Source organism: Fibrobacter sp. UWR2 (genome assembly GCF_002210285.1).
Lineage (GTDB): Bacteria > Fibrobacterota > Fibrobacteria > Fibrobacterales > Fibrobacteraceae > Fibrobacter.
The window spans coordinates 1-57,671 of record NZ_MWQE01000011.1; the positions used below are offsets into that span (position 1 = coordinate 1).

39 protein-coding genes and 1 other RNA gene (1 of these 40 running past the window's edge) are annotated in these 57,671 nt (G+C 51.8%); 25 read left to right on the top strand and 15 right to left on the bottom strand.

The annotated features are described in order from the left end of the window. Window positions 1–219: hypothetical protein (locus B7994_RS14285; RefSeq protein WP_233143208.1), on the top strand; the 219-nt coding region annotated here is incomplete at its 5' end. Window positions 220–398: 179 nt separating this feature from the next. After that, window positions 399–578 (top strand): hypothetical protein, encoded by a 180-nt coding sequence (locus B7994_RS12395; RefSeq protein WP_144063888.1) that lies wholly within the window; start codon window positions 399–401, stop codon window positions 576–578. A 163-nt stretch (window positions 579–741) separates the two neighbouring features. Here the strand turns inward: B7994_RS12395 and B7994_RS12400 are convergent, their stop codons facing one another. Beyond that, the gene (locus tag B7994_RS12400) at window positions 742–1,614 is read right to left on the bottom strand and encodes a hypothetical protein (protein ID WP_144063889.1); all 873 of its coding nucleotides are present in this window, start codon (window positions 1,612–1,614) and stop codon (window positions 742–744) included. Window positions 1,615–1,714: 100 nt separating this feature from the next. Here B7994_RS12400 and purL point away from each other — a divergent pair, with 100 nt between their 5' ends. Together purL and B7994_RS12410 are read left to right on the top strand one after the other, a co-directional pair. Beyond that, a complete protein-coding gene (gene purL, locus B7994_RS12405; protein WP_088638787.1) occupies window positions 1,715–5,590 on the top strand; it encodes a phosphoribosylformylglycinamidine synthase in 3,876 nt (1,291 codons plus the stop codon). Between the two features lie 127 nt (window positions 5,591–5,717). Continuing rightward, window positions 5,718–6,851: a fibrobacter succinogenes major paralogous domain-containing protein gene (locus tag B7994_RS12410; RefSeq protein ID WP_158213149.1), complete on the top strand. Its 1,134-nt coding sequence runs from the start codon at window positions 5,718–5,720 to the stop codon at window positions 6,849–6,851. A gap of 119 nt (window positions 6,852–6,970) precedes the next feature. Here the strand turns inward: B7994_RS12410 and guaA are convergent, their stop codons facing one another. Beyond that, window positions 6,971–8,806: a glutamine-hydrolyzing GMP synthase gene (gene guaA, locus B7994_RS12415; RefSeq protein WP_088638789.1), complete on the bottom strand. Its 1,836-nt coding sequence runs from the start codon at window positions 8,804–8,806 to the stop codon at window positions 6,971–6,973. A 26-nt stretch (window positions 8,807–8,832) separates the two neighbouring features. Continuing rightward, window positions 8,833–9,783, bottom strand: a complete 951-nt coding sequence (murB, locus tag B7994_RS12420; RefSeq protein WP_088638790.1) for a UDP-N-acetylmuramate dehydrogenase — start codon at window positions 9,781–9,783, stop codon at window positions 8,833–8,835. A gap of 35 nt (window positions 9,784–9,818) precedes the next feature. On the opposite strand from murB, the gene B7994_RS12425 reads away from it, so the two are divergent. Together B7994_RS12425 and mtgA are read left to right on the top strand one after the other, a co-directional pair. Next, window positions 9,819–10,904 (top strand): CHC2 zinc finger domain-containing protein, encoded by a 1,086-nt coding sequence (locus B7994_RS12425; RefSeq protein WP_088638791.1) that lies wholly within the window; start codon window positions 9,819–9,821, stop codon window positions 10,902–10,904. A gap of 19 nt (window positions 10,905–10,923) precedes the next feature. Beyond that, window positions 10,924–11,655: a monofunctional biosynthetic peptidoglycan transglycosylase gene (gene mtgA, locus B7994_RS12430; RefSeq protein WP_088638792.1), complete on the top strand. Its 732-nt coding sequence runs from the start codon at window positions 10,924–10,926 to the stop codon at window positions 11,653–11,655. Window positions 11,656–11,659: 4 nt separating this feature from the next. On the opposite strand, the gene B7994_RS12435 is transcribed toward mtgA, so the two are convergent. The 6 genes from B7994_RS12435 to dnaX all read right to left on the bottom strand — a co-directional run bounded on the left by B7994_RS12435 (window position 11,660) and on the right by dnaX (window position 20,810). After that, the gene (locus B7994_RS12435) at window positions 11,660–12,892 is read right to left on the bottom strand and encodes a GspE/PulE family protein (RefSeq protein ID WP_088638793.1); all 1,233 of its coding nucleotides are present in this window, start codon (window positions 12,890–12,892) and stop codon (window positions 11,660–11,662) included. Between the two features lie 103 nt (window positions 12,893–12,995). Further along, window positions 12,996–16,166 (bottom strand): efflux RND transporter permease subunit, encoded by a 3,171-nt coding sequence (locus B7994_RS12440; RefSeq protein ID WP_088638794.1) that lies wholly within the window; start codon window positions 16,164–16,166, stop codon window positions 12,996–12,998. 14 nt (window positions 16,167–16,180) lie between these two features. Continuing rightward, window positions 16,181–17,227, bottom strand: coding sequence for an efflux RND transporter periplasmic adaptor subunit (locus B7994_RS12445; RefSeq protein WP_088638795.1), 1,047 nt, complete (start codon window positions 17,225–17,227; stop codon window positions 16,181–16,183). A 12-nt stretch (window positions 17,228–17,239) separates the two neighbouring features. Continuing rightward, complete coding sequence (locus B7994_RS12450) at window positions 17,240–18,649, bottom strand: TolC family protein (RefSeq protein ID WP_088638796.1); 1,410 nt, start codon at window positions 18,647–18,649, stop codon at window positions 17,240–17,242. A 108-nt stretch (window positions 18,650–18,757) separates the two neighbouring features. After that, window positions 18,758–19,066 carry a YbaB/EbfC family nucleoid-associated protein gene (locus B7994_RS12455; RefSeq protein WP_088638797.1) on the bottom strand — a complete coding sequence of 103 codons (309 nt, stop codon included), beginning with the start codon at window positions 19,064–19,066 and terminating at the stop codon, window positions 18,758–18,760. Between the two features lie 13 nt (window positions 19,067–19,079). Next, on the bottom strand, window positions 19,080–20,810 hold the full coding sequence (dnaX, locus tag B7994_RS12460; protein WP_088638798.1) for a DNA polymerase III subunit gamma/tau: 1,731 nt from the start codon (window positions 20,808–20,810) through the stop codon (window positions 19,080–19,082). Window positions 20,811–20,980: 170 nt separating this feature from the next. Between dnaX and B7994_RS12465 the strand changes: the two genes are divergently transcribed. Then, window positions 20,981–21,358: a hypothetical protein gene (locus B7994_RS12465; RefSeq protein WP_088638799.1), complete on the top strand. Its 378-nt coding sequence runs from the start codon at window positions 20,981–20,983 to the stop codon at window positions 21,356–21,358. A gap of 60 nt (window positions 21,359–21,418) precedes the next feature. On the opposite strand, the gene rnpB is transcribed toward B7994_RS12465, so the two are convergent. Continuing rightward, an RNA gene (gene rnpB / locus B7994_RS12470) (RNase P RNA component class A) lies at window positions 21,419–21,798 on the bottom strand. Window positions 21,799–22,107: 309 nt separating this feature from the next. Between rnpB and B7994_RS12475 the strand changes: the two genes are divergently transcribed. Beyond that, window positions 22,108–23,862 (top strand): hypothetical protein, encoded by a 1,755-nt coding sequence (locus B7994_RS12475; protein WP_233143210.1) that lies wholly within the window; start codon window positions 22,108–22,110, stop codon window positions 23,860–23,862. A gap of 24 nt (window positions 23,863–23,886) precedes the next feature. Continuing rightward, window positions 23,887–24,219, top strand: coding sequence for a hypothetical protein (locus tag B7994_RS12480; protein ID WP_088638800.1), 333 nt, complete (start codon window positions 23,887–23,889; stop codon window positions 24,217–24,219). 23 nt (window positions 24,220–24,242) lie between these two features. Here B7994_RS12480 and B7994_RS12485 read toward each other — a convergent pair whose 3' ends face one another. Together B7994_RS12485 and B7994_RS12490 are read right to left on the bottom strand one after the other, a co-directional pair. After that, entirely contained in the window at window positions 24,243–26,405 is a 2,163-nt protein-coding gene (locus B7994_RS12485) for an ATP-dependent DNA helicase RecG (RefSeq protein ID WP_088638801.1), read from the bottom strand. 33 nt (window positions 26,406–26,438) lie between these two features. Further along, on the bottom strand, window positions 26,439–27,458 hold the full coding sequence (locus B7994_RS12490; RefSeq protein WP_158213150.1) for an MlaD family protein: 1,020 nt from the start codon (window positions 27,456–27,458) through the stop codon (window positions 26,439–26,441). 166 nt (window positions 27,459–27,624) lie between these two features. Here B7994_RS12490 and rpsF point away from each other — a divergent pair, with 166 nt between their 5' ends. The 10 genes from rpsF (at window position 27,625) to B7994_RS12540 (ending at window position 45,978) form a co-directional block, all read left to right on the top strand. After that, window positions 27,625–27,996, top strand: a complete 372-nt coding sequence (gene rpsF / locus B7994_RS12495) for a 30S ribosomal protein S6 (RefSeq protein WP_088638803.1) — start codon at window positions 27,625–27,627, stop codon at window positions 27,994–27,996. Then, complete coding sequence (gene rpsR / locus B7994_RS12500) at window positions 27,996–28,247, top strand: 30S ribosomal protein S18 (protein WP_072810056.1); 252 nt, start codon at window positions 27,996–27,998, stop codon at window positions 28,245–28,247. The genes rpsF and rpsR overlap by 1 nt, the downstream gene beginning before the upstream one ends. 14 nt (window positions 28,248–28,261) lie before the next feature. Then, complete coding sequence (gene rplI, locus B7994_RS12505) at window positions 28,262–28,708, top strand: 50S ribosomal protein L9 (protein WP_088638804.1); 447 nt, start codon at window positions 28,262–28,264, stop codon at window positions 28,706–28,708. Window positions 28,709–29,094: 386 nt separating this feature from the next. Further along, complete coding sequence (locus B7994_RS12510; protein WP_088638805.1) at window positions 29,095–29,544, top strand: hypothetical protein; 450 nt, start codon at window positions 29,095–29,097, stop codon at window positions 29,542–29,544. Then, a complete protein-coding gene (locus B7994_RS12515) occupies window positions 29,544–30,083 on the top strand; it encodes an OmpH family outer membrane protein (RefSeq protein ID WP_088638806.1) in 540 nt (179 codons plus the stop codon). The genes B7994_RS12510 and B7994_RS12515 overlap by 1 nt, the downstream gene beginning before the upstream one ends. Window positions 30,084–30,108: 25 nt before the next feature. Then, a complete protein-coding gene (locus B7994_RS12520) occupies window positions 30,109–30,567 on the top strand; it encodes a hypothetical protein (protein WP_088638807.1) in 459 nt (152 codons plus the stop codon). Further along, complete coding sequence (locus tag B7994_RS12525; protein ID WP_088638808.1) at window positions 30,567–37,526, top strand: RHS repeat protein; 6,960 nt, start codon at window positions 30,567–30,569, stop codon at window positions 37,524–37,526. The genes B7994_RS12520 and B7994_RS12525 overlap by 1 nt, the downstream gene beginning before the upstream one ends. A 15-nt stretch (window positions 37,527–37,541) precedes the next feature. Next, the gene (locus tag B7994_RS12530) at window positions 37,542–44,783 is read left to right on the top strand and encodes an RHS repeat-associated core domain-containing protein (protein ID WP_088638809.1); all 7,242 of its coding nucleotides are present in this window, start codon (window positions 37,542–37,544) and stop codon (window positions 44,781–44,783) included. 44 nt (window positions 44,784–44,827) lie between these two features. Beyond that, a complete protein-coding gene (locus B7994_RS12535; RefSeq protein ID WP_088638810.1) occupies window positions 44,828–45,112 on the top strand; it encodes a hypothetical protein in 285 nt (94 codons plus the stop codon). Window positions 45,113–45,207: 95 nt separating this feature from the next. After that, window positions 45,208–45,978, top strand: coding sequence for an FISUMP domain-containing protein (locus tag B7994_RS12540; protein ID WP_088638811.1), 771 nt, complete (start codon window positions 45,208–45,210; stop codon window positions 45,976–45,978). A gap of 82 nt (window positions 45,979–46,060) precedes the next feature. Here the strand turns inward: B7994_RS12540 and B7994_RS12545 are convergent, their stop codons facing one another. Continuing rightward, the gene (locus B7994_RS12545) at window positions 46,061–47,161 is read right to left on the bottom strand and encodes a DUF2278 family protein (protein ID WP_088638812.1); all 1,101 of its coding nucleotides are present in this window, start codon (window positions 47,159–47,161) and stop codon (window positions 46,061–46,063) included. Between the two features lie 295 nt (window positions 47,162–47,456). Between B7994_RS12545 and B7994_RS12550 the strand changes: the two genes are divergently transcribed. From B7994_RS12550 to B7994_RS12570, 5 genes are all read left to right on the top strand, one after another. Continuing rightward, window positions 47,457–48,878 carry a hypothetical protein gene (locus B7994_RS12550; protein WP_088638813.1) on the top strand — a complete coding sequence of 474 codons (1,422 nt, stop codon included), beginning with the start codon at window positions 47,457–47,459 and terminating at the stop codon, window positions 48,876–48,878. After that, the gene (locus B7994_RS12555; protein WP_088638814.1) at window positions 48,878–49,600 is read left to right on the top strand and encodes a hypothetical protein; all 723 of its coding nucleotides are present in this window, start codon (window positions 48,878–48,880) and stop codon (window positions 49,598–49,600) included. The genes B7994_RS12550 and B7994_RS12555 overlap by 1 nt, the downstream gene beginning before the upstream one ends. Before the next feature lie 7 nt (window positions 49,601–49,607). Then, on the top strand, window positions 49,608–50,753 hold the full coding sequence (locus tag B7994_RS12560) for an SGNH/GDSL hydrolase family protein (protein ID WP_088638815.1): 1,146 nt from the start codon (window positions 49,608–49,610) through the stop codon (window positions 50,751–50,753). An 81-nt stretch (window positions 50,754–50,834) separates the two neighbouring features. Next, window positions 50,835–51,950, top strand: coding sequence for an efflux RND transporter periplasmic adaptor subunit (locus tag B7994_RS12565; RefSeq protein WP_233143211.1), 1,116 nt, complete (start codon window positions 50,835–50,837; stop codon window positions 51,948–51,950). Between the two features lie 6 nt (window positions 51,951–51,956). After that, complete coding sequence (locus tag B7994_RS12570; RefSeq protein ID WP_088638817.1) at window positions 51,957–55,016, top strand: efflux RND transporter permease subunit; 3,060 nt, start codon at window positions 51,957–51,959, stop codon at window positions 55,014–55,016. Window positions 55,017–55,070: 54 nt separating this feature from the next. On the opposite strand, the gene B7994_RS12575 is transcribed toward B7994_RS12570, so the two are convergent. Further along, window positions 55,071–55,601 carry an adenine phosphoribosyltransferase gene (locus B7994_RS12575; protein WP_088638818.1) on the bottom strand — a complete coding sequence of 177 codons (531 nt, stop codon included), beginning with the start codon at window positions 55,599–55,601 and terminating at the stop codon, window positions 55,071–55,073. Window positions 55,602–55,625: 24 nt separating this feature from the next. Then, window positions 55,626–56,510, bottom strand: coding sequence for a TIGR01212 family radical SAM protein (locus B7994_RS12580; protein ID WP_088638855.1), 885 nt, complete (start codon window positions 56,508–56,510; stop codon window positions 55,626–55,628). 226 nt (window positions 56,511–56,736) lie between these two features. On the opposite strand from B7994_RS12580, the gene B7994_RS12585 reads away from it, so the two are divergent. Beyond that, a protein-coding gene (locus tag B7994_RS12585) for an endo-1,4-beta-xylanase (protein WP_088638819.1) crosses the window boundary here: on the top strand, window positions 56,737–57,671 show its 5' portion. 715 nt of this gene lie beyond the right edge of the window; 935 of the gene's 1,650 nt are visible here — the first part of the coding sequence; the start codon lies at window positions 56,737–56,739; its stop codon lies off the right edge, out of view.

The following is a 57,671-nucleotide window of genomic DNA, read 5'->3' on the forward strand; positions in this document are numbered from 1 at the left end:
AATTTTTGCCAAGGAATCAAACAACGGACGATGACACAGTTTGATTTACACTACCGTTTTTTTCGGAAATTGGGGATTAAACTGCTGAAAAATAGCCTGTCCAATCCCCAGTTTGTTAGTTTGTTTGTGCGAAAAAAGTCTAATTTGGCTTTTAGTGGGGATGAAATACACAAAAAACGCCGGTTTAATCCCCAATTTTTGTGCTGTACCTGTGTTTGAACGCTAGAAATGCTTTATTTGTTGTTAGTTTGTGTGTGAAAATGGGGATTAAAGTGCCTTAAAAGCAGCTGTTTAATCCCCATTTTTTGATTTTTGCATTATTTTTAGTGAGGTATGAATATGTTTTCTAGACTCCTTCGCTTTATTTCCCTGCTTGCGGTGCTTTGCGTGAGCTGGATGTGCAGATTGAATTGACCGACAAGGACGGGACGAAGGAGATGGTTTTCGTTTATGTTACCCAGTGCCTGGGAAATCGGTTCCAGGGAATTGTGACTAACGAAATTGAGCTCCTTAAGGAATACAAGAAGGGCGATGCGGTCTCGTTCACGCCAAATCGGCGAAATACCAGAACAGCATAGACGGGATTGTATCGCAGGAAACCATTGCGGAACTAGCCAAGTAACTGAAGGCTTTATTTGAAAAGAAAAGGCGCGAAGGGCAGAAATTCGAGGAAGGGAAGCCGTTCTTCACTTACGGAATTTACGACTTCCGAACTGGTGAGATTAAACCTTGATTCTTGGCCTAGAACTCGTCTGGCTTGATGATGTAGTACGAATCCATCTTTGTCGGTAGAGGTCTGTAGGATTCGAGTTCCTTTCGTATCGCGTAGAAAAGGTTCCCCCTGAGAAGTTTGTTCAGGATCTTTTCGGAATGAACCCTTGTGAAAATCTTGAACTTTTTCATTTCATGGTTGCAGACGCTTGCCTTGAGGTCATAATCGATGTAGGAGGTGTCCTGGTTGCGAAGGTTGTTGCAACTTTTCACGAATTTCTTCAGGATATAGTCGAACTTGGCGCCGATGTAGTTGTTGTCATAGATGAAATGCGCTTCCTTGAGGGAAGGGTTGAAAAGATATGTGTCCGAGTTCCAGGTAAAGTAGTTGGAATCGATGGCGAGCTTGCGGTTGACGTAATTCTGGATGCTGGAATCCAGTTTGAGATCGATGTCTTCCCGGTCTGCGGGGAGGACCAGCCAGCACATGATGGGGAACTTTGCGGTGAGTGTTATTTTATCTGCAAAGTTGTATCTGCCGTTGCCCGAGTCCCAGAACATGACAATCTTGCTTACTGCGGACGGGTAAGCAATCCAGTTGACCGCAAAGAGGAACGTTATGAATATCAGGATAATCGCAAAGATGCGGGTGAACAAGTCCTGGAAGATCTGTCTCTTGGCGTCGGGGCCATAGCCCGTGTCAAGTATGGGATATTCGGCCTTGAGCGCCTCCATTTCCTTGAGCTTGGATTCGAACTGCTCGGCGTTCAGGGGGGAGGCCCCCGTCTCCTTGAACTGGCGGGTCGCATCCTCGAGTTCCGACTTCAGTTCATAGTAGCGCTCGAAGTCGGCCTTCGTCTTTTCCAAGTCGCCAGAGGAGTCCTGTCTATTCAGATGGAACATATTCCCCAATATAACAATTGGGCAGGTTTGGAAAGGAACGTGGATGGCTAATATTGAATTTTTCTAAATTTACCGCGTAAAAATCAAACCGAGGTTAATAATGCTTATTCTTCGTGGTACGCCGGCTCTGTCGGATTTCCGTCTCCAGAAACTTTCTTCCGATTTCAAGGCTGCGGGGCTCTCTGTCGCTTCCGTCTATGCTGAATTCCTGCACGTGGTGGATCTGTCCGCCGAACTTTCCGATGCGGAAACTGAAACCCTGAAGAAGGTGCTGCACTACGGTCCGGCCCGCGAACCCAAGGCTCTCGAAGGCGAACTCTTTGTGGTGTGCCCGCGTCCGGGTACCATCAGCCCGTGGAGTTCCAAGGCGACCGATATCGCTCACATCTGCGGCCTTCCGGCTATCAAGCGCATCGAACGCGCTATCGCTTACTACGTGAAGTTTGAAGGTGCCGTGCCTGCCGGTGCCCGCGAAAAAATCTCGGCCAAGATTCACGACCGCATGACCCAGGCCGTTTTCGCCGACACCGCCTCCTTGGAAGTCCTCTTCAGCAAGGAAGATCCGCGTCCGCTGAACGTGATTCCGGTGCTCGACCAGGGCCGCGACGCCCTCGTGAAGGCCGACAAGGAAATGGGCCTCGCGCTTTCTTCCGACGAAATCGACTACCTCGTGAAGAACTTCACCGAGCTCAAGCGCAACCCGACCGACGTGGAACTCTACATGTTCGCACAGGCCAACTCGGAACATTGCCGCCACAAGGTGTTCGGTGCCGAATGGACGATTGACGGTGTCAAGCAGGACAAGTCCCTGTTCCAGATGATCAAGAACACCTACCAGCTCCACAACTCCAACATCTTTAGCGCCTACAAGGACAACGCTGCCGTGATGAAGGGCGCTGTCGCTGGCCGCTACTACGCTGACCCGCGCAACAACAAGTACGACTTCCACAACGAAGAAGTCGACATCCTCATGAAGGTCGAGACCCACAACCACCCGACGGCCATTTCTCCGTTCCCGGGTGCCGCTACCGGTAGTGGTGGCGAAATCCGTGACGAAGGTGCTACGGGTAAGGGGTCCAAGCCGAAGGCCGGCCTCACGGGCTTCAGCGTCTCGAACCTCAAGCTTCCGGGTGCAGTCCAGCCGTGGGAAAAGGACTTTGGTAGCCCGTCCCGCATTGCTTCTGCTCTCGACATTATGATTGAAGGCCCGCTCGGTGGCGCTGCATTCAACAACGAATACGGTCGTCCGAACATCCTCGGTTACTTCCGCACTTTCGAACAGGAAGTCGATGCCCAGAACGGCAAGGAAGTCCGCGGTTACCATAAGCCGATTATGCTTGCTGGCGGTCTTGGCAACATCAAGCACCAGCACATCGAGAAGGGCCACATCGACCCGGGTGACCACCTGATTGTGCTCGGCGGTCCGGCGATGCTCATCGGTCTCGGTGGTGGTGCTGCCAGCTCCGTGCAGAACGGTGCCGGTAATGAATCTCTCGACTTTGCCTCCGTGCAGCGCGAAAACCCCGAAATGGAACGCCGTTGCCAGGAAGTCATCGACCGCTGCTGGGCGATGGACGAAGAAAACCCGATTACCTTTATTCACGACGTGGGTGCAGGTGGACTTTCGAACGCCTTCCCGGAACTCGTGAACGATGGCGGTCTCGGCGGTAAATTTGAACTCCGCAACGTTCCCAACGACGAACCGGGCATGAGCCCGTTCGAAATCTGGAGTAACGAATCCCAGGAACGTTACGTTATCGCTATTGCGGGCGATAAGTTGGATGTGTTCGACGCGATTTGTAAGCGTGAACGCTGCCCGTACGCCGTGGTGGGCGAGGCCATCCCTGAAAAGCACCTCACTCTTACCGACAAGCACTTCGGCACGACTCCGATTGACATGCCGCTCGGCGTGCTCCTCGGCAAGCCGCCCCGCATGATTCGTAACGAAAAGAGCCAGAAGCGCCCGCTCAATTCCACGGTGGTTCCGGCTGACGCCTCCATCAAGGATGTGGCGCACCGCGTGCTTGCAAACCCGACCGTCGCCGACAAGACGTTCCTCATTTCTATCGGTGACCGTTCCGTGACGGGTATGATTTGCCGTGACCAGATGGTTGGCCCGTGGCAGGTTCCTGTCGCCGACTGCGCCGTGACTAGCGCAACGCTTGATACTTACGAAGGTGAAGTCATGAGTATGGGCGAACGCGCTCCAATCGCCTTGATTTCTCCGGCTGCTGCCGCCCGTATGACGGTAGCTGAATCCCTCACCAACATGGCTGCCGCTTGCGTGCCTGATATGGGCCGCGTGAACTTGTCCGCAAACTGGATGGCAACGCCGAACTACGAAGGCGATGGCGCCGACCTTTACGAAGCCGTGAAGTCTATCGGTATGGAACTCTGCCCGGATCTCGGCATCACGATTCCGGTGGGGAAGGACTCCATGAGCATGAGCACCGTGTGGCAGGACGACAAGGGTAGCCACCGCGTGACGGCTCCGATTTCGCTCGTGATTAGTGCCTTTGCTCCGTGTGCCGATGTGCGCAAGACGCTTACCCCGCAGCTGTTGCAGAATAAGGATTCGACGCTCGTGCTCGTTGATTTGGCCCGCGGTCAGAACCGCATGGGCGCCTCCATTGCTGCTCAGGTTTACAACAACCTCGGTGACAAGGCTCCGGATGTCGATTCTGCTCAGGAACTCCGCGCCTTCTTCGAAACCATTCAGAAGCTCAATGCCGCTGGCAAGATTATGGCCTACCACGACAAGAGCGATGGCGGCCTCTACACGACGGTTGCCGAAATGGCTTTCGCCGGCCACGTGGGCGTGACGCTCAATGCAGCAGCCCTCAAGGGCAACCTCATCGACGCTCTCTTCAACGAAGAACTTGGTGCCGTGCTCCAGGTGAAGAATGCTGACCTCGCGGCTGTTCGCGACGCATTTGCCGCCGCTGGTCTCGGCAATACCGTTTCTGAAATCGGTACGCTCAATGATTCTTACAACCTGGTCATCGGCGACTACGCCGAAGGCCTCTCGGATCTCCGCGCCATCTGGAGCGACACGACCCGCCGCATCGCGGCCCTCCGCGATAACCCGGATTGTGCCGAAAGTGAATACACGCTCAAGCTGGAACAGGACAATCCGGGTATTACGCCGAAGGTCACCTTCGATCTCGCTGCTAGCGCTAAGGTCATCAAGGACTACGCAAGCCGCCCGAAGATGGCAATTCTGCGTGAACAGGGCGTCAACGGCGAACTCGAAATGGCTGCCGCCTTCCAGAAGGCCGGCTTCGAATCCATCGACGTTCACATGACCGACATTCTCGAAGGCCGCGTAAGCCTCAAGGACTTCAACGGTCTCGTGGCTTGCGGTGGCTTCAGCTACGGTGACGTTCTCGGTGCCGGTGAAGGTTGGGCCAAGAGCATCCTCTTCAACCCGAAGGCCCGTGCCGAATTCGAGGCCTACTTCAACCGCAAGGACACCTTCACGCTCGGTGTTTGCAACGGCTGCCAGATGGTCTCTAACCTCAAGGACTTGATTCCGGGTGCCAAGCACTGGCCGCGCTTCGTGCAGAACCTCTCCGAACGCTTCGAAGCCCGCTTCTGCACGCTCAAGGTCGAAGACACTCCGGCCGTGCTCCTCAAGGGCATGGCAGGCTCCGTGCTCCCGATAGCGGTCGCACACGGCGAAGGCCGCGCGGAATTCGCTAGCCGCGAAGCCGCCGAAGCCTGCCTCAAGACCGGTCTTGTGGCATTGCGCTATGTGGATGGCAAGCACGAATACACCGAACGCTACCCGCTGAACCCCAACGGCTCTCCGTTCGGCATCAACGGCCTCTGCTCCGAAGACGGCCGCGCCCTCGTGATGATGCCGCACCCCGAACGCGTGTTCCGTACCTGCCAGTACTCCTGGCACCCGGCAGAATGGGGTGAAGACGGCCCGTGGATGCAGCTGTTCCGTAACGGCCGTATCTTTGTTGGCTAATCATTTCGGTTTGTCGGCTAAAAACCCCGTTTAGTCGGCAACCCGTAAATAAAAAGTATCATTTCTCATGCAGAATAACTATTTTATCTGCATGAGGATTTTTCTTTTTGCGCTCCTTTGTTTGTGCATGAACTCTTTTGCCGCGTTTGTTGCGGTTCTTGAGACTATTTCTATCGACAGTGCAATCACCCCCTCTGAATGTCATTTTTTAACGGATGAACTCCGTGCGCAGGCGGGGGCGGCGCTCCCTCCGGCCATGAACTATACCATCATGACCCGCGAAAACATCAACGTGATGTTGCCGCCGGGCAAGGCACTCGAGGATTGCGAAGGCACATGCCTTGCCGAAACCGGCAGAAATATCGCAGCAGACTACATTGCACAGGCGCGCGTCGGCAAGTTCGGGGATAAACTCACTTTGACGGTCGAACTTTACGAGACCGGCAGCGCGAAACTCCTCGGGAGCTACACAGCATTACAGGTTACGGCGGTCGACCTCTGGAACGATATCAAGCGCAACTCGAAATCGCTCTTTGCTCGCGTACAGGATCTAACTCGCAATCTGGGCGGTTACAGCGCCGAGAACAACAGCAAGTCCGGTTGGGACGCCTCTCCATTCGATCCGGCATCCAAGAAGAAAAACCAGCCGCAAAAGCCCAAGAAGCCCTCTAGACCAAACTACATCATAGACCACCGCGACGGAGAAAAGTACAAGATTGTCATGATTGGCAAGAAAGTCTGGATGGCTGAGAATCTCAGATTCAGAATGCAGGATGCCCAATGCTATGACAACAGGGAAGCCAATTGCCCTCTTTATGGGCGTTACTACACTTGGGCTCAAGCCCTGAAAATCGATGCAAACTGCAATTCCAAGGTATGCAGGTTGCTGTTGAGCGAGGGCAGTATCCGCGGAGTCTGCCCCGAGGGGTGGCATATCCCGACGAATGCAGAGTGGAAGCACCTAGTCACTTACGTGAACTACAAGGCAAAGAAGCGTGCCGCACAGGTCCTCAAGTCAACATTCGGATGGAACAATGGCAACGGAACAAACGAGTCGGGCTTCAATGCTGTTGCCTCGGGATACCGTTTCATGAGTGGGAATTTCATGAATGCGGGGAGGCTTGCCCGATACTGGACAGCATCACAGGAAAACGATGTCCAGGCAAACAGCTGGCAAATCGAAGAGGGGAAAACGGGCTTCGTCCAACTTGATGACTATAAGTCAAACGAACTGCCCGTCCGTTGCGTCGAAGACGATTAACTAATTCAGTAAATTTAAACTGAGTCGGGAGTTATTCCCATTGCGACTGCGCTACGCTTGTCGCGTGTTCGCGCGCCTCGGCTATGAAAACATGCGAGCATGTTTTCGCAGCACTCGGCTTACTCCCACTCAATGGTTCCGGGCGGCTTGTGCGTCACGTCGTACCACAGGCTGCCAGCGCCTTCGGCTTCGAACTTGCGCCAGAGACCGGCGAGCATGCCCTGGTCGATTTCGGCGAAGTTTGCCGTCATGGCTTCGGTGGAGTTCACCGGGCGCATCACGATGCAGGGCTTGTTTGCCGTGCGGAGCGGGACGAGGACAACCGGCATCTGCCAAATCTTTTCGTACAAGTCGTTTGCCTGCAGGAATTCGGTGCAGATGTTGTCGAACTTGCGGAGCGTATCGAAGTTTTCGCGGGTGGCGAACTGTTCGACAAGCTTCGGATCTTCATCAGCGACGCTTCCAATCTGGTAAATCACGCGGTTGATAGCCTTGAAGCGGTTGGCAAGTTCGGTCGAGAACTTTTCGCAGTCCTTCCAGGAGAGGCCCGGTGTGGTGATGAGGAACGGCTGCGCATAGGTGCGGCCGTCGCCCTGGACGCCCACGCTCTTGATGGGGAGCAGGCGGCCTGCAATGTTGTTTGCCTTCAGGTAGTCGGCGAGGGATTGGCCCAACGTGTCGCGAACATCATCGAACTTCACCATGTCATTGGCGAGCACGCCGTCGCTGCAGAGCAGGCGCACGCCGAGGCCCGGGCCCGGGAACGGGTGGCGCCACACGAGGCTGTGCGGAATGCCGAGTTCTTCGCCGAGGGCGCGGACTTCGTCCTTGTACAGGTCGGCAAGCGGTTCGAGCACGAGACCCTTTTCCATGAGGTCCAAGACTTCTTGCACGCGGTTGTGGTGCGTCTTGATCTTGTCGGCGTTCTTGGTGCCGCCGCTTTCGATGGTGTCGGGGTAGATGGTACCCTGAGCCATCATCCACTGGTTCGGATCGAGGTTGAGCTTCGCCATTTCCTCGTCCTTCACCGTCAGGAATTCCTTGCCGATAATGCCGCGCTTGGTTTCCGGAGCGGTCACGCCCTTGAGCTTTGCGAGAAAGTGTTCGCTAGCGTCGCGCACCTTCAGGTTGTTCATGCCTTCCTTCGTGAGGAAGTCCATAATCTTCTGGGATTCGCCGAGGCGCATCATGCCGTTATCCACGTGCAGGCCGAGAACCTTTTCCGGTCCGAGCACGCGGTTCAGGAGCACGAATGCCACGGTGGAGTCCACGCCGCCGGACACGAGCAGGAACACCTTGCGGTCCTTGACCTGGTCCTTGATGCGCTGCGTGATGAGCGGCAGGTAGCTCTTCATGTTCCAGGTCTTCTTCGCGCCCGTGAAATCGATGAAGTTTTCGAGCAACTTCATGCCGAACTTGCTGTGCGTGACTTCGGGGTGGAACTGGATGCCGAAAATCTGGCGCTCGGGCTTGTCGCTGTCGAAAGCGACGGCCGCGATTTCGCAGTCCTTGGTGCTGGCCACAATCTTGTAGCCTTCAGGGAGCTTCGTCACCTGATCGCCGTGGCTCATCCACATGGGGGATGCCTTCGGAAGGTCCTTCAAAATCGGGCACTTCTCGTCTCCCACGATGAGGTCGGCGATGCCGTATTCCTTAACCTTGCCCGGTTCAACATGACCGCCCAACTGCTGGGCGATGAGCTGATGACCGTAGCAGATGCCGAGCTTCGGCACTGGGAGGTCCAAAATTTCGGGATTATATTCCGGGGCGTCGGCCGCGTACACGCTGGAGGGGCCGCCGCTGTAGATAATTCCCTTCACACCTTCCAGTTCGCTGACGGGAGCGGCGGGGGAATGGATTTCGGTAAATACGCCCAAGCGGCGCACGCGGTTAGCAATCAGGTGGGCGTACTGCCCGCCAAAGTCCAAAACAGCAATAGTATCGACGTTCTTCATACGTCCCAAAGATAGAAAAATTCGGCTTACATTTCACCAAGCAAAACGATTTCTCGCTGGAGGTGGACGCCGAACTTTTCTGCGACTTTCGCCTTGACATAATCGCTCAGGTCGAGAATGTCCTTTGCCGTCGCACCGCCCGCGTTCACGATGAAGTTCGCGTGGAGCATACTGACTTCGGCGCCGCCGATGCGGTAACCCTTGAGGCCAGCCTGTTCGATGTAGTAGCCGGGGGCGACCTGCTGCGGCATCTCAGACGAACCGCATTCCAGGCGCTTGAAGGTGGAACCCGCATTGGGCATGTTCAACGGCTGGCTTGCCTTGCGCTTAGCCATGCATTCGGCGAGTTCGGCCTCAAGGCGGGCGACAGTCTGCTCTTGCGATTCGCATGCAAGACTGCCGCTTTCCAGCTGGAACGTAGCCGAAAGAATGATCTCGGCCTGCGCGTCATCTGCAGAATGTGCGGCACAAGCCTTCTGGAAAACGCTCCGCCTGTACCCGAAGGCGCAGTCCTCATTCGAATATTCGTGCGTGTTGCCGTCTGCACCCAGGGTGACGACCTGCGTGCAGCGTGTCCCGATTTCTTGCCCGTAGGCACCCGCATTCATGTAGATAGCGCCCCCGAGGGTTCCCGGGATTCCCGCCAGCTTGTGGATGCCTGCATAACCCTGCTTGAGTGCTACGCGGGCAAATCTCCCGAGCGGTGTGGCGGCGCCGACCTTGAACAAGCCTACACCCTGCTCCGCGATGTCCGAAAATTCACCGGCGAGCGCAATGACGACGCCTTCAAAGCCACTATCCGAAACAAGCAGGTTCGTGCCGTTCCCGAGGATAAAGCGGGGGAGACGCTTATCGCGGGCAAAGGCGAAAGCCTCCTTGAGGTCCGCAAGGCTCTCCGCCTTCACGAAAAACCGTGCCGGTCCACCCACCTTGAATGAGGTGTGCTTGCTCATCGGCTCGTTTTCAAGAATCTGCATATCCAAAATATAGGTATTTGCTATTATTCCTAGAAATGACAGACGAAGAACTCAAACAATTCAAGGCATCGCTTTCGATAACCGCCGTGGCCCAGGCTCTCGGTATCGAAGTCGTGCGCGGGAAGTGCAAGTGCTTCTACCCGCAGCGCCATGTACACGGTGACCGCACTCCGTCTGTCTCGATTTCCGAAGAACGCGGAATGTTCCGCTGCTGGGTCTGCGACGATGTCCGCGGCGACGTGATTAGCCTAGTACAGCTATGCAACGGGTGCAGTTTTGTGGAAGCCCTCAACTGGCTCAAGGATACTTACCCGTTTCTTGTCCCTGGGAAGGTGAACCGCCCGATATCGGAATCCATGGCGGCCGCCCTCGAAGATAAATTTGTGGAAAGGCTTGCCGAACCCAAGCCCGCCAAGGAACTCATTTCCGAGGACGAGCGCAAGAAGGTCGTCCTCTCTTTCCTCAAGATGCTCTCGCCCGTAGACGGGACACCTGCCGCCGCCTACCTTGCGCGCCGCCGCATATTCAAGCCCATATGGGACAAGATGCTCCTGCGCACCATTACCGATTACGACGGTCTGAACCGTAGGCTGAAAGAGACCTACAGCATGGAAGTGCTGCAATATGTGGGCCTCTTCAACGACAAGGGAAACCTGCGCTACTACAAGCACCCGCTGATATTTCCGTATTTGGATTCTCAGATGCGCGCTTCGCATTTTCAGGCAAGAGCGCTCGAGCGCTCTACCGAGCCGAAGGAACTCCACCTGCGCGGCACGGTCCCGTTCCCATACAACGTATCGGCCCTGAACCAGAAGATGGGCTGGATCTACCTCTGCGAAGGCGTTGTCGACACACTTACGATGCTGCAGCAGAATATCGATGCCGTGGGCATTCCCGGCGTGCGCAGTTTCAAGGCGGACTGGGTCCCTTTATTCAAAAACAAGAATGTTGTACTTTGTCTGGACCACGACGAGGCTGGCCGCAAGGGAATGGAATACCTGCAGGGCGTTTTCGGCAACGCCGGCATCCGCACGATTATCCTTGGCGACGGCCTTGAGAACCTGCCTGCAGGCATGAAGGACGGTCAGGACGTGAACGAATGGTTTGGTGGCCGGAAATAATTTCTAACTTTCCATAGCTATGTTGCAGAAAATCCAGATTATCGGCCGAATCTTTCTTGTTGTCCTTTTCATCTACTCGGTGCTATTTAGTTTGGTCGGGACACTGTTCCTCATCAAGGCGCACTCGTACGTGTTCGGGCAACTAGACGAAATCCAGGCCATGCGCGACACTCCGCCTGCAATGAGCCGTTTTATGCTCGACCTCGTGGATTCGAACCCGAAGGTCAACATCCAACACCGATTTGTCCCGCTTGATTCCATAAGCACGAACCTGCGCAAGGCCGTCATCGCGGTCGAGGATCCCGCATTCTACATGCACCCCGGTTTCGACGTGCGCAGCATTGCCCGTGCAATGGACGCAAACATGACCAAGGGCCAGATGCGCTATGGCGGTTCGACCATTACGCAGCAACTCGCGAAGAACCTCTTCCTCACAGGCGAGCGCACATGGGAACGCAAGATGAAGGAACTTGTGTACGCAATAGTGATGGAGTGGAACCTCGGGAAGGACCGCATTCTAGAACTCTACCTGAACTACGCGCAATGGGGCAAGAACGTATTCGGTTGCGAGGCGGCAAGCGAAATATACTACAAGGTACACTGCTCCGAGCTCACGCTCCAGCAGGCGGTAAACCTCGCGGCAATGCTGGCAAGCCCGGGCAATAGCCATCCCGAAGAAGATTCCGAACTCATGCAGCGACGCCGTAACGCCATCTTGCAGAATATCAAGAACGGCGTGTTCGTACCATAGAAATTCACCCGATTACGCGTTCGACTTCGCGCATATCGGTGATGCCCGCACTTACGAGCGTGCGGGCGTATTCCTGGAGACTTCCCTGAACATAACCGCCCTCAGGCGTGTAGATTTCAACAGCAGCGACCCTGCCGGAATAGTTCCCGTCCTGCGTAACCTTGCGGAGAAGCCTCTGCGCCGCCACTCCAAGCAGGCAATCGTCGAGGACCGCGCGCGAGATTCCAAGATCCAGCAGTCGTCCTGCCGCAGCCTTCGCGCTATTCGTATGCAATGTCGAAAGTACCAAGTGGCCAGTCTGTGCCGCCCGTATGGCGATGCGGGCTGTTTCCTCGTCACGGATTTCCCCAACAAGAATCACGTCCGGATCTTGCCGCAATATCGAACGCATCGCCCTCGCGAACGTAAACCCGCATTTCTCGTTCACCTGCACCTGGTTTGCGCCCTTCAGCGGGTATTCCACAGGGTCCTCGATTGTCGTCACGTTGACCTGCCGCCGGAGAATCTCGCGCAAGCCTGCATACAATGTGGTAGTCTTACCGCTCCCCGTGGGCCCGGTAATCAGGAACAGCCCCTGCGGCATGGAAAAGATGCGACGGAACTCCCGTAGCACCTCGGGCGTAAACCCGAGTGTATCGAGAGTCTGCCCGCGGTCTTCTGTGGGCAACAGGCGCAAAACGCACTTCTCTCCACCCTGAATCGGGAGCGTACTCAAGCGAATGTTCGCGTTCTCGCGTAGTCCCTGAAATGAGAAACTCCCATCGTGGGGGAGTCTCCTCTCGGTAATATCGGCCTTCGCCAGCAACTTAAGGCGGATAATGACAGGCTCCGAAAGCCATGCAGGGAGTTCACGGTATGTCTCGAGCATTCCGTCGATACGGAACCTCACATTCAGCGCCCCCTCGCTTGGCTCCAGGTGGATATCTGTCGCACCTTTCTCTAGCGCATCTTCGATAAGCGAGTCGACCAGGTTGATAACCGGTTCGGATTCCCAGGTATTACTCCTGCTCCCGGCAGCCTTGGCAGCCTCTAGGGCGGCAATCCCGCTTTCGGCATCCCGCTGCGTACGCTCGCGTATCATCTGCCGGATTTCCGTTTCCGTGCGTTCCTCCGGAACCACCTTGCACCCGTTCTCAATACGGATGCGTTCGAGCGAAAGTTCGTCGTAGATATCGGTGACGGCGATGCGTAGCGACTTAGCGTCGCGTGAGATTGTGCTGTACATAAAATTCGACATGCTCCGCAATCTACAAAATCAGCCCCTCCGCAGACCAGTACCAGGATAATCAAAAAAAGTCCCCCGCCCGTAGGCAGGGGACTCTAACAAGGAGATTAGAATCTTATGCGATCTTGTGCTTGTACATCTTGTTCTTGATCTTGCTTGCGCCCTTCTTCGCCTTGTGGAAGAGTGCGTTCGGGAGCCAGAAGAACGTAGGCACGAGGTACATCGTAAGGATAGCCGACACGAGGAGGCCACCCACGGAGGCAATACCCATGGGCTGGGTCATTGTGGCCACGTCGCCACCGATGGCGAATGCGAGCGGGAGCTGTGCCACGATGGAAGCGAACGTTGCAAGCACGATCGGCTGGAACTTGTTCTTGGCTGCGGTAAGCATGGCCGAACGCCGGCCCATCGCACCGCTTCGGAGCAGCCTGTTCGATTCGTCGAGCAATAGAATAGCGTTGTTCACCACCACGCCGATAAGCATCACTATGGCCATGAGGGCAATCATCGAGAGTGCCTGGCCGGTAACGACAAGGGCCAGCAACACGCCGATAGCACCCATCGGGATGGTCATCATGATGATGAACGGCTGCGCGAAACTTTCGAGAAGCGCAATAAGCAGAATGTAGGTGAGGAGGATTGCCATGACGATGGCCACCTTGAATTCGTCCACCATGTCGTTCTGCATGTCTGCCTGGCCACCGAAACTGAAGGTGATGCCTTCGGGAAGTTCGTCCTTCATGCTTTCGGCTAGGGCGCCGACCTTGTTCATGACGCCGCCGGTCGTCTGTCCGGGGAGCAGGTTCATGGACACGTCTACGCGGGTGCGCTTGCGCTTGCGTTCGATACGTGTCGGGCCTGCACCGTCTTCGATATGGAAGAGTTCGCTGGCGTTCACGTAGCCCTTCGGGGTCATGATCGGCAGGTTCTCGATATCGGTATGGCTCTGGCGGTCCTTTTCCATCATGCGCACGTACACGTCGTATTCTTCGCCGTCTTCGGTGTACTGGCCCGCTTCGTAGCCGCTCACCGCAATGTAGTTGTAGGTAGCGACCGTCTGGAGCGTTACGCCGTAGTCGGCGAGCGCTTGGCGGTCCGGGACAAGGCGGATTTCGGGCTTACCCGCTTCGTAACTAGTCTTGAGGTCCACGATACCGTCAATCTTGTCCTTGATGCGGTCCATGATCATGTTCGAGGCCTTGATGACGGAGTCAGCATGCAGGCCGTTCACTTCGAGCACCACGTCGCCCGAGGAGTTGTTGCTCATTTCGGAGGCGGATGCCGACTTGATAGAGATGAAGGCGTCGGGAATGTCGGCGAGGTAGGGGCGCAGGGAGTCGACGATTTCATCTGTGCTGCGCAAACGGCCCGGCCAATTCATTTTCTTCTTTTCACGGTCCTTCAGGAGTTTTACACGCATGGTGGCCTGGTTCACAGTCGTAAAGCCGTTCGAACCACCCACGTTCATGCTGTAGTGCACAATTTCGGGAACACCCTTGATTCTGGATTCGATAATGCGGGCGACGCTGTCGGTCGTCTCGATGTTGGTACCCACGGGCATTTCGAGCTTGACGCTGATCATGCCCTGGTCCTGCTTCGGCATGATTTCAACCGTAAGGGCGTGCTTGGCCAAGAACCCGACCAGGGCGATTGTGCACACGAGTGCGAGCACCTGGAAGATAACGCCCGGAACGGAGAGGCAGAACGAAAGCGTCTTGAGGTAGATAAAGCGGATGCCGTTCAGAACCTTCGGGAAGATGCTCAGCACAGTTGCGATAATACCAGGCTTTTCTTCGATGATGTTGCCGAATTCATCCTTCTTCTTGCCCTTGAACAGGTAGGCGGCCATGAGCGGTGTCAGCGTGAAGGTCACGAGGAGTGACACGAACGTGGCGAACACCATGGTAAGGCCGAACGTGCGGAAGAATATACCGGCGATGGACTTCATGAAGGCGATAGGCACGAACACGCACACGTTGGTGAGTGTCGATGCCATGATGGCGACCATGATTTCGGATGTGCCCTTGTAGGCGGCTTCTTTCGGTTCGAGCCCGAGCTTCAGTTTTTCGCTGATGTTCTCAAGCACCACGATGGAGTTCGTAACAAGCAAGCCCACTGATGAAGAGAGAGCCATCAAGGACATCATGTTGATGCCGAAGCCCGCGAAGTACATGAGCGTAAACGCACCGACCACGGAAATAGGCATCGTGAGGGCCGCAATAAGCATTGTCGAGAACTTGCCGAGGAACAGGAGCAAAAGGCCCGCGGTAAGTCCGATAGCGAGAAGGATGTTCTGGATAACGTTGTTGATAGATTCGCTAACCGCTTCGGACTTGTCGTACACCAGGTGAAGTTCGAAACCTTCGGGGAGTGTACTCTGGATTTCGTTCATGCGCTTGATAACGCCTTCGGAAACCTTCACCACGTTCGCATCAGAACGCTTCTTGATGTCGAGCGAGACGGAGTTTATGCCGTTGAAGCGCGAAGCCGATGTAATGGTCTCGATAGTATCCTTGACGACTGCGATTTCGGAAAGTTTGATGACGCCCTTCGCCGTCGGGATATCCATGTTGCGGATCTCGTCGAGAGTCCTGAACTTGCCCGAAGTACGCACGCTCGTGTTCTTGCGCTTGCCGATAACTTCACCGATAGGGAAGTTCACGTTCGACTGCCCGAAGAGCCCCATGATGGTCGCGATATCGACGTTGCGGTCGAGCATCTTGTCCTTGTCGAGCTCAATAGAAATCTGGCGCGTTGTACCACCGAAGATATCGACGCTTGCCACGCCGGAAACTGCGGTAAAGAGCGGTTCAATATCGTCTTCGACCTTCTGGCGGAGCTCAGTGGAGTTGAGCGGTCCGGTAAACGAGATAGACATGATGGCGGCACCGTTGATATCGACCTTCGCGATAATCGGAGCCTGCACGGCATCGGGGAAGTTCACCGATGCAAGGTCAATCTTGGAACGCACGTCGTTTGCAGCCACGTCCACGTTGATGCCCATGTTGAACATGGCAACGAGAATGCCATAGTTCTCAAGGCATATGGACTGCACGTAGTCGATACCGTCCACAAGTTCCACCTGGTCTTCGATGGGCTTGATGATGGTGGATTCAATTTCTTCGGGGTTTGCACCTTGGTAGATGATGGTTGCAGTGACCACGGGGACGTCGAATTTCGGCATCAGGTCGACCACCATCATGCTGTAGGTATAGAGACCGAAAACCACTACGGTCAAGATGACCATGAGCATGGTAATCGGTTTATAGATACTCGCCTTAATCATTCAGCAAAACTCCCTTATTCGACAACCAATACCTTGTCGCCGTCGCTCATGCGGTTCTGGCCTTCCACGATGACGGTCTCGTTGTCTTCCAAGCCTTCCGTAATCTGGATGTCGTCCTTGGTCTGCACGCCGAGCGACACAATCTTGCGGCGGGCTTTGCCTTCGTTGTCGACGGTCCATACGGCGTTCACGCCATTGCGGTAGACAATGGCTTCGGTCGGCACCACGATGCCGCTCACTTCGCGGGCGTCGAGTTCGGCAGTCACGTACATGCCGGGAAGGAGTTTCTTTTTCTTGTTGTCGAACGTAACTTCCACCGGGAAGAATCGGGTCTGCGGGTTGGCGGCGAGCGGGATAAGTGTCACCTTGCCCCTGATCTTTTCGCCTGCGATGGTGACCGTTGCAGTAGCCCCCTTCTTGAAGTAACCGATGTCGTTGCTCGTGACGTTCAGCTTGAGGATGACCTGGTCGAGTTTCGCGATGGTGCAGAACACGCCACCAACGCCCGGAGTCTGGCCAACCTTGTAGTTGAGTTCAGTAACCACGCCTGCAGACGGTGCAAGAATCTTCGTCGCACGGCGTGCGGTCTCGAGGTTCATCTTCGCAATCTTGAGCTGCATCTCTTGCGAGTCCATTTCCTGCTGGCTGATGCCGCCCTTGGCATGGAGTTCGCGCATGCGTTCGGTCACCTTCTCGAGGAGGGCCACCTGTTCTTGAGCCTGCTGGTACTGAGTGTTATCGCCTGTAAAGATGAATTCGGCGAGCACCTGGTCTTTCTTCACGGAAGAACCGACCTGCACATTGATCTTTGCAAGCGGGTCGCCCATCTTTGCGATGGCGTAGGACTGTTGCATGCCCTCGATGGAGCCGCTGAACTTGCGGATATCGTTGAGCTTGGCGGCGGTCGCTTTCACCACGCGCGCGGGCTTGCCCTTTTCCTTCTGGATTTCTTCGATTGTGGTGGGCTTTGCTTCGGTTTTCTCTTCTTTCTTGAGGTCGCAACCGACAAGAAGAAGCGAGGCTGCGGAAACGGTAATGATTGCTTTGGTGAACTGGTTCATATCTTCTTCCTATTAATATTCTCCGGTGGCCTGCAGAAGGGCGTTGTATGCCTTGTTCCATTCGACGATGGCCGACATGTAGTCGAGCTTTGCAGTTCGCAGGCTGTTTTCTGCGCTGAGCAGGTTCAATTGCGTCTCGCGGCCAAGCTTGTAGGCTTCGTTCGTAAGGTCGTAGTTCTTCTGCGCGAGGTCGACCTGGCTCTTCGCGATTTCAATCTGGACGTTAGCGTCTTCTAGGGTGTTCGCGCAAGACTCAATCTGCAGGCGGAACCCACGTTCGGCGGTTTCCTTCTGGATCTGCGTGCTGCGGAGGCTGGACTTGGCCTGGGCCACGCTTTCGCGAGTCTTCATGCCGTTGAACAGGTTCATCGACACGTTCAGCGCCACGTACTTATTGAGTTTATCCCACTTGGGGGCGTCCCATTCGGTAATCTTGTTCTGGTTGTTCGAATACTTGATTCCGCCAAGGAGCACGACCGTAGGCTTGTATCCACCGGACTCGATATCGATATTGAGCGTCTTCATGGTTTCCGTCTCTTCGAGCATCACAAGTTCCTTGCGGCGCTTCTTGACGTTTGCCATGCTGGTATCGGGGTAGGTAAAGCCGGCTGCGGGGTCACGGAGTTCGCCCTGGAACTGCACGTCGGTTTCCCATTCTAGGCCCATCGTGTTGAGGAGGGCATTGCGGGCGAGAATGCGACTCTTCTCGGTGTTCTTGATCCTGGAATTCAGCTGGTCCATCGAGAGCTGCACACGGATGAGGTCAAGCTCGGTTGCCATTCCACTGTTCTTCGACTGTTCCACGAAGTTCAGGTTTTCCTGGAGCAGGTCGCGGCCGGCGTACATGATCTGGATTGCGGAATCCAGGTAGATGAGCTGGTCAAAGGCGTTCTCGACATCGTAGCGGACCTGCGCCTTCTTGTTTTCGAGGTTCACCTCGCTAATGCGCTTGTAAGCCTTGGCAATCTCGATACCGGTACCCACCTTGCCTTCGGCGTAAAGGATCTGCGTTGCGGTAATGCCCACGCTGGACTGCCAGCGGTAAGCCTGGGACTTCATGGCGTTAGCAAGGCCGTTGACGGCACCAAGCGACATCGCATCCCATGGGGAGGGGTCGCCAAAGCCCATTTTCTGGCCCAGCGAAATCATTTCCATGGCCATCGAGGTGTCTTTCGGGTTGACATCGTCCAGGCCAAAAATACGCGTAACGGTCGCGTTCAGGTCGATACTGGGGAGAGCATTGCCGTAACCGGCCTTAACCTGGGATGTTGCCGATTTGAGGTCTTCTTCCGCGGACTTCACGTCCGACGACTTCTCGAGAGCGATGCTGACGGCTTCTTCACGCGTATAGGTCTTACCTGCCCAACTGGGCAGTGTAACGGCAAGAGCAAGAGCCGAAATTAGGGCCAAATTCCTTGACATCAAGTTCTCCTGTGTACTACAAGGTCGGGCCCAAATTTAGTAAAAAAGGGCGCCATATATAAGGGCGCCCATAAAAAAATGGATGAAATGCAAAACTAGACGGATGAACTACATCAACCCGGGAATCTTCATCCCGCCGGTAATGCTGTTCAGGCTGGATTGTGCAGCCTCGTCTTTCTTCTTGATGGCCGAGTTCACGGCGGCCATGACCAGGTCCTCGAGGGCCTCCACATCGTCCTTGTCGACGGCGTCGGGGTTAATCTTGATCATCGTCAGCACGCCCTGCCCGTTGATGGCAACTTTGACCATGCCGCCACCGGCTTCGGCGTCGAAACTCTGTGCCTTGAGGTCGTTCTGGGCCTTCATCATCTTGCTCTGCATCTTCTGAAGGTCCTTCAGCATTTTGCTCATGTCCATAAATGTATTCCTCTTAGTTTTCGTTAAGTTCGTCCGTGGATTCGACAGGCATCGATTCCGTTTGTTTTCCAATCGGCTTAGAATATACCAATTCGCCGCCGAAAATTCTTACGAGTTCCTTCAGGCAGGCCTCCTTTTCGAGGTCCTTTTCGTAAGGGCTCATCTGTGCATTGCGCCTGGAGGCACGTTCTTCCTCTGTGTAGGCGCGGGCCTTGAGCGAAAGCGTAATCTTGGTCTGGAGCTTGTCCTCGAGAATCTCGCGGGTGCGCTGCACGAACTCCGGATGGTCAAGCATCTGCTGGTAACCCCAGGGGATGCTCTGGTCGGATTCTCCCGTGTAGGTGAGCGAAAGCGGGAAGGGTTCAGCCTTGAGGTCGCCCGCCTCGAGCACGGAGCCGTTTATTGCTGCCGAGAACTGCAAGTCGCCGCAGTCAGCAAGCGATGCCACGATAGATGGCCACGCGGCCGTAATCTCGTAACGGGAATAGGCACTCTCGTTTTCCGAGAATGCACCCTGGGCCGGGTCGTCGCCGGCAGAAGCCGACGCCTGCTCGGCAAGCATCGCCTGGATATCACTTACTTTTTTTTTTAACGCCTCGTCGGCGGCTGATTTCGGGCTGTTTATGGCGGCAAGCGCGCGCCTCAGGTCGGTGAGCCGGTCGAGCCACGCCATGCGGGCAAACGTCGTCTCAACAAGGAGGCGCGGGTTAGAGCTGTAACGGATCTGCGCCTGCATGTCGATAAGCATCTTGGAAATGCGCAGCAGGTCGCCGTTGCTGAGCGCGGGGGCCGCTTCCTTGAGTTTCGCGTAGTGTTCCGCGGAAAGGTTCAGGGCATCGGGCGTAAAGGCATCGATGCGGCTGTAGATGAGGTTCCGGAGGAACTTGCCGAAACCATCGAGCAGCGGGCCAAATTCGATGCCGCGGTTTACCGACTTGTCGACCATCACGAAGCAGCCCTTGAGGTTGTGGCTCTCGATGGCCTGGATAAGTTCGAAGAAGAGCTCGGTGGGCGGGATGCCGAGCACGGAACGCACGGAATCGGCGTCCATCTCGCTACCCGTGAACGCGTAGGCCTGGTCAAAATAGGTGAGGCCGTCACGCATGGAACCGTCCGCCTTCTCGGCGAAGATATTAAGAGCCTCGTCGCTCGCGTTGATGCCTTCCTGGTCGCAGATATAGCGTAGGCGCGAGATGATCTGCTCGATGGTCAGGCGCTTGAAGTCGAATCGCTGCACGCGGCTGAGGATAGTCTGCGGCACCTTGTTGACTTCGGTAGTCGCGAAAATGAAAATCACATGCGGGGGAGGTTCCTCGAGCGTCTTGAGGAGCGCATTGAAAGCCCCGGTAGAAAGCATGTGGACTTCGTCGATAATGAAAATCTTGTACTTGCCGATAACAGGCGGGTACTGTACGCGGTCGATGACATCGCGGATGTTCTCGACGCCGGTATTGGAGGCGGCGTCAATTTCGTAGACATCCATCGGGTTTCCGCCCGCAATATCCTTACAGCTTTCGCACTGGCCACACGGATGCAGGGGATCGCCGCCGGAGCAGTTGAGCGTGCGGGCGAGGATACGGGCACTGGTGGTCTTGCCTACACCGCGGGTGCCGGTAAAAAGGAATGCATGATGAAGACGACCCCCTTCAATCGCGTTCTTGAGGGTCTTTGCGATATGTTCCTGCCCGACCATGTCGTCAAAAGACTGCGGGCGCCACTTGCGGGCCATTGCTACGTATGCCATGCGCGGGAATATAGTAAAAAAGTGTGAAGTGTGTGGTGAGGCAAATGTGGGGTGGGGAATGTGCGGAGGTAAGTGTGTCATGGCCAATGAGAAATAGGTAATTTAATGTTCATCATTTTACATTCGCGAAATTTTTAGTATTATTTGGGACTATAGTGACGAGGTTGTCTATGAGCGAAGAAATGGCCCTTTTAATTCTCTCCTGGCAAGTAGCATGCCTGTTCCACGAGGCGGAGACCGAAAAACTCCTGCCCGGTTCTACATCGGCGACCGAGGCCGAGAGCGATACGCTCGACCTGATTCACGACGAACTGACTCCCGCACTCTCCTGGGACGACTTCAACGACACCTACGCTAGCTTCAAGTCGGCCAAGGACCGCACCACGGCCTGCGTCAACGCCCTCAAGGACTCGACACCCGAATTCCACAGCAAGGTGCTCGAATCCATGCTCCGCGTGGCAAACGCCTCCCGCGAAGACGACAACGAAAGCAACGTCTCTCCCGAGGAGATGGACTTCATCCAACAGGTGAGGACGGCGCTGGAATAAGACTTTTGTCGGCGTAATTTAAAACTAAGGAGAAGGCCCCCGCTAATGGCGAGGGCCTTCGTATTGAGTAGTTATAAGCCGGGTTCTGTACCCCTTGCGGGGCGATGACCATCTCTCTGGACGAATCGTTACCGACCGCCTCAAGCGACCTACCCGAATTCCAACTGTCGCGGGCCGCTCCAGGCTCGCTTGCGCGAGCGGAATTCTGCTTGGTCTTGCACCGGATGAGGTTTACCGTGCCGTCCCTGTCGCCAAGAACGCGGTGAGCTCTTACCTCGCCATTTCACCCTTACCTTGCCCGGACTTGCGCCCGAACCTGGCGGTTTGCTTTCTGTTGCACTGTCTGTCGCGTTTCCGCGCCTGGACGTTATCCAGCATCCTGCCCTGTGGTGCCCGGACTTTCCTCCAGCATTGCTGCCGGCGGCCATCCGCTACCCGCATGCAAATTTAGAAACATCCGCTCCAGTCGGCAAGTGCAGGCATATTTGGAGCCCGAAAGGTGCTTTTTGCGAAAAAATGCGGACTAAATGCGTGGGTATGGTGGTTTAGTCCGTGAATTTCGAACAAACTAGCAACAGAAAGTGCCCGAAAATTCGCTTTTTTATTGATAATAGTCCGTAAATACTGCCGTAAAACGCCATATTTGGAATTTCATGCCTACTTTTGCCTTTTTGCGATCGGCTATTTTGTATTCTTTCTATATTAGACCTGCTTTTGGGGATACCACAGTGCATAAGTTTATTTGTTATTTGTCTCTTGCTTTTTGTGTAACACTTGCCATTGCCGCACCCGGTGAGGCATTGCCTTCGGGCGATACCTCGTCTGCCAGGCCTACGGCTGATTCTTCCGCACTTTTCCACGTCGATAGCATTGTCTACGATATCGGCGATGCCTTTGACGATTCAAAGGTGCATACCAAGTACGATGCCCTGGCCTACGATTTTTTGAACTGGGTGCACATCGAAACCCGCGAAATGACGGTCCGCAAGCTGCTCCTTTTCAACCAGGGCGGTTTGGCCAGCCTCGATCTGATGCTTGAATCGGAGAGGTTCCTTCGTGAACAGAAGTTCTTGAGCGATGCCTCCATCAAGGTGGAACAGGAAGGCGACAAAAACGTGGTGACAGTGCATACGAGCGACAACTGGACGCTTTCGCCCATAGGTTCGCTCGGGTTCGGCGGCAAGGAATGGGCCTACAAGAACCTCGTCTGGGGTATCGGCATACAGGAGAGTAACTTCCTCGGGCTCGGCCAGATGTTGGGTTTCTACTTCGGGCACAACGAGTTCCGCGACATGTGGCAGGTGGAATACAGCGCACCGCACTTCATTTTCCGCTACAACCATTTCGACGTGCTGTACAGCTACAATACCGACGGTTACCTTGCCAGCTGGCAGATGTACGTGCCGTTCCTCTCTAGGAGCACGAACCAGTGGGCCTATACGCTGGCTGGCCTCAAGAACAAGAGCGACTATTTTGTCTATGGCAGTGGCGACATGCCCGCGGGGGCAGTGCTTGCGCCGACAGATACCCCACTCGACTCCATCCAGGAGTACAACGGCGAAGAGGCTGTCCAGCTCATGAAGGTGAAGGAGTTTGTCAGCGACTCGCTCACCTTCAGGATTAGCCGTTCATTCGGCGGTACGCAGCGCAAGGTCTATCTTGCAGCGACATACGACTACAAGCGACTCACGGCGACCCAGGGCGAACTGTTGCGCTACAGGTTCCACGACGGAGAAAATGTTTACGCCATCGATTCTGCGTCAGCCTGGAACGAGTGGCTTCCGGAGCGCAAGGATTCCCGCCTCGGCGCCTATATCATGTATTCCAACCTACGGTACGAAAAGATCCGTAATTACCACAACGCGAAATGGACCGAAGATGTGGACCGCGGCTGGACCTTGAAGGCCCAGATTTCCAAGAACTACGAACAGCTCGGCGCTGCCGATAATGACATCCGCCTGGATTTCTGGCTGAACCTCTACCTGGGTTTTGGCGTGAACCACCTGACGCTTTCGTCCAACTCGCATTTCTACTTGGACCATGGCGAGCGGCATGATTTTTATGGGCGTTTGCAAGGGGAGTACATCTTTCACCCGAACGACCAGTTCTCGACAGTGCTGACCGGCCTCTTGGACTTTTACGACAATGCACGCCTGGGTTACCAGGTTTCTCTCGGTGGGGCGGATTGCTTTGTCGGGTTCCCGACGGGTTACTATGCAGGGCAGGCGAGGGTTTACGGAAGTCTTGAACAGCGCTGGTTCCCGGATTTTGAACTGCTCACGTTTGTTCCCGTGTTTGTGGGCTATGCGAGCGCGGGGGAGACCGCCTGGAAATTCGCGGATATCCGCCGTGACGACTTGATTTATGTTCTTGGCGTTGGGGCGAGATTCGTGCAGACAAAGTCCGTCAGCAGATTTGTCAACAAGTTTGACGTCAGCATTCCGCTGAACGGAGCACGAAAGGGCGAACCGCATTACTCGATTACGACGAGCCTTACGCTATAAACTTTATTTGTTATATTGCCAGCTATGGATGAACAGACCGAAAAGAAAGTACGCAAGACTGCCCGCATGCTGAAATACATGTTCCTGCGGGTCGAGGTCATCATCGGATTTTTCGCGATGATTGCAGGCGCGATCGTGACCGCGATGGTCTGGAGCGAGGGCTATTTTGCCGGAGCGCTCATGATGGTGCTTACCGGTGCGCTCAACATATACCTCGCCATCAAGGAACTCGTCGCGCCAACCGACGGAATCCTACACTGGCAGGCAGTTTTCTTCATGATTGTGCGCCGCGCCATGTTCTTCCTGAACATAGCCCTTCTGGCTCTCGTGCTCGGCACGTTCACCAACCTGATATAATTTACGGAATGTATCGCGCGGGCCTAGTGCACGCCGTCTTCGTTCACGAATTCCTTTTCGCCATACCACGCCTGGATCTTTTCACGCGCAGCATCACTGAAGGCATCCTTGTCGTGTAAAATGTGCTCGGCAGTCTCGATGGTACGCGAGATGAGTTCCTGGTCGGCAATCCAGTCGAACCAACGGAACACCCATGCGCCGCTTTGCTCGTTGCCTTCAAGGTTTCCAGCACCGCGATTCTGCAGGTCAAGTTCCGCAATCTCGAAGCCATCTTCGGTCTGAGAGAACTGCGAGAGGCGTTCCATGCTAGACTCGGCGGCGTCGCCCTCCGGAATCATCAAAAAGCACCAGGCCTGGGCGTCGCCGCGGCCTACACGGCCACGCAGCTGGTGCAGCTGCGCGAGTCCAAAGCGGTCCGGCTGATCGATGACCATCAGGTTTGCCGCAGGCACGTTCACGCCGACTTCTATGACGGTCGTTGCCACAAGGATCTGTATCTTTCCGGCAGCGAACTGCGCGATGATTTCGTCGCGCTGCGCCTCGTCCATCTGGCCGTGCACGCCGGCAACCTTCAGCGCGGCGCCGTTTAACGCCGTAACAGAGCCCGATGTTGCGCCAAGAAATGCGCGGCCCGGCCCCGCAATATATGCGCGGAGTTCCTCGACAATTTCGTCGACACTGCGCGCGCCGCCTTCTTCGTCGGTGCCCACGCGGCTTGCGATCCAGTAGCACAGGTTGCCACCGGCCGCCTCACTACAGATAAACTTCTTCATGTCCTCGCGCTTGGCCGCATTCACGAGGCGCGTCTTGATAGGCTTGCGACCCGCAGGCTTTTCCTTGATGCTAACCACTTTCAAATCGCCATAGAGCGTCATGGCGAGGCTTCGCGGAATCGGCGTCGCGCTCATCACGAGCATGTCGGGGTAGTCGCCCTTCGCAAGCAAGGCTTCGCGCTGGCCCACGCCAAATCGATGCTGTTCGTCGATGATGACGAAGCCGAGCCGCGAGAAAATCACGTCCTTGCTGAACAGGGCATGCGTGCCGATAACCACGTCGGCAAGCCCCATCTGGAGTTCCCCGAGAATAACCTTGCGTTCTGCCGCAGGTGTGGCTCCCACCAGCAGGCGTACGTTCAGGCCCGCCGCATCGAAGAACGGCTTGAGGCTCTTGTAGTGTTGCCGCGCAAGGATATCCGTCGGCACCATCAGCGCACATTGCTCGCGCATCCCGCCGCCCGCGCTGTTCAAACCAGCATTGCCGCCCGCGCCGTTTAATCCAGCGCCGCACACCGCCATCATCGCAAGCATCGCGACCACGGTCTTGCCGCAGCCGACATCGCCCTGCAGCAACGCATGAAATTGTTTCTTCCCGTTCAGGCCCGCGACAATCGTATCGAGGGCGTCTTCTTGCCCGCGCGTAAGCGAGAAGGGGAGGCGCGCCTTCGCCGCCATCACCGTTCCGAGGTCAATCTGCCTCTCGTGCCCGCGCAACTTCTGGTTCTCGCGCCGTTTCACCATGCGTAGGCAAAACGGCAGCAGTTCCAGAACCTTCAGTTCACGCTTCGCCCTGTAAATGGCAGGGAACTCCTTGGGCTGGTGAAGCGTGCGCAGGTTCTGCATCACCGGCGCAAAGTGCAGGTAGTCAGTAAGTTCCCTCGGGCATAACCCAGGCAGTGTGAGCCCCGGAAAGTTGAAAATCGTCTTGTAAAGTCCGCGGAAGAACTTCTGTTCCATGCGGGCATCGCGACAAGCCTCGCTGATGGAATATACCGGCTGGATGCAGCCGCTGAATTCCTCGTCATCATCGAGGGGCTGTATGTCAGGGTGCGTCATCTGCAGGCCGCGAAACTCGCCGACCTGTCCCGTGACAAGCCAGCGGGTATCGTTCTTGATCCTGCGCGCCCAGAAACTCGCCGCGTGGAAGAACAGCAGTTGGATTTCACCCGTGCCGTCGCTAAGCGTCGCCACGAACCTTGATTTGCGCCCGCGCACGATTCCCGAGCGCGAAATGCGGCCAATGAGCACCACCTTTTCGCCAACGCGGCAGTTCCCGATGGGCGTCACCTTCGTCTGGTCGAGGTAGGTGCGGGGGATATTGTACAGCAGGTCGGCGACGGAATTCAGCCCCGCCTTGTGGAGCGCCTCTACGCGCTTGGGCCCAAGCCCCGGTAGTTGAGAAATTTCCATTGGCGTGCGCTTCCGTTCTTTTGCGCCCTGGCCTTATTCGCCTTCGACTTCTTCCGATCCCGGCAGGGCTTCGCCCTTCTCTGCGCGGAGTTTCGCTTTTTCGCGGGCGGTAGCGCCGATAAGGTTCGTATTCTTCCACGTGAACAGCTTCACCTGTTTGCCGTTCTCGTCGTACATCTTGATGCCCTTCGTGTCGATGGCGGCGATAAGCTTCTTCGTCTTCTTGACAATGTCTTCGATGCGGTCTACGACCTCGCGCGAGTTGACGAGTTTATCCATCGCCGGCGACTTCTCGATTTCGGCAATCATCTGCTCGGCCTTGCGGGTCCCTTCTGCAATGGAGGCAATCACGTCGTCCGCCTGCTTAATCTTGCTATTCAGCGCATCCGTAGTCACCTTGACCGTCGTATCCACCTGGTTTGCCATGTCGGCAACAGACTTGCTCGCATCGTTCAGCTGCCTTACGAGCGTATTGACGGCAGGGTTCAGCTGGTCAATGGTCTTGTCGGCACTCTGGAGGACACCCTCGATAGTCTGCATCACGTCTTCGTAGACTTCCTGCGCGGACTTGTGCGTGGAATCGCCCTGCGTAATGAGCGTGATTACTTCGCGCACATTCGTAATCTGGGCATTCACGTCTTCCATGTAGCGGAGCGCCTCCGCGATACCCGGCTCGAAATTTCCCTGGTGGACATAGTCCTCCGGGAGCACCTTGCCGTTCTTGTTCGGGATAATCTCCAGCCTGCGCTGGCCCATGATGGCGTAGTTCACGTCGTTGAACTGCGTACCCTCGCGAATCACGATAGGCTCGTCGAACTTGACCTCCACGCGAGCGCGGTCGCCCATCCAGGTGACCTTGCCGATAGTGCCCACGGTATAGCCGCGGATAACCACCGGGTCCTCGGGCTGCAGGGAACCAAGCTCGCTAAAATCGACATAGGCCTTGTAGGTCACGTGCTCGTGCGCCACGACCATGCCGTAGGCAATGCCCGCGAACAGCGCAATAAGCGCAAAAAGCGAAACATATCCAATAATCCTGTCGGACTTATTCATGTGCGGAAATTTAAAAAAAAATAGGAAACTCGACCTCAGGGGGCGGTCCGGGCCCCGAAATGTTGACAAAGGGTAGGCGTTTTCTATATTTGGCACACCGATTTTATAATCGGAACCCTCCCGGAGCCAATGTCGGTACCCGGGCGATAGACCAAAGGGACTCATTATGAGACAATACGAAACGATGGTGATCATCGACGCTATGATCTCTGACGACGCTATCAATGCCGAAGTCGAGAACATTGGCAAGAGCATCACCGACGGCAACGGCGAAATTCTCCGCCGTGACGACTGGGGCAAGCGCAAGCTCGCTTACACCATCAACAAGCGCCAGCATGGTTACTACGTGATCTTCTACTACAAGGCAGAAGCCGCCGTGGTCGCCGCTATGGAAGCCGCTCTCAAGCTTAACGAAAACGTCCTCCGCTGGATGACTCTCGCTGATTATCCGATGAGCGAAATCGTCTACAATAAGGACATGGCTCAGTCTACCGAGGAAATCATCCCGGTCGACGCAGAAGAAGGGGAGGCTGAATAATGGCTTTTGAAGATAAGAAACAGGCTACCCGTGTTCGCCGCAAGAAGACTTGCTGGTTCACGGAAAACAACGTCAAGTTCATTGACTACAAGGACGAGAAGACTCTCCGTCGCTTCATCTCTGAACGTGGCAAGATCATCCCGCGCCGCATCTCCGGCACCTCTGCCAAGTACCAGCGTATGCTGAACGAGGCTATCAAGCGTGCTCGCCAGATGGCCATTCTCCCGTTCGTTTCGGACAGTCTGCGCTAAGGAGGAACTAGACTATGGAAATTATTCTTAAGGCCAACGTTCCCCACTTGGGCAAGATGCTCGATGTCGTGAAGGTTAAGGACGGCTACGCCCGTAACTACCTCTTCCCGCGCAAGCTCGCTGTCCGTGCTACCAAGGAAGCCAAGGAACAGATTGAAACCAACCGCGCCGCTCTCGAAGCCCAGTTCCAGAAGGAACTCGCTGCCGCTGGCGATGTGGCTGCCAAGCTGTCCCAGATTTCTGTGAACCTCGAACGCCGCGTCGTCGAAGGCGACCGTCTGTACGGTTCCGTGACTGCCGGCGACATCGCCGATGCCATCACCAAGGCCGGTGTCAAGGTTTCCCGTGCTCAGGTCGACCTCGCCGAACCTATCAAGCAGGTTGGCGTGTTCACTGTCACCATCAAGGTGTTCAGCGACGTTGAAGCACAGGTCAAGGTTTGGGTGGTCGCCGAGAAGTAATTCTCTCGCAAATCACTTAAAAATTGAAGATCGCTCCCTCTCGGGGGCGATTTTTTTACATAAGGGTCCGCACGCAACGCGTGTGGACTTTTTATTTGCATGACAATCAACAACATAGCGCTACCGCAACATCCACCCTTATGTAAAAAACGACTTTGTTTGTAGCAAACAAGCGAATATTTTGCACACAAATTCATGCAATGAAAGCAAATTGTAAGATTTGCAGAACAAATTAAAAAACTTTAAAATCAAGAATTAATGATAACAAATTAAAATGTTTGCTAAATTTGTCTGAAATTTTATTTATACGTAATTTGGGAATTTGTATGCAAAAACAACTACTCTTAGCTACGATAGCACTACTGGCGTCACTCGTCAGCATATACATGGCTGTAGGCCTAATTCGCGGCCACCAGCAGGGTCCGTACTTCATTGATTCCACTGTCGCTCTCGAAGCAGACTCTGAAATGCAGGCAGTCAACCAGAAGATCGCCGCGCAGGACGCCATCCTTAAAAAGGAAGAGCAGGTGTTCAACGACTCCCTGATGAAGTTGCTGGACTCGCTTTCCGTTCGCCGCGGCGAAGAAGAATCGCTCATGGAGCTCGTGAACATGGAAAGCAACGTTTTCCGCCACAAGAAAATCGATTCCATCAGCAGGGCCACCCATGATGAAGTTGCCATCGCCATCGAGCATTTCAACGGCAACGTGAAGGTTTATTGCGAAAAGGCCGGCATTCCCGTCCTCTTCGGCTCCAATAACAATACGGTCGTGTACGGGACCGGCAAGAAATCCGACAAAACCAAGGAACTCGTCACATTTCTGGGGAACAAATAATGAATAAGGCAACATCTATCATCGCTACACTTGCGATTATCCTTTCCATCTGCGCCATCGCCATGGTGGGGTACTACAAGGCAAGCAACGTGCAATACGGCTTCGTCAACACCGAAAAGCTCCTGAATTCCTTCGTGGAATCACAGAAGGCACTTGACGAAATCAAGGCAGAAGACGAAAAATGGAACAAGGAACGCACCATTATCGAGGATTCCCTTAGGGCGTTCGAGACGCGCATGGCCGAAACCTACGCGACGCTCTCCGTAAACGAAAAGAAGAAGGTAAAAAGCGAACAGGTGAGCCGCATCGAGGAACTCGGACGATTCAACCAGGCACGTTCCTCCGCCATCCAGAAACTGCAGGTGGAAAAGCTTCAGAACGTGTACCAGAAGATAAACGCGGCGATGGCCGATTTCGCCTCGGAGCGCGGAATAGACATCGTATTCGCATCGAGCAACGGAAGCATTGTCTATGGCGACGGCACGAACGCCGACCTTACCGAAGACTTCCTCCGCTTCTTAAACGCACGCTTCAAGTAAGAGAACGGGGGAGGGGTTGAGTAAAATGCGATACATCTTGGCACTCGGTGCTACAGTCCTCTTGATGGGTTGCGAGACGCGCATCCCCAAGGAGGATTATGTCGCTTACTACGATGAAAAATGCAAGACGGAGCTGGAACGGTCCGGCGTCCGTTTTTTTGCTATTCCGCTCACGTACGATTACGAGATCGCCAAGTGGGGGACACCGCTAGATTCCGGAATGAGGGTTGTCGTAGGTGCGACGCCCCGTTCCGACCTTTCTTTTGAGGACGCGTTCCTCATTCGCGGTAAAGATACCACGGGCGCCGTACTGACGCGCAAGATGCAGACCTTCGAACTGGGGACTGCGGACATGTTTGTGCTGAGTTTTGCCGACCGAATTCCCGGTGCGAAGCTCCGCTTGAAAAACGTCAGCCAGGGGATTGGCGGCGTTGAATTCGAACTTAAAAATTGTCAAAAAATCCGATTGGAAGAGAGTAAATAATGAAAAAAATAGCCGCCATAACGTTATTTGGCCTTGCGGGAGCATCATTCGCCTTGCAGGGCGGGCCCACTCAGCCTGATTACATACAATTCGAACCTTCCGAGATGAAGGACATGGTTAGCCTGACTTCGGGTAACTTTGCCTACTCGATTCCGCTTGGTGAAGTACCCGGCGCCTACGGAAGCTACCCTTTATCTCTTTCGTACCATGCAGGTATTTCTCCGCAACAAGAAGCATCCTGGGTCGGCCTCGGATGGACTCTTAGTCCGGGTAGCATCGTACGTGACGTTCGTGGCGTTCCGGATGACCAGTTCCATGGCGGTACACTTGGGTACGTTTATCAGTACTCTGCCATGTATACATGGAGTATCGATCTCTCTTATTCCAACGGCCCCTTTAGCGTCGGTATGAACGCCTCTAGCACTGGTGGCGTAGGCGCTTCTTTCACCCTCGGTTACAAAGTTGCCGAAGCAGCCGAAGTCGGCTTTACGGTAAGCACAAACCGTGGTATTGGTATTAGCGGAAAGGTCGGTTTTGGCGATGGCGCATCACTGAATGCCAGTGCAATGTTCTATCCGGGAACAGGAGACTGGACTTTTAGCGCCGGTGTTGGAGCAATGGGCGAGAACGGCATTGGAGCATCTGCCGGTGTCCAGTATACAACGGGCCAGGGCGCAGCGGCTTACGCGGGCATGGCCGTAAAATCGAAGAACATGGAAAACGCAATGAATGTCATTGGCGCTTCCGTTCGTAAAAATGGCGCCTCCGCATCGCTTGGCCCTGTAACGGCTTCCGTGGCAAGTTCTACAGCAAAGGGCAGCTCAAAAACATCATCTACAGGTTTTGCAATCGTAGTGCCGACAAACGTAGGCGTGTTCTCGCTTGGTTTCAGCCAGTCGTTACACGAATACCACATGAGGGCAGCAACATCTGACTACGTATATGGTTACATGTACCAAGGTGGTCCAGCAATTGTCGCTGATGGGGATAATTCTGTTGACCATATTCCGGGGGCACGTACAGGTTCTGGTCAGAGTACCGGTCGCATTCCTTGGAAATGGACATTTAAGGGACGCACGCTAGAGACGCTGGGCAATGAAAAAATGCAGCCCGCGTATGACATGTATACAATTGAATCGGAAGGTGTTTCCGGAACGTTCAGGGCTTTCCCGAGAGAAGAGCACCAGATGCTTAGCCTAATAAGCAATCGTGAAAAGGAAGACCCCAAAACGGTCGAATACTACAATCCGATCCTGGAATTGGATAGCAAGCATTGGCCGGAGACAGAAGATTTTGATTATGTAGACAAGAATGACTTGAAAAACTTGGCAAGAAAGGCTTCTCTGTATCCGTCTTACAAGGCTAATAATAGCGTCAACTCCGTTTTTGCAGACTATAAGACAACATTTAGGAACGAAGGAAACCGCATGGTTTATCGCAAGAATAAGGATTCCGATGAACCTTTGACTTCTGGTCTGAACTTCCTGTTCCTTGGCGAAGGTGGTTATTATGCAAGTGAAAAGACGGGAGCAGCAAAGGGCCGCCCGGCCGGTAGCGTTTCGGAAGAACTTTTGAAAAGGACTATTGGCGAAACAGAGTATGCCTTGTATGGTTCCAGAAAGGTTGAACCGATTTTTGACGACGAGTCTCCTGTTAGTAAGATTAAGGGATTTGTAATCACAAATTCTAACGGTACAAAATACTTCTTTACGCAGCCGGTTAAGTCATACTTAAAGGTAGACTATACAATCAACCAAGAAAAAGGAACGCCAGCATTTATTGACTATAAGATGTCAAAGTACAAAGGCTTTTGGGATAATTTCTGGGATGGCCTCACGACTCTTCTTTGGCCGCCCAAGATGTTTGCAGGCATTCGTAAAGCGATGCAAGGGCATTTGGATGAAGCATGTAAGGCAGATGAATCCGATGAAACACAGTTGTATTCTTATCAGATCAACATGAACCCACATGCTACGCAGTGGTTGTTGACCGAAATTCAGGGGCCAGATTATATCCAACTGGATAAAGAAAAGAATGAAATATCAAAGACGCTTGGTTACAATGTAAGATTCAGCTATACGAACCCGATTCTTTACCAGTGGCGTTCGCCTTATGCCCAGCCGCACGCAATGTCAACAGACTTGCCCAACTTTAGAGTTCAAAGGAATGGCTTGACACCCCTTGGCTGCGACACAAAAATGTACCAGGCTTCGTTCGGTGTTAAGGAATATGTGTACTTGAAGAGTATTGAAACAGCTTCTCATAAGGTTGATTTTATTCTTAATGACACAGAGAAAGAAGAACGTGTAGACGGAAAGGGGTGGTATTTCGATAAAACGGACAAGGATGGTAACAAATATCTTCCAATTCTTACCACGGCTTCGCTTGCGTTAAAGGTAAATTCAGTAAAACCGGAACTTATAGAAACGTTAAGAATTGATGGCGAACCATTGACACCAACGACCAATTGGCATGAAGCAACATTTATCTATGACGCGCTGTACGTAAATGTCGAAGTACCCGCTTTATTAGCAAGTGCGTTGGAGGATAATCCAACCTTAAGATTGGAATCAGATTATGATAAAAAAATGATGATCCATGTAGGGGACAACAACTCCATAATTTTGGATAAACGTGATTTTGTATTCGAAGTCGATAAAACGGCTGAGAATATGATAGAAAAAACAACTGGGGAAGAAGCCAAGTATGGACTTTATAAGATTAAATTGAAAGCCGGATCTGGAGAAAGCTTCTATTGGCAGACAAGTACAAACGGCAAGAATTTGTTTGATAAGGCTTCTAACGGAGAGGTAAAAATTGTCTTAGCAGAAAATGGAAATGGCTATGCCATTGCTGATGCAGACGCGCAAATTTCTTCTGATGATGATGCATATAAGATTACCAAGTGCGGTCTTAATCATGATATGCATACTTCTACTAGTGGTGCTGGCCATCATCAGTCTGTAAATCATTATTGGACATGGAGTACATGCACTCCCAGTTCAGATCCTGATAAATCCAGCCTGTTGCCTCCTATTCTTGATTGGGCGGATGTAGTTTTTGCAGGTGATCAAAATGGTTCGATGAACCAGGGACGGTATTTGAAAAAGATTTCCTACTTTAACAAGAAAGAATCTAAAGCATATCGTGAATTTATCTTTGACTATGATTACTCGTTACATCCGAGAACATTGAATTCGTATTGTAAGGCTAGGTATCCGAAGAATCTTGAGGATATCCAGAGTTCGCCGCTTAATGCAGATATGGATGTGTGCTCCAAGAACACGACGAGTTCGAATCTTTACGGAAAATTGACCCTGAAAGCCATCTCTGAAAAGGGATGCCAGAATGGTCGTTGTACGAGTTTGCCTCCGTTTAAGTTTGATTATAACGTAGCGGCGCAGACATCGACAAGGTATAGCGCTAAGGACGCCTGGGCTGAACTGTCTGAACAAAATACGCCAAAGGTAATCGCGACGCCGACTTCATCTTCTTCTAACGGAGAAACATCTTCTGAAAGTTCTTCTTCACTTCAGTTGAAAGAAAAATTCTATACAGAAGACTACTATGGAAATATTACAGATGTTGATGCTTCTATTATAGCTTCGGAATATACAATTGATGAATGGGGCTTCTGGAATAATCATGGAAATGAAGACAATCGAAAAGTCAATCAGTCCTTCGCTGACTACGGCGCTGCCGCTTGGAGCTTGAATAAGATTACTGACCCTGCGGGTGGAGTATTGGAAGTAAAATATGAGAGAGACAGTTATAAGAATGGTGAAGATCATTCTAATGAGAAACTGTACGCTTCGATGTTTAGAATAGACCAGTGTTCTCGAATTAAGGATGATTTTGATTTTTCAAAGGATATTGATCCGCAATATAATAATCATGCTTGCGCCTTATTCTTGCCGATGTATTGGAAGGATCAGTGTCTCGGGCCTCGTACCGCTTATTGGAGTTATATAAAGCCCAAGGGTTATGCAGGCGGCGATTTTGACTATATGGATGAGATAGGTATAGTGAAGGACAAAAAAATTAATAGTGACACAACAGTATATTTCAATGCTAGGTCAGAACTCAAAACAGAAGTTGACTGCGGTGTCTTTGGTCTTGCTGATTGTGACCGATTTAGGGATGTGGGTATTTTAGGTAGTACGAATTTCTTGGCCATGTACGAAGGTCAATCGACGATAGGTTCCGCCGATCTTCCGTATGAACTGAAGAAAGGTTACTTCACAAATGGAGTATTCCACGCTACGGATAATGAAAAGTGGCTTACCCGTGTTCTAGTTCTGGGAAAAGACAATGACATGATTCTTGCAGGTCTCCAGCGTGCCGCCGATAAGATAAACAACAAACAATATTGGGATGTTTCGGATGTTTCGGGAAAAATGTGGCCCAAGCAGGAGTACGCATCCATTAAGGGTGGTGATCTGCGCGTTAAAAGCTTAGTCAGACATGATATAGATCGAACGACCAAAACCGAATACGAATATGAACCAGGCGAAATGGCCCAGCTTCCCGATTCAGCCTATACAACGGTTCTCGGAAACCGCTTCAACGCAAGTATCATGTCTTTTGCCTTGCCCGATTTGAACATGAAATCGAAATCCAGAATTGTCGGTTTTGAGGACGATGACCTACTTTATGTTCCGGGTGCAACAATTATGTACCCCAAGGTGACTGTCAAGAATTCAGATAATGATGAAAAGGTGACAAACGGAAAAATTGAATACGAATACATTACTCCAGAGACTGGCGTACCTGCGGAATATATTGATTCTGATACGAAAAACGCACTGCGTCCGTTTATCCGTGTGAATGCCAACATGCTTGTACTGAACAAAGGCCTTGCGTCATATATTTTTGACCTGTTCTTGGGAAATAAACCTTCGCTGGATGCTCAGGAGGTAATGAATAAGGTTGCACCTTATGTATTAAGGTTTGAATTCCTTAACAAGAACAAGCAACGAATTGGCGATCGAATGAAGATTCTGCTTCAACAGGATAAATTTACCTCATTTAGCTTCTACGACGAGAACGTCAGAAATGTCGCCTACATTAAGGTTACATACAAGAAAGCCGACGGAAACTACACCGATGTTGGTACATTGGATGTTGGCAACCTGACTAATTTTAATGAAGTAACATTAACTGTTGCGCATCTTGATGATGGCTGGAATGTGTACAAGAATTGGCAGCGTTCCCAGAAGTTCGGCTACTATCCGATATTGTACAAGAAAGTTGTTTATAAGGATATGACATTGGATGATGTGGTTAGGAACGCAACCGTAAGGGTTGAAGACTCTATTACCTATCATGATTTCACAGCATTCCTTGGTATGAATACCAAAACCACGTTCTATCGCGGCAATGACGACAAGGCAATTCTGTTGAGAGTCGATTCTAATGCTTATGCAACAAAAGTTCCTGATATTTTGACGAATATTGCCGAAGGAAAGGACATAGAATCAAAAATCGGCGTACAATTAGAACGTTGGAAAAGCATTCGAGAATTACAGTGTAATGGCAACAACGATTGTAAGAGCGGACAGTGGTCATTGGCTGCTCGGAAACAGAAAACAGAAAACGGTGTTTCTTTCTATGAAGACACGATTTCGTTCGCATACAAACGTTATCCTGCATTCCTGATTAAGTCTATGACGAGTACCGGTTTCGACAACCAGGAAAAACAGTTTGACGCAAATTCATCGTCAAGTGGAGTCATTTCGTCTAGTTCCTGCGATAACCGCTGCCAAGAAAATAACAAGCGCAGAATGACGACATGGACCGAGAACCACAGATATGATCCTGTAACAAGTAATCCGACAGCAACTGTCGCAAAGATTCCTTCTTTTAACGGCAAGGAAATTCGAAAACTGAGCGTAAAGATTCCTCATCACGCCGTTCAAATTCCATCAAGTTCGTCTGCATCGGAAATGGCTGCTTACATGTTCAAAAAGAACATGCTTTCACAAAACTTTGCAGATTTCGTTTACTCGGATTCTACACCGATAGACAAGAATGCCGCCTGGAATAATCTTGAAAAGGTGAAGTATCTTAAGGGTTTCAGCATGAAGCCAATGAAGAAGTACAATGGCAACCTGACCTACACAGATAATTCTCAGGTGGAATCGGATAAATATCCTTATATCGAATGGGGAACATTCACAACAAAGGATACCCCCAAAAATATTGGCAGTCTTAAAAATAAGCTCGATTCTCAACATGAACCCTATAGGTTCGTTGCAGAATACCAAAATATTGAATCTAGTTCCTCGATGAATTGGCCTGACAAGAACCAATTCTCCGGTAATCACATATTAGCCGTTGACCAATACTACAGGCCAACTGAAGTAGAGGATATCCAGGGTCGAGTCATTTCTTCTCATTATACGGAAGATGGATTGCACCAGACTGGATTATTCTTCCCTGCCAATCGAAACCAGACAGCATCAATAGTTCCTGTTGGGAATGAGATCGTCTCGGTCAATGTAGTCAATACTGTGACGGAGAACCTTAAGGTTGAAACAAAGAAGGGTGAAATGGTTGCCCAATCAACCATCACACTTAAAGCCTCTTCGTTTAATTGCTCAGGAGAACTTGTTGTTGAATATCGTGTTAAGAAATCTGGCAAAAAGTGGCAAACCAAGCGAGAAAAACTATCCGATATGACATTAACGCTTAACAAGGGTGAAGTCCTAAATTATCTGCGCGTTTACCCAGATAATGCAGAAGCAAAGACCTATCTGTATGACGTCTATGGCAACATTCTCCAAATTGTTGATACAGACAATTTGTCAACATACTACGAATATAACCCGCTGGGCCAGCTTATTCAGACGCGTAATGATGACGGGGTCAGCTTCAAATCTCATCATAGGGAATTTATGAATGACAATCGGAATGAAATTCCATGGACCCACAACAATTCTTCGTCGAGTAGTAACTAGTAGGAGGGCCAAAAAATGAAAAAAATGGTTTTATTGATTCTTTCTGTCTTTTTCTTTGCCGACTTTGCGTTTGCGCAATGTGATAGACCTGTGTCTTGTACAACGCCCGAATATTGTTCTTATACTCCGTCGTGTCTACTTGATTCTGATAGAAAAGGATTCACTTGGAATTATGGAATAAAAGGCCTTTCTCAAAAAAGACGGACCAAATTTTGGGTTGGAGAAGAGATTTCAATACCTCTTGATATTGAAGGATGTTGTGATTGCATAGTTGATGCGACCTCTACTTTGGAAGACGGCGATAAAAAAATCAATCTACGTCTTGAAACGAAAAATTGGCTTACTGAAAGTGAAAAAGCCTTATATTATCCAAATGGTTATGATGGCTTACATTGGAGAGATAGGCAGACGTGTTATTATGAACTTGTAGGAACAGCATCCCAACCCGGAAGTTATAGTGGCCAGATCTATCTAAAGCAAATTCGACAAAGTCATTTCCATTATATTGGTAAAGCTGTAATGGAAGATGATGATCTTAAAGAATATACTAATTCGACAATTAATTTTTCCATTGACGTAAATTCATTAGATGAACCTATGGGAAGTGGATCAAAACCGAATAGCAAGGCAACTATAATATCAAGAGATGCTGCAGCTAGTTATTATCCTCAAGCTGAGATATATTCGTATTTGATAAATAACACAAATACACAACAGACTCTTGATAATCCGTTTATCGATTACTACATGACTTTGCCCAATGACCAACAAACAGGAATCTTCAGTATATGGAAACTCCCTGAAAACTCTTGTATTCAAGTTATCGAATGCGATGGTAATAACTATGTATTCAGGCATCAATACGCCGGAATAAAGACTCTTGATGCGGGAGAGCACCTGGGCGAATTTCAATTAGCTCTTTATGATGCTCCAAACTATCGGACTAACTTAGATTGGTTTAACGACATGAGCGAAAAAACTGACGAATATGATGCCAACGAAGATTATTCATACTTGTACCCAGCAGAATCATACGATCATTCTGCAGCCAGAAACAAACATTACAACTACAAGATGGCTTCTTTTGAAAAAAACGGAACGCTTTTGTACGGTAATTATCCTAGTTGGCTTAATTCAAGTTGCCATATAATTCAGCCGAAAGAACGCGTTGATGGTGAGCACAGCCGCATTCAGTACAGAGCAACGGCCCAGAATAATTTGAAATGGTGCAATGCCGATGATTTTGTTATTCCTTCCAATCAAATTCCGTCGAATCTTACGGTACAATTCCTTGACTTGGAACCTGATCATCCTACGAGAGGTTATTTTGTTTTCCGTGTAAAAAACGATGATAATGCAGATGTGAATCTTGATGGCTATCAAATACGTTTTTATTATGACAAAACGTCGTATGACCCTGCGTTATTGAAGTTTATCCAAGGAAGTTCTAACCCAACGACATGGAGCACTGAACGTTGCCGAGATGATCTATACATGTTGAAAATTAATCTGGGTTCAGATGCCGTTGCTGCGTCTCATAACTACTATCCAGCAAACGAACAGGTAAGCATTCGTTACGATGCATTCTTGGAGAACGGAGCCAACGTTGAGAAACAAAAAATGACTAGCTGGATGGGCATTTCAGATTTTGCAGACAACAATCTTGTTGGTTTATTTGATGCCAATGGTCGGAAAGTCTTTGGATATGCGCCACAGTGTGATAATGGAGAACATCACGACGACGATATTGTGACCAACTCCAATTTGAAGGTTCAGTTCGCTGATGCTCAGGCCAGTCAAGACTACCATGGTGATTTTATGTTTAATGTGGTAAATACTGGTTCAAAGGACGCTTCTATTGGCGGTTATGAATTGCTCTTCTATTATGATGACGCCCCAAATCCTGCAAATGCAAAAAAAGTTTTTGACCCGTACAACCTAGATGGCGCTTCATATTCCTATCAGCAATGCTCTGATAATAAATATGTCTTGAAAATCAAATTGAAATCAGATGCTATAGTGAAGGCCGGATCAAGCTATCCTTCGGACGCCAGTAATCCTCTAAAAGTTGGCGCTTACATCGGATACCATAGTGAGCCAATGACAAAATCGAATATGGAGAGCTGGATTAACACCACTGTAATGACAGACGATCCGCAAATGAGTCTGTATGATGCAAACGGAAATTGGGTTTACGGAAAATCGGGGGCTGTCTGTGGGTATTCCGATGGCGGAAACAATAATGGCGGCAACCAAGACAATGACAAGCACGATATTAAGGAAGACGAATATAAATTCAGCAAACTTACGGCCCAATTTGTCGATTATGCCAGGGATGTTGTGTTTAGAGGTGATTTTGCATTCCAAGTCTACAATTCCGGAAATAAGGAAATGTCCATTGGCAACTATGAAATGCTATTCTACTATTATTCTCACAATGACTTTAATGCTGCTGACGTAAAGTTCTATGATGGAAATCTCGCGAATTCCATTATTACAAAAGAAGTGTGCGCAGATGGCAAATTTGCCCTGAGAATAAAATTAGATGAGAATGCTTTTATCGCGCCATATGGAACATACCCTGTATACAGTCCAATAACTGTTGCAATGGATATGGGCGGAAAAACTATCAATAAGAGGGATGACATTTATAGTTGGACCGACGCAAGTATAATGAGCGATGATTCCAGAATGGCTTTATACGATGATAAAGGGAACTTGATTTTCGGTCAGCCACGTTTTAATTGTAGTAATTCGATTACTGTTCCGAAGGGAGGAACTTCTTCAGGCAGTGTCACTGCTAACAATTACAAATTTACGGTGTATGAAACAGAAAGTCTTTATGATTTCTCTTATTCGGAACAAGGCGAAAATGAACAAACTGAAAATATCGTTGTAAAGAACGGTCAGGCAGAAGTTACACTAACGGTAAAGAATATCGGAACACTTAATGCGGATGGTCCTATTTATGTGGAATACTTTATAACTCATCCCGATGGACAGGTTCCGCTTCTTACCGCCAATGGTAATGAACTTTCAACAGCCGGTGTTGAAATGGCTATAAACGACCAGTTGTCTGTTGTACGACATTCTGTAGGGGATAGGCATGTTTTCATCTTTACGGTGAAGGACGGTCTAAAAATTAATAACGAAGTGTCTATTAATTTCAAGTTAAACGACAACTGCATCACTTGCGTAGACAAGGACGAAGCAGAAACATTCTTTACATGGAATGTTATGGATGACTGGTCACGCGCTCCAAATTTCAGGAATAATTCTGGAAGTGATGTTGTTGAAAATGTTGTTGTTCTCACGAACGATTTGGTTCCTCGTTATGGAGTCGCTGATCCGTATGCTGCTCGGTATAAGGTTGTTTATGGTGAAGGTAATGGACCTGTAGTTGAAATTCCTGGAATAGAAGTGCAGAAGCCAAATCCGAACCGTACAGATGCCACGGCCTATTCAGGCGGACAGTTGCTTGTGAATGGAGACTTTGAAGAGCCCTCCATGGTAGGCTGGGATCTTAAGAGTGGAACAGTGAATAATATCAGAGGAGCAACAACACAGGGCTCTAGGTTTATAAAGCTGTTTGGCGAAATTTGTCAAGAAATCCCTGAGTCAGCTATTGAACTTTTGGCAGATAGCGCTGCAGTTCTGTCGTTCTGGCATATGGATGAAAATTGCGCTGAAGGTCAGAAAAATTGTAATAATTTTTATGTGAAATTGGGAAATACATCTTATGATGTGCCGGGGTCGGCAAAGTGGTTCCGTCAATCGGTATATTTCTTAAAAGGGCAATTGAATGACTCTGAGAAGTCTCTTTGTATAGGAACGAATTCGAATGTAAGTTTCGATGACTTTGCCTTGATTCCGAATACGAATGACCAGCCGGTAACATATGCGGTGCGCTTTACGACAACTCAACATGAGGAAATTGAAAGCCGTACTTATGATGGAATGAATAAACTCCTTGTGAAGAGTTCGGAAAGAGATGCTATGGGCCGTTCTTGGTATAAGTATCTTCCGTTTGAATACTTGTGTGATGATGCCAAGGACTGTAATTCTGAAATCTATACACTAGACTATCCAGATATAGCAAAGGAAAAGTATATTAAGGATAATCCGTTCTATGCTGATGCACAGGGATTTCCTTTTGTGGAAACAAAGTGGAAACCGGATCCTGCAGCGACTAAGGATGTTGAAGGCGCTCCTGGCAAGGCATTCTCGCTGGACGCAGATTCCAAGGAACACCATGTGGTTCGTACATATTCATCTGGCGTGAATTTGGAAGGTATCGATACGACTGATTTCACTTCGTTAGCTTCAGCGGTAAATGCCGTACGGAATTGCCGTGTCTATACGGAAAACGAATGCCTGGACAATGCCAAGAGTGATGATGGCGATTACAACTTCCATGCTGCAAAGGATAAAGACCCCACTCATATGTGGGAAATGACAATTGAACAGAATGGCATTGCAGCATTTACGGTAAAAGACGGTGAAGGAAGGACCATTGTCAGCGGTTCCATGAAAAAGACATCGTCGAATGAAAATGGAAAAGTTGCTTATGAACTTCTAACGCGTAGTGTTTACGAACTAAATGCTCAGGGTAAAGTTATTAAGGCGCATTCGCCTTTGAGTTGTGATTATACACCGAAACCGACAAAATGTGTCGATCCGAGTTATTTTAATTACGACTCGCAAAATCGTTTAGTGAAAGTTGATGAACCTGATGCTGGGATATCTCGTATTTATTATGACCGTTTTGGCCGTATACGTGCAACCCAGACTCAAAATCAAATTGGAACAAAATCAGCTACTGCTATACTTTATGACCATTTGAATCGTGCTATCGCAACAGGTGAATGGAAACACAATAAAAAAGAGGAAGATCTTGAAACGGCCTTATTGACTGATGAAACTGTTGAAGCAAATAAAGAAAATTTCCCGTCAGAAGAGGCCCTCACTCCAGGAACAATTACTCGTAAATTCTATGACAAAGTACCCACAGAAGACACGTTGAATTTCCTTGGTGTCGATATTGCTCCGTCCAATGTTTCTTTTGAAAATACACGCGGTCGCGTTACTGCTACGATTTCTGATGTGCGAACAGTATTCAACACCGATGGCTCTGCAAAGAAAGCGACAAGTGGTGCCGATAGTGTAATTCGTGTTTCAACGGCTAATTCTTACGATAAATATGGCCGTGTTCTTGCGAGTTACTCGTTTGACCCCACTTTGCCGGATGATAGCCTTTGGATACTTGCGGTAGAAACTGAATATGATCTAGGTGGTAAGGTTCTAACCGTGACAAAGTATCCGTATGGCTTGAGTGATAATGCGAAAAAGCGTAAAATTACAGAAAGTTATAATTATGATCGTCTTGGACGTGTTGAATCAATCTTTGCCAAAGATGGCTCAAGTCCAGAAAATGCAATAGCAACTTACGAGTACCTACCAACAGGGGCAGTCAAGTCTATAAAGATGGGTAATGCGCTGACACTTTCTTACTCCTACCATATTAGTGGTGCCGTAAAAACAATTGATGTGACATCTACCCGTGAAGAGCAGCTCTATTCTGAAACACTTTATTACGAAGATTGTGGCGATGGGGAATGTACTCCGCAATACAATGGCAATATAAGCCGCATGCTTCATAAATTGGCTCATTCAAACCAGGATTACGAAGCTCTGCGAGACGTACAATACACTTATGATGAGTTGAATCGTCTGACAAGTGTTGCAGACGCCAACCAGCCCATATTTGATGAAATGTTTGAATATGATGTGCAAGGCAGGATTACCGCACAGCGTAGAGCCAAGAAGAACGATCAAAATAATAAGTATGAAGTAGGCTCCACAGGTGGCGAGTATACGTATGATAACAAGAACAATCACCTGATATCCGTAGCCGATGGCATGGGTGGTTCTGCTGATACCCGTATAATGTCCGAATCGGACAACTTTGAATACGATTCAGAAGGGCATTTAACCAAAGACAAATCCAAGAAGATGGAAATTTCCTATGATTGGAAAGGTATGCCCGTAGAATTCACACGCAACGATAACTGCATCGACATCCACGAGCAAATCGTTTGTGGTTCAACGAAGCTGGTATTGGCGTATGACGGTTTAGGCCACCGCATCTCAAAGACGCGCATGCGCGACCTGGGGAACGGCGTATGGGAAACGGAGCAGGTAACCCACTACACGGGCATCGGCACCGAAATCCGCGAGAATTTCGCCGGCGAAAGCCCCGAGACGAAGGTTGTGGTGAACATGCCGCAGGGCCTCGGCCGTTATGAGATTGAAGATGCTTCTGAACCTGCGAATGTCAACACCTCCAGAACGTTTGAGTGGTTCCTGAAGAACCATATCGGCTCGACGATGCTTGTTTATACGTCAGGATATGGAACCCCAGGTACAGTGATGGCGGCATATGACTATCGTGCCTTTGGTGAACAGATTGAGCTTAAACCATCTTCTTCGGGAAAGATTACGGAGAACTTCACTGGCAAGGAGAGGGATGACGAGATCGAGCTGAACTACTTCGGCGCTAGGTATCTTGATCCTATGCTTGGAATGTGGACATCCGTCGATCCTGAAAGACAATTTGCGAGCCCCTATCTATACGCAGGTAATGGGGGGAATCCTATTGGATATTATGATAATATAGGAAACTATCTAATTCGCAAGCGTGGTGGAACGTATGAAATAAAAATTGTAACAGAAGCAGATGCGTACTCGGGTGTACTAATTAGAGATGGTTTAATGGGCGCATTCTCTATTGCAGGCGCAATCATTGTCGCTATAACTCCAGAAGCTGCTGCTGCTGTTGCTTGGACCACAATTCCTGCATCTATTTTGTATGGCCTTGCGAAGGGCGCATTAACAGAGGGCGCAGCAGGTGCTACTACAGGCGCAGCAGAAGCTATTCAATCAGGGGCTATGGGACTCATGGAACAAGTTGCAGGAAATACGGCAACCGTAGCGTATACAGTATTTGATCTTGCTCGCGGATATCAAGAACTATCTAAGAATGTAGATTCTGATGCCTTTATTAATGAATTTAACCGAAGAATGCAAGATCCTAATGTTTACAACTCCTTCAAAACCCCTGAGGAAGCAAAAGCTTTTGCTGATGATATCAATAACAGCATAAATAATTCTCCGGCTCCTCCTGAACTTACACCTCCTCCACGTCAGGGTAACCCGCATGTAGAGGTTGGTCCAGTAATAATTGAAAAAACAAAATAACATAATAGATTAGATTTAACCATTAAATTAGATTTAGGTTTAAAATGAAAAAAATTAAAGCAATAGTTATCATTATATTATTTTTTACCCTAATTGTGGTTCATAATCTTATAAATAATGAAACAACACTTTTTGGAGCTCTAGCCTTGCCAATTACTATTTGGTTTGGTCTTGCCATTTTTATCATGTGCAATGCAGGCGTGGTTCCAGGAAGAAGTAAATATCAATATATAGTTGAAGATGATTTCGACAAAGCATTAAAAGAAATGAAAAAAAACAAAGAGAAAAATCCATCAATTACAAAGAAACGTTACATCAAAAAATCGTAACAAATTTCCCACAAAAGGTCGCTTCGGCGGCCTTTTTCCGTAAAATCATTGTTTCATTCTGTTAAGTTGTAAAAAATAATACTACATTTCTTTATATGAAAACAAAAATCCTTCTTCCTATTTTCCTTATGGCTTTCTGGGCCTGTTCTGACAATGAATCTAACCCTGTAAAAACGGATGTGCCCGAACCGCCGCCGGCTTCGAGCGAGACTGTTCCCTCCTCGAGTAGCGTAGTGGCAGAAGTGCCTGATACTTGCGGGAGTTTTGTCGACGCTCGTGACGGGCAATCCTATTGCACGGTAAAGATTGGTGAGCAGACTTGGATGGCAAAAAATCTTGCGTATGCTATTCCAGGTTCCATTTGCCGTTCGGACAATCCCGCAAATTGCGAAAAGTACGGACGTCTCTATTCCTGGGCTCAGGCTATCGGAAAAACGGATGCGGAATGCGGTGTGGGCAAGAATTGTGCTTTGACAGAAGGCCAGTTTCAGGGGGCCTGCCCGGAAGGCTGGGCGTTGCCCGACACAAGTGACTGGAAACAGCTGATGAGGTTTGTCAGGGAAAACAACGAAGGCGAATCATTAGCGGCGAGTCTCTTATCCACAGAAGAGCCCGAGTGGGCAAAATATGTTACAGCAACAGACCGTTTTGGTTTTGCCGCTTTGGCCTCTGCCGGATCCTACAGCCCCACAAATGCTTTCACGGGGGACGACCGAACATATTTCTGGTCTAGAACGCAAGATACATTCGGCGATGATGACTATAAATACGCCCACATGTTCCTTGTCCAGCCGCTTGACGAGGTGGTCAGGGTTGGTTCCGCGGGCAAAGGCGCACAATATTCCGTCCGCTGCATAAAATACTAGCAGGATTCAGTTTTCTGCAAAAAAAGGTCGCCATTCGGCGACCTTTTTCCATAAAATGCACGTTCAAGGCACGTAAATCTTTTTACCTATACCGCACATAAATCAAGGGGTAAGAGTCTTTATCCCAAGGATTCACATAGAAGTAGTAATGGTCATTGCCATAGTAGCGAACGAATTCATTTACACATCCATTCTGCCGAGAAAAGACAATGGAGCCAGAATCCTTATTCACAGTGGGCGAGTTGCCAAGGAACAGATCGACATCGCTATAAGACATGCAATCGTCCTCATTGTTATTGGCATAAATCTCAACCTGTTCTGCATCATAGGGGCCAAAAATCTTTGAAACCGTTCTATCAACGTCACCCGGCTTACTACTATAACGAATCACTTCCTCATTATAGGGAGCAGCCTGCCCAATATGCAGGGGGCCATTCCCATCCGGGTCCGTTGTATAGGAGAAATCAGACTGGCCAGGTTCACCCGGCTGGTCATCGAACTTAACCATCAGCATCTTTCGAACGGGCTTCTTGGCGCCAACAGCGGAATACTCAAATATAACAGCTCCATCCTGGAAAATACCATTTCCCGAGATATGTTCCGGGTTCTGGTCACCCTGGTTTTGATGAATCAGGTGCATTCCATAGCCCTTCGAATATGGCGCTCCAAAGACATAGATCCTCTTAACATTCTTGAAGAGTTCATCGAACATCGGCAATTTAAACTGCTTCGGGTCACTCGTTGGAGTAGCGCTGTCATGCTGCCATCTCCTACCGGCAATATCACGCAGGATTCCGTAATGGCGTATGTAGTCTAGGGCACCTTCCGAAGCGGTACCGCCCTTTCCGGGAATCATTGTAATGGGATGATATGCATTTGTCGCCGACCAAATATTACCATAGTAACTCGCATTATAGTCTCGCATATTTACAATTCTATACGGGAATTCATATTTATGGCCGTTCTTGATATCAATAACACAGTCGTACACCTTATTGTTACTTGTCTTTACCTTAAAGCGATAATGTAAAAACTTACCCTCTTGCCCTATGCGCTCGACTTCATTTGAGCCAGCGACGAATGTTCCTACAACATAGCCATATTTACTCTGCTGAGCAAATACAGACGATGTTATAGCGGCAAGGCCGAGTAGTACAATGATTTTACTCAATGGTATTTTCATACAATCTCCTTTTAGATTGATTAAAGGTTATTTTAATAATATATAATTTATACATAATATTTTCAATAAATTATTTAGAATAAACGAATAAAACACACAATACATTCAATTTCATAAAGTAGTGTATGCTTTGAAGAAGAGCTTAGGGATAACCTGCGCAAGGAACACCTCTACAAGTTCGAAAAGAGGCGAGGTTGGAATATTTTCCCTAAAAAAGTCGCTCCGGAGGCCTTTTCGCATGGCAAAATCACCTGAAAGTGGGCAAAAATCCCGTTTTTTTCTATTTTAAGGACATATGCGCAAGTTTGCCTTTTCTTTTGCGGCCCTTTTTGCCGGTATGTGTGCGGTGCAGTCCTTTGCCCAACCCCGCGACCTGTTCGCGGAATTCGAGGCGGAGGCCGAAGCTGCCGACGCATCTTCCAGCAGCGTCGCACCCTCTTCTAGCAGTGTCGTCCCGGCGTCCAGCGTCGCCGCATCCTCAAGTTCCGAGGTTCCGCAGTCCAGTTCTGTCGCGCCCTCCAGCTCGAGCATCGCCAGTAGTTCCTCTGTAGCCGTATCCGCTCCGGCCGATACGGTCCCCGCCGCACCGGTCGCAAACGCCGATTCCGCGGTGCAGCCAGATTCATCCGTAGCAGATTCCGCTGTCGCCGATTCCGCGCAGCAGGCTTCGCCCGAAGATTCGTATGTTGCATCAATGAACAGGCAGATCGAAGAGGCCAAGATGCGCGACTCTCTCGCCGCACTCAGTTCCAGCAGTTCCGAACAGCCCGCTCCCGATATTTCTTCGAGCAGCATGAGCCGCCGTGACCTACTTGGCCCGGTGAAGGTGTCCAAGGTCTACGGCATCGACGAGATGAAGGGCCGCTACCGCAGCCCGCGCAAGGCGCTGTTCATGTCGCTCGTAGTGCCCGGCTCCGGCCAGCTTTACGTGGGCGGATCCACGTTCACCTACGTGCGTGGCGGTGTTTACCTCGCACTCGAGGCCGCCCTCTGGGGCAGCTGGTACTACTTCTCCGTCTACAAGTACAACGACCAGGTCAAGAAATACAAGAAGTACGCGAAGGAGCACTACTCCATCGGCCGCTACGAGGCGGGCATGCGTGACCTTTACGGCCAGCTTTCCGACGAGATGGAGGAATCCCGCTTCGAGGCCCGCTACATGAGTTCTCGTGAAGGGTTCTGCGAAGCCATCTACGGTAGCGCGACCGCATCGAACTGCTACACGGCGGGCCGCCTTTTCAACCAGGACAAGGCCCACTACGACCGTTTCTCCGTATCCAACCCGTCCTCGCTCAAGGACGAGATTAAGACCGTCGGTTCGTTCTATGACGCTCCTGCCGTATACCAGCAGATTTCGGACAAGTCCTACGTGCTCGGTTGGGACGACGTGACCGACCCGGCTATCGCGATTAACCTGGAACTCGAGGAAGAAGACCCGTCCGACGGGCTTGTCCCGCTAGGGAAGTCCAAGCACATGGACGAATACCGCTCCATGCGCGGCAAGGCGAACGACTACGCCGACATGCAGGTCTGGTTCTTCGGCGGGCTCATCCTGAACCACCTGGTCTCGGCCATCGACGCGGCGTTCACGGCGAACTCGCACAACAAGACCCTGTATTCCGAAGAACTTTCTTGGTACGACCGCCTCCATTTCGACAGCTACGTGAACATCTTTAACGGGCTCGACGTGGGCGTGCAGGCCAGCTGGGGATTCTAATGCGTTTTCTGTGGGCAGTATTGCTTGCCGTGCTCCTCGCGGCCACGACCTCCTTTGCACAGGTGGTCATCTCGGTCGACGAGAGCGTAAGCAAGAACCGCGACAAGAGCCTGTGGATTGCACTCGGAGCCAGTGCGGGCCTGCCGGGCATGGGTGAACTCTACCTGGGCGAAAAGAGCTTGGTACGCCCGTTCGTATGGACGGATGCCGCCCTTTGGCTCACGGCCATCAGTTCGTATGTCATCGGGGAACGCTATATCACCTCGGCACACAGCTATGCGGTGCGCCATGCGGGCCTCACGAGCAACAGCCACAAAGTATCGATGCTCAACACGGTGGGCGACTACCGTAGCCGCAGCGGTATCGCGGGGCAAAACTCTTCGCCCGACATGGACGAGGATTACAACCAGGCAATGATCCGTGCGGGCAAGGGCGTGAACGACGACCTGGACGAAAGCATCCAGTGGGACTGGGGCTCTAGCGACAATCCCGAATCAACGGAACATATCGACGAGTTCAAGAGCCGCATGCGGCACTACCGCGTAAGCCGCATCGTTTTCCAGGTCTCTGTCGGTGCGCTGGTCATCAACCGCGTCATATCGATGCTCGACGCCATGCGCATCTACAGGGCGACATCTTCGAAGTCCTTTTCCGAGCGCATGGATATCGTGCCGCAGTTCATGGAGGACGGCGGCGGTCTGGGCGTGAACGTGAAGTTCTAGGCCAGCGATGCTCCGGTTCGCGCGAAAGTCACGCCTTTTCCTAGCGCTAGCCGTTTTCCCGCTTATCCTCTGCTGCAGCAACAGCACCACCTATTCCGACGAACCCGAGGAGCCCCCGCAGCTCGAGTGGACAACAGTCCCGTACAATTCCGAGCTGCTACGCATCACGGGCCGCACCAACTATACCATGGGCGACTTCGTAATCCTATCGTGGTCGGCCTCCGCCGTCACCGTAGCCTTTGTCGGGACAGCGCTCGAGATGGAGGCCGGCACGAACCAGTTCGCCTATATCGATGTGTTCGTCGACGGGGAAAAGGAGCCTTCGTCCCTGATAAAGCTTGCCAAGACGGGCGAGGAGCCTATCGTAGTGCCCGTAGTTGACGGGCTGCGCTACGGCACGCACGTGGTTACCTTGTACAAAAGGAGCGAGAGTCGCAACGGAGACTGGCTATTCTACGGGCTGCGCGTACTGGGGGAGGCTCGCAAGGACCTATTGCCCAAAGTTCCCAAGCACAAGATTGAGTTTGTCGGAAACTCCATAACGTGCGGGTGCGACGTACTGAACCCTGTCCCGGGTGGAGAATCCGAGCTGGCCTATACAAGTTCGTACCACAGCTATGCAGGGCAGACGGCAATGACCCTCAAGGCCGAGATACACAACATCTGCATGGGTGGGCGAGGTTTCCACATCAATTACGACAGGAGCAAGAACTACCTGCTTCCCGCCATATACGGATTGACCGGGACGACGTCAATCTACACGGTAAACTGGGACCCTGACAAGTGGCACCCGGACATAGTCGTGGTGAACCTGGGAACGAATGACTTTGCAAGCGGCGCGAACGATTCCGCAGGGTTCGTGAGCGCGGCGGTCAGTTTCATCGAGCGCATACGCTCGTATCACCCGGAATCCAAGATCGTGATGCTCGACGGCCCGATGCTCACGGGCGAACTCATGGTCCAATGCCGCCAGTACCTGGACACCGTGAAGGCGACCCTCGAAAGCCGCGGAATCGGGGACCTTTACCGCTTTTCCCTGGACCCGAGAGGCGATAATCCGTTCGGGATCAACTTCCACCCGACCCAAAAAGAGGCCGCCGAAGATGCCAGGAAACTGAGCGCATGGATACGCTCGAAATTCGGGTGGAAATAGGGCAACATGGCGTTTTTTTCTAAATTTTCAGGAAATTTCATTTAAATGCAACCATTTGTACGCGATATGCATCTAACAGGCGTGAAAAAGATCTTTATTTCCATTTTTGTGTCCATATTCCTGGCTGCCTGCGGTGGCGAAGATTCCGCTGCGAGCGGTGCGAAGGGTGCCGGTGCTCCGGGCAAGGGTGGCTCCGGCGGGAAGGGTGGTCCAGGTGGCAGGCCTGCCCGCGTGATTGCGGTAGAAGGCTATATCGCGGAATCCCATGAACAGGGGAAGAACTTTACGGCGATGGCAACCCTCGAGCCCCTGAACAGCGTTTCGCTCACGGCGGCTACCTCCGGTAGGCTCACGAACCTTTACGCAAAGGACGGCGCCCAGGTGCAGAAGGGCACACTCCTAGCAAAGATTGACGATTCCGAACTGAAGGCTCAACTCAAGCAGGCGGAATCGAACAAGCAGCTCGCCCAGCAGAAGTACGACCGCGCGAAAGGACTCTACGAGAAGGACGGGGCGACGAAGGCCGACATGGAAGCGGCCGAGGCCTCGCTCAAGTCATCGGAAGCTTCCGTGGAACTCATCAGGGCGCAGATTGCGAAGACCGAGGTACGCGCTCCGTTTGCCGGCAAACTCGGATTCGTTAACGTTTCCGTGGGCGCATGGCTCACGACCGGCACGCCGATTGTATCTATCAGCGAAGTAAAAAAGTTGAAGGCGAAATTCGCTCTCCCGCAGCGCTATGCGTCGGCCCTCAAGGTGGGCGATGCCGTAGAGCTCAAGGACGAAGAACGCAATGTCTCTAAGTCCGGCAAGGTGAAGGCCCTGGAAGCGGGGCTTTCGGAAAGTAGCCGTACCCGCCAGGTGCTGGTGGAAGTCAATAACGCAGGGGGCGAACTCCTTGCAGGTTCTTACGCGAAGGTGAACGTGACCATGCAGGCGGGAGTCGCAAAGAGCATCCCGATTCCGGCAGAGGCGTTCACGCTGGACAAGGACGGTGCCTACGTGTTCGTGGCTACGGGCGGGAAGGCGAAAATCAAGCACGTTCAGACCGGGCTCCGCACGCCGATTACGGTCGATGTGACCGGAGGGCTCGACGAGGGCGATACCGTGATTACTTCGGGTCTCATTAGCCTGCGCGAAGGCATTTCTGTGCGCATCCGTGAAATCCGCCACAACGCCGATTACGAAGTGGAGTAAACGCGGATGAGTGTCGCGAACCTTTCCGTACGTCGCCCGGTGCTCATGACAGTGATGGCGCTTGTCATCATCTTGCTCGGCGCTTTTGGTGCCACTAATTTGGGCGTGCGCGAATACCCGAACGTCGACTATCCCTTGATTCAGGTGCGTACCTCGTATCCGGGCGCTAACGCCGCGGTGGTGGAGGCCGAAGTCACCGAAATCTTGGAAGCGTCCATCAACAGTGCGTCTGGCATCAAGGCGCTCACCTCCACGAGCCGAGACGGCTTCTCGTTCATCAACATCGAATTCGAAACGGGCATGGACCTGGAGGCGGCCGCCAACGAAATCCGTGACCGCGTGAGCCGCGTGCGCCGCCGCTTGCCGGACGATGTCGATGAGCCGACGGTCTACAAGTCTGATAGCGACAACGACCCGATTTTGATGGTGAGCCTCGTGAGCGACAAGCTCGACCCGATGGAAGTTTCCGAAATCGCGAACAACTTTGTGAAGGAGCGCCTGCAGACCATCAACGGTGTATCGGAAGTTGCCATCTGGGGCGAGAAACGCCCGACAGTGCGCCTGTGGATTGACCCTGTGCGCCTGCAGGCCCTTGGCGTTTCGGGAGCCGAGATGTCGGCGGCGCTCAAGCGCGGCAACCTGGAATTGCCCTCCGGTTCTATCGAAGGTAGCGAGACGACACTTTCTATCCGCACGCTGGGCCGCATTCTGGACCCGAAAGCGTTCGAGAACATTGCCGTAAAGACGGCTGCCGACGGGACCGTCATCCGCATTTCTGACGTGGCCGACATCCATTACGAACCGAAGGATACGCGTACTGGGTTCCGCCGTAACGGCAAGAATTCCATCACGCTCGCCCTGATGGCACAGCCGGGTAGTAACCACGTGGAAATTGCCGACGAGTTCTACAAGCGCGTCGAGGACATCCGCCGCGAGATTCCCGAAGGCGTGCAAGTCCTTTACGGGCGCGATACCTCCATCAACATTCGCGCTTCCATCAAGGAGGTGGTGGAGACCATCTTCATCGCGTTCCTGCTGGTGATTGCGATTATCTTTGCCTTCTTGCGCCAGGCGCGTACGACGCTTATCCCGATGGTGGTGGTGCCGGTGGCCGTCATCGGTAGTTTCTTCGTGCTTTACCTTTGCGGATTCAGTATCAACGTGCTGACCTTGCTTGCGATGGTCCTGGCGATTGGCCTCGTGGTCGACGATGCCATCGTGATTGTGGAGAACATCTACCACAAGATTGAAAACGGCATGACGCCCAAGCAGGCGGCGGTCGCGGGTACAAATGAAATCTTTTTCGCGGTGATTGCGACCTCGGTCGTTTTGATGGCGGTGTTCGTGCCGGTGCTTGCGCTGGGCGGTACTACGGGCCTCCTGTTCCGCGAGTTTGTCGCGGTGATGATCGGGACGGTTTTCCTCTCGACGCTCTGTGCGCTCACGCTCTCGCCGATGCTCTGTTCCAAGTTCCTGAGCCGCCAGAAACAGGGTTGGTTCTTCCGCATTACCGAGCCATTCTTCGATTGGCTCAACCGCATTTATGCGGCATTGCTCGGCGGATTCCTAAGGTTGCGATTCCTGCTTTTCCCAGTAGTGGCGGGGCTCTTTGCCATCGCGTATTTCTGCTTCAACAACATGAGTAGCGAAATGGCCCCGACGGAAGATTCCAACGCGGTCATGGTGAACCTGAACATGCCCGAAGGCGTGACGCTCACGCGCACCAAGCGCATGGCCGATGCCTTTGCCGAAGAAGTCATTGCGCTCATGGATACCAACGAGTATACCGAAATTCAGGCGGGCGCTTGGAACGCGGGCAACTCCAGAATGCGCATATTCCTGAACGATGACAAGAAGGCGCGCCGCCCGCAGAGCGAAATTGCCCGCAGCATCCAGGTGCTCGGCAACGAATATCCCGATTTGCGCGTGATGGTTTTTGAACCGCAGAGCATCAGCACGCAGCGCGGTGGCCTTCCGGTGCAGTTCGTGTTGCAGGCCCCGAATATTGAAATCTTGCGCACGCTCGTGCCCAAGTTCGAGGAAGAGGCGAGCAAGAGCCCTGTGTTCAGCGTGGTGAATACGAACCTGAGGTTCACGAAGCCCGAACTGCATATCGAGATTTTGCGAGACAAGGCGAACGAAGAAGGCGTGTCGGTGAACGACATCGCGCAGGCGGTGCAACTTGCGATAAGCGACCAGAGTTATGGTGAATTTTATAAGGACGGACGCCAGTACGATATCATCGGAGCGGTGGGTTACCAGTACAGGAGTATGCCCGAAAACATCGCAATGCTCACGGTTAAGAACGCGAAGGGCGAACTTGTGAGTCTCGATAACTTCATCACGTTCAGCGAGCAGTCCGCATCGCCGTCGCTCCCGCGATTCAACCGATTCAGCGCCGCCACCATCCAGGCGGGCCTTGTGCCCGGCAAGACGATTGGCGACGGCGTGGAAGAGATGCGCCGGATTGCGAAGCACTTGCTGAAGGATTACCCGAGCGTGAGTACCGCATTGAGCGGATCTTCGAAGGAGTTCGAGGAAAGTTCCAGCGGTCTCTACATCGTGTTCCTGCTTGCGCTTGCGCTTGTGTTCCTGGTGCTTGCCGGGCAGTTCGAAAGCTTCCGTGCTCCCTTCGTGATATTCTTTACGGTGCCTCTTGCGCTTGCGGGTGCGCTTGTCTGCCTGTTTATTACCGGTCAGACGCTTAACATCTTCAGCGAGATTGCTCTCATATTGCTTATCGCGCTCGTGACAAAGAACGGCATCTTGATTGTGGAATTTGCAAACCAGATTGCGGCGAATACCGGGTGCACCAAGCTTGACGCGGCTCGGATGGCGGCGGAACGCCGCTTCCGCCCAATCCTCATGACGAGCCTTTCGACGGTATTGGGCGCCGTGCCCTTGATTCTCACGGGCACCCCGAGCCGCATCGCGATGGGTATCGCCATCGCCGGTGGCCTCACGTTCGCCACGTTCCTCTCGCTGTTTATTGTGCCTGCTGCCTACAGTTTCTTTGCGGGCAAGGTAGAATCCGGCAAGGCGATTGACGCAAGCAAGATGGCATAGTCGCTCACGGTGGCGTAGCCGTTCGAGTTGGCATAGTTGTTCGCACTAAAGTGCCTAGGGTTTGTGCCCCTGGAATTTTGTGAGCGTCTCGATGTTATAACCTTTCAAGGCATCGCGTCCGTGCAGGTCGAAAAGTTCGATGACGAATAGCAGCATTTCCACCTTGCCGCCCAGTTTTTCGACGAGGTGTGCCGCGGCCCTGGCCGTGCCGCCAGTCGCAAGCAGGTCGTCGATAATGACCACTTTCTGGCCGGGCTTTATGGCGTCCTTGTGAACTTCGATGCTTGCCTGCCCGTATTCCAAATCGTAGGAGATGCCGACGGTTTCGCGCGGGAGTTTCCCCTTTTTACGCACAGGCACAAACGGCTTGTGGAAATGCTCGGCGATTGAGACTCCGAACAGGAATCCGCGCGCCTCAAGGCCGGCGACCAGGTCGAATTCCACGTTTTCTAGCGCCTTGTAGAGGGCATCGAGCGTGAGCTTGAGTCCGTCGGCATCGTTCAGGATTCCCGTGATGTCGCGGAACAGGATTCCCGGCTGTGGAAAATCCGGAACGGAAATGACGTAGTCTTCAATACGTTTCATTGTACTTATCGGTACTAGCAAGTTTTATGCCTGGTTTAATATTTGCTCAACCTTCGCGATAATCTTGTCGCGCTCGCCACACCAGCTGGGGGCGAGGAGCATGTCGCTCGGGCTTTCGCCGCTAAAGCGCTCGATGGCGGTATCCGGCCCGATAATCTTTATCATCTCGGCGACGGCGGCGCAGTATTCCTCGAATTCCAGCAGTTTGATTTCACCTGCGGAAAAATCTTGGGCCATCACGGTGCCCGCGACAATGTGCAGCGGGTGGATTTTTACGGCGGCGAGGTGCAGGTCGTGCACGACTTCGGCAGTGTGCTTGAAGTCCATCAGGGTTTCACCGGGGAGCCCGACAATCACGTGCGTGGTGACGGTGAGACCCGCAGCCTGGCAGCGCTTTACCGCGTCCTCGAAATCGGCGAGCGTGTGCCTGCGATTGATGGCGGCAAGCGTGAGGTCATTTGCCGTCTGCAGGCCGATTTCCACGATAATCGGCTTGTTGCGGTTCATTTCCGCGAGGTATTCGATCTTCTCGTCTTCAAGGCAGTCCGGGCGCGTCCCTATCGCAAGCCCAGCAATTTCCTTGTGGCTGATAATCGGGTCGATAATCCCCTTCAGGTGCTCGAGAGGCGCGTGCGTGTTCGTGTACGGCTGCAGGTAGGCGAGGATGCCCGCATTCGGGTATTTTTCGCGCAGGCGCGGCACGAACTTGTCGAGCTGTTCCTGGATACTGACCTTCGCCTGGTCGAACACCGGGCTGAAACTGCGGTTGTTGCAGTAGCTGCAGCCCGAGAAACCCTTGGTGCCGTCGAGGTTCGGGCAGCTCATGCCGCCGTTCAGCGGGAGTTTGCGCACCTTGAGGTAGTTCGGGAAAATCTTGAGCAGCAAATCGCGGTAGGGAGTGTAGTGCATAATATGAAAGATAGATATAGACGAAAGACTATAGACGAAAGACGAAAGAAAAAAGCCTAGATTCGGAAAGGACATTCATTTGTATGTTGATACACTTGATACACTTTGATTCTTTGCGAAATACTTCTGTTTCTCAAAGTAACCGAAAAAAGGCATTTTATGAGGGAGAAGATGCCTAGCCATTATTATATTCTAGGCAAAACATTTTGGTGAAAATGAGGTCCTTATGAATTTTTCGAAAGTTAAATCGGCGCTTGCCCTTACTGCAGCCCTGCTTGCCGCTCCGGCACTCGCGCAGAACGTGCTGACCAACGGCGACCTGTCGTATGGCGATGGCGGCTGGTACATTTGGAACAACCCGGACGGCCCGGCCAAGTACGAATCGAAGCTTGGTGAAATGGGACTCGGTGTCGATGGTAGCGAAGGCGTCAAGCTCACGGTGACAGAACTTCCGAACCCTTCGTGGGGCTTGCAGTTGCAGCCGCCCAAGTGGCTCGCCGATTCTGCCTACTACACGCTCACGTTCAAGGCGAAGGGCAACATGCCCATCAACGCGATTGTGCAGGGCGGCCCTCCCGACTGGCGCCAGAAGGAAAGTGCATCCTTCATGCTCACCAATGAGTGGAAGACCTACTCCATGGTGTTCCTTGCCGACCAGAAGGGCTACGGGCTCAACAATGTCACGTTCCATGTGGGCCTTGCCAAGGGCTGGCTGCAGATGGACGACGTGGAAATCGAGAAGGTGGAAGGCCTCGACGACATGACTTGGTACAACAATTCCGCCGCCCGCATCGACAGCCTGCGCAAGAAGGACTTTACGCTCAAGGCCGCCCCCGGTGCCCAGGTGAAGGTGGAACTCATGCGCCATGCATTCCCCTTCGGAACGGCCCTCGCACTTTACCCCAGCAAGGACAGTATCGAGACCTGGTATAGGAAGACCGCCAATAAGTACTTCTGGTACGGCGTGCCCGAGAACCAGTTCAAGTGGCCGGAATACGAACCCAAGAAGGGCAAGATCCGCCGCGACGAATTCAAGCAGTACCTCGACTACGTTGACGCCTACAAGTGGGGCTTCCGTGCGCATACGCTCGTGTGGGGCCATCAGGGATACGGCTTCGACAAGCATTTCAGTAACCAGGGCAGCTGCAAGGACATCTCGAA

Coding starts and splice junctions, on each gene's coding strand:
- B7994_RS12545 (WP_088638812.1), bottom strand. CDS start 47,161: ATGAAAATACCATTGAGTAAAATCATTGTACTACTCGGCCTTGCCGCT.
- B7994_RS12520 (WP_088638807.1), top strand. CDS start 30,109: ATGCGATACATCTTGGCACTCGGTGCTACAGTCCTCTTGATGGGTTGC.
- B7994_RS12485 (WP_088638801.1), bottom strand. CDS start 26,405: ATGGAAATTTCTCAACTACCGGGGCTTGGGCCCAAGCGCGTAGAGGCG.
- rpsF (WP_088638803.1), top strand. CDS start 27,625: ATGAGACAATACGAAACGATGGTGATCATCGACGCTATGATCTCTGAC.
- B7994_RS12490 (WP_158213150.1), bottom strand. CDS start 27,458: ATGAATAAGTCCGACAGGATTATTGGATATGTTTCGCTTTTTGCGCTT.
- B7994_RS12400 (WP_144063889.1), bottom strand. CDS start 1,614: ATGTTCCATCTGAATAGACAGGACTCCTCTGGCGACTTGGAAAAGACG.
- B7994_RS12450 (WP_088638796.1), bottom strand. CDS start 18,649: ATGTCAAGGAATTTGGCCCTAATTTCGGCTCTTGCTCTTGCCGTTACA.
- B7994_RS12535 (WP_088638810.1), top strand. CDS start 44,828: ATGAAAAAAATTAAAGCAATAGTTATCATTATATTATTTTTTACCCTA.
- B7994_RS12525 (WP_088638808.1), top strand. CDS start 30,567: ATGAAAAAAATAGCCGCCATAACGTTATTTGGCCTTGCGGGAGCATCA.
- purL (WP_088638787.1), top strand. CDS start 1,715: ATGCTTATTCTTCGTGGTACGCCGGCTCTGTCGGATTTCCGTCTCCAG.
- B7994_RS12560 (WP_088638815.1), top strand. CDS start 49,608: ATGCTCCGGTTCGCGCGAAAGTCACGCCTTTTCCTAGCGCTAGCCGTT.
- B7994_RS12550 (WP_088638813.1), top strand. CDS start 47,457: ATGCGCAAGTTTGCCTTTTCTTTTGCGGCCCTTTTTGCCGGTATGTGT.
- B7994_RS12465 (WP_088638799.1), top strand. CDS start 20,981: ATGAGCGAAGAAATGGCCCTTTTAATTCTCTCCTGGCAAGTAGCATGC.
- murB (WP_088638790.1), bottom strand. CDS start 9,783: ATGCAGATTCTTGAAAACGAGCCGATGAGCAAGCACACCTCATTCAAG.
- mtgA (WP_088638792.1), top strand. CDS start 10,924: ATGTTGCAGAAAATCCAGATTATCGGCCGAATCTTTCTTGTTGTCCTT.
- B7994_RS12410 (WP_158213149.1), top strand. CDS start 5,718: ATGAACTCTTTTGCCGCGTTTGTTGCGGTTCTTGAGACTATTTCTATC.
- B7994_RS12425 (WP_088638791.1), top strand. CDS start 9,819: ATGACAGACGAAGAACTCAAACAATTCAAGGCATCGCTTTCGATAACC.
- B7994_RS12555 (WP_088638814.1), top strand. CDS start 48,878: ATGCGTTTTCTGTGGGCAGTATTGCTTGCCGTGCTCCTCGCGGCCACG.
- B7994_RS12440 (WP_088638794.1), bottom strand. CDS start 16,166: ATGATTAAGGCGAGTATCTATAAACCGATTACCATGCTCATGGTCATC.
- B7994_RS12455 (WP_088638797.1), bottom strand. CDS start 19,066: ATGGACATGAGCAAAATGCTGAAGGACCTTCAGAAGATGCAGAGCAAG.
- B7994_RS12540 (WP_088638811.1), top strand. CDS start 45,208: ATGAAAACAAAAATCCTTCTTCCTATTTTCCTTATGGCTTTCTGGGCC.
- B7994_RS12530 (WP_088638809.1), top strand. CDS start 37,542: ATGAAAAAAATGGTTTTATTGATTCTTTCTGTCTTTTTCTTTGCCGAC.
- B7994_RS12570 (WP_088638817.1), top strand. CDS start 51,957: ATGAGTGTCGCGAACCTTTCCGTACGTCGCCCGGTGCTCATGACAGTG.
- dnaX (WP_088638798.1), bottom strand. CDS start 20,810: ATGGCATACGTAGCAATGGCCCGCAAGTGGCGCCCGCAGTCTTTTGAC.
- B7994_RS12445 (WP_088638795.1), bottom strand. CDS start 17,227: ATGAACCAGTTCACCAAAGCAATCATTACCGTTTCCGCAGCCTCGCTT.
- B7994_RS12580 (WP_088638855.1), bottom strand. CDS start 56,510: ATGCACTACACTCCCTACCGCGATTTGCTGCTCAAGATTTTCCCGAAC.
- rplI (WP_088638804.1), top strand. CDS start 28,262: ATGGAAATTATTCTTAAGGCCAACGTTCCCCACTTGGGCAAGATGCTC.
- B7994_RS12575 (WP_088638818.1), bottom strand. CDS start 55,601: ATGAAACGTATTGAAGACTACGTCATTTCCGTTCCGGATTTTCCACAG.
- rpsR (WP_072810056.1), top strand. CDS start 27,996: ATGGCTTTTGAAGATAAGAAACAGGCTACCCGTGTTCGCCGCAAGAAG.
- B7994_RS12480 (WP_088638800.1), top strand. CDS start 23,887: ATGGATGAACAGACCGAAAAGAAAGTACGCAAGACTGCCCGCATGCTG.
- B7994_RS12515 (WP_088638806.1), top strand. CDS start 29,544: ATGAATAAGGCAACATCTATCATCGCTACACTTGCGATTATCCTTTCC.
- guaA (WP_088638789.1), bottom strand. CDS start 8,806: ATGAAGAACGTCGATACTATTGCTGTTTTGGACTTTGGCGGGCAGTAC.
- B7994_RS12435 (WP_088638793.1), bottom strand. CDS start 12,892: ATGTCGAATTTTATGTACAGCACAATCTCACGCGACGCTAAGTCGCTA.
- B7994_RS12510 (WP_088638805.1), top strand. CDS start 29,095: ATGGCTGTAGGCCTAATTCGCGGCCACCAGCAGGGTCCGTACTTCATT.